Source organism: Spiroplasma floricola 23-6 (assembly GCF_002813555.1).
GTDB lineage: Bacteria > Bacillota_I > Bacilli_A > Mycoplasmatales > Mycoplasmataceae > Spiroplasma_A > Spiroplasma_A floricola.
In genome coordinates, this window is record NZ_CP025057.1 from 461,371 (window position 1) to 519,041 (window position 57,671).

Genomic DNA, 57,671 nt, shown 5'->3' on the forward strand with positions numbered 1-57,671 from the left:
AAGATATGGTAAAAAACCAATCAGTGATTTTGATTTTGCACAAATAAAAGATGAAATATTTATAATGTTTGGTAAGGAATCAACAGGAATTCCAAAAAGTATATTAAAAAATAATATAGAGAAATGTTTTAGAATACCAATGGTTGAAAGTGGAAGAAGCTTAAATATTGCAAATTCAATGGGAATTGCAAGTTATGAAGTTTTAAGACAATGAGATTATTTGAACTTATCAAAAGTTGAAGTTGAAAAGGGAGAAGACTATCTAGAAAGAGATTAATAAGTTATAATAAAACTTATATGTAAAGAGGAGGCGTACAATGAAATTTTCAGATTTTGGATTTAAAAAATTTATAAATGATGCATTAGAAGAAATAAGTTTTATTTATCCTACAAAGATTCAAGAAAAAGTTATTCCTCTTATAAAAAAACATAAGTCAGTAATAGCACAATCACATACAGGAACTGGAAAAACTCATTCTTTTTTATTGCCTATATTAAACAATATTAATTATGATGAAAACAATAAAATACAATGTCTAATTATTACTCCAACAAGAGAATTGGCTAGACAAATTTATGAAAATACTAAAGAACTTTTAAAATTCAATAATAAAGGAAATGTTGCTTTGTTTGTTGGTGGAGATGATATTGAAAAATCAATTCAAAATGTTAAAACAAAACAACCAACAATTGTTATAGGAACTCCCACAAGATTAAAAAAAATGTATGAAGAGGGTAATTTATTTATAACAACTGCAAAATATGTTGTTATTGATGAATGTGATATGATTTTTGATCTTGGTTTTATTGAAGAAGTAGATTTAATACTTTCAAAAATGAGCAAAGATGTTAATATATCTTTATTTTCTGCAACCATTAATAATGGTTTAAAACCTTTTTTGAAAAAGTATCTTTCAAACTCTATTTTTATTGAAAATATTGATTCTAATCCGACAAATAAAAATATAGAACATATTCTTATTTGAACAAAAAATAAAGAAAATAAAGATGTATTGAAAATAATAACAAATTCAATAAATCCCTATGTTTGTATGGTTTTCTTAAATAAGAAAGATCAAATAAAAGAAATAATAAGTTGATTAAATGAATTTGGAATTAAAAATGTAGGAGAAATACATGGTGATTTAGATTCAAGACAAAGAACAAATATGCAAAAAAGAATTCAAAGCGGAGAATTTAAATGGATTGTAGCTTCAGATGTTGCAGCTAGAGGTATTGATATTGATGGTGTAAGTCATATTATTTCAATTGATCTGCCAAAAGATCTTGATTACTATATTCATAGAAGTGGTAGAACAGGAAGAAACCAATATTCTGGTCAAAGTTATGTTTTATTTAACTCAACAAACCAACATCAAATTGATGAGTTAAAATCAAAGGGAATCTTATTTACAAACTTTAAACTTGTAAATAATCAATTACAAGAAGTAAATACAGTTAAAAAGAAAAAAGAATTTAATGCTGATTTACCAGTTAATATTGAAACTAAAAAAATTATTGATAAATATAAAGGTAAAAAAGTTAAACCAGGATATAAAAAACGAAGAAAAGCAGAGATTGATCAGATTAAAAAAGAAATTAGAAGAAAACATATTAAAGAATCAATTGCAAAAATAAAAAAGGATAAATATAAAAAACGTAGAGAAGAGCTATTTGAAAGTTAAAAAATAAAATATATTTTTAATTACATTAACTATATTGTTTTTTTGAAGAATTTTAACTATTATATAATTGTATTAAAACAAAAAAGGGGAAAAGTAAGTGAAAAAATTATTAAATTTATTAGGTGCTTTTGGACTTGTTGTTTCAACATCAACAGCAGTGATTGCATGTGGTACAAAACCAACAGAACCTGGAACTGGTTCAGATTCAGATTACTTAAAGTTAATTGAAGAATTCAAAAATGATTTGCAATTATTAACAGATAACTATTGAAAAGAAATTAATAGTAATTTTTTTGATATTACTAATAATAATGAAAGTTTATATACTTTTATAAATCAAAAAAATATTACTAATTTAGTAAAAGAAAATGGTGGTACATTAAAAGGTGATGTTTTAAGTGATGATAATAAAAAATATTTAATTTCTGATATTAATAAGATTTTAAATACTAAACAAATGGAAGATTACTATAATAACAATGTCAATAAAGAAAAATATGCTTTATTAATTGAAGATATAAATTTTTACACAGGTTTTGAACCAGATTGAAGTTCTTTAGAAATTAATTATACAGATGATGGATTAACTAATTTAAGAGAAAATAATTCAAGTTTTATGTCTTATATAAATTTAAATCTTAATTTAAAGTTTGTTTATAAGGATTCAAATAAGCAAGAAACTGAATATATTTTACCAAAAAGATTTATTTTCACATTAACATCAAATCAATTGTTAATAGATTCAATTAAAAACTTGGAAAAAAATATAGCTAATGATTATTATTTAAGTGGAGGCAAATATAGTTGAATTGATAAAGAAAAATATAATTTTTCTAATAAAGAAGATTTATCAAAAATTTTTAGTCCATCAAATGAAGATTTAAGAAGCATATATGAAAATGATGACAAAGGTTTTCAAATTGATATAATTAATTTTATGAAAGAGAATTATTTCAGAGATATAAATGGTGTTCCTTTAGAATTTCAAGGAAATATTATTTTTGATAAATTTTTAAGTCAAGACTCTGTTAAATCAAATTCAAGAAAAGATATGAGTTTAGCAAAGGCAGATGATTTAAAAACTTATAATACTATTTTTAGTAAAATGGAGAAAAATCAAAAAGCATTTTTATTTAATCAAGAAACAGATATAAATCAGGAAATGTATTCTTATTTAAAAGATGAATATTTAAAATTTTATGACTCATATAGTTCAAGAAATAAAAATAGTCTAGCTACTATAGAAAATAACTCAAATAAAAAATTATCTAGTGATAAGCAACAAGCTTTTGAAAACTCTATAGAAACTGGACAAGTTAAATTAAAAGGATTATCATTAAATGTCAGTTCAACATATGTTCATCCAATAAATGATTTATCAATATTTGTTTCATTTGCTGTTTCAAATAGTGAAACAAAAGAAAGCAGAAATGATTATAGAAAATCTGAATTATTTGGTGCTATGTATCATAATCTTCAATTAGGTATTAAAACATTTCAAGAAGTATTTGATATACAAGCTAGAAATGGAAACGATTCTAATTTACCAATAGCAAGATTTAGTGGTCGTGGAATATCTTCAAGTGGAGCATTAGATAATATATGAAATGGCATTAGAGTTAGTGGAAATCAATATTATACTAATCTTAATGAGAGTTTAAATTTAAGAAGCAGTTCTTTAGATAAACACAGAGATGTTTTATTAGAAACAGGTCATCAAAGTTTATATAATTGAACTATTAATGGATCTATTCCAGTAGGTAGCTCTGAAATAAAAAAAACAACTTGAACATATATGCAAGTAAATAATAGTGGAGTAATAATAAAGGGTTATTATTATGGTGGAGATGAAAGCATATTTTGAAATTTCCAACAAAATTTTATTAATATAAATTTTAAAATAGATGGTATTTGAAAACAAAGAAACTCTGTGATAATTGAAAAAACAAATAAAACTACACGTTCAAATGGAAATTAAGAATGATTTTATATAAATCAATTCCATTTAGGATATTATTATTATTTAATATTAAAAATATATTTAGCGAATTAGTATTTTTGATATTAAATTTTATTTTATTACTTGCTTCTAGTGCATTTGGTTTTATTTCAAGTTTTTATAATGATGGTTCTTCATTAGTTAAAGGTTTTAACTTCTATGTTTTATTTTATTTATCTTGTTTACTATTTATTTTAATTTTAAGAATGGTTCAATTTTTTTATCATAATAAAATTGAAGATAAAACTATATATATAACATTATCAAATCAAGTATCAAGAACAAAGTTATTTTTAACTCAATGATTTTTAATGTTATTAATTTGTTGAATTAATATGGCTATTGCTTTTATTTTAATTAATTTATTAAATTTCTCATTAAATGGATTCACACTTGATTATCTTTTGCTAAGAATAACAACTACATTTTTAATATATGGAATTTTGATAAGCTTTTTCTTAATTAATTTTATTATTTTTCTAATATTCATTTTTTCCTTACAAACTACAACAATTATATGTACATTAATTTTATCATTTGTTTTTATTTCTAATTTACCAGTGAATTTTCAAAAATCAAATGAAAAAAATATGACTATTAAATTTAGTAACAATCAATTACTAACTATTTCAGATTTGTATGAGGTCTTTGATTTTCAAAAATATGTAAATGATAATCATATTAAATATAATTTTTTATCTAAATATATTAATGATAATTTTTTGGAGTACAAATTTGATTTTAATAGTTTCAATTCTAGTGAACAAAATATTAACAATAGAATCAATGATATATGAAGTTCATTAGGAATAGTAAATAAAGATTCAATTGAAATTGAACAATCTGATTTAACAATACGATCTTTACCTAAAAATGATTCTAATATTCCTGATACTTGAAAAGCAGGAAATAGTGCTTCAATTAATTTAACTTTGAAAAATACTTTTATAACTTTTGATGAGTTAAAAAACCTAATTGAAACAGAACAAGATACTACTAAAAAACAAATTTTGCAAGATTTGTATAATTTTTCATTATATATAGAAGATCAATATTCAAATATGCAAGTTGAAAAAGCAAATTTATTTAATGAATTTATCTTTATTGATGATGAAAAAAGTATAATAAAAAATACAACTACTAATTCAGAAATAAAACTTGATAAAAAATATTTAATATCTCTCTATAACTACGAATTAAATGGTACTTATAAAGAGGATTTCACTTTAGGCAATAATTCTAATACATATGAACTTGTTAGAAATAAACTAAATTTTCCTCTAATGACATCTGTAAGAATTTTAGAGCAGTATTTTATTAAATATACTAGTAGATATATATTGGCAACAGAGAAATCAGTAATTCTTAATGAAGGTGATTGAGGAAAATATGAAAAATCAAGAAATAATCTTCAAATTTACTTATATTTAAACTTTTTTAATGGTATGTGAACAAATTATACTTATAATGCTGGTTTTTCATATAATGATTTTTGATTCTATTCCTACTCAGAATCAAAAATAGTATTTGAAGAACAAAAAAATTTATTTCTGGGTTATACGGAATATAAATTAAATTTAAATGAAAAAAATCAAATTTATGCAGACACATATAAAAAAAATGTTAAACCTTATTTATATGTAGTTATTTTATTTGCTTTCTCTATGTTCAATTTAATTTTTACAATTTTTAAATTTAAAAGAAAAGATTTGAGTTAAAAAGGAAGAAAAACATGATAAAAAATATAGAAGTAATAAATTACATCAAAAAGTTTAAAAAAAATAAAGTAGGAAAATTCTCGTTTCAAGTTACAGAAGGAAAAATTACTGCTTTACTTGGATCTAGTGGTAGTGGTAAAACAGTTCTTATTAATTCAATAATAGGATGTTATAAAAAATATAGTGGAAATATTTTAATTAACAATAAATCAATTAAAAAAGCAAATGGCTTTAAAGAAAATCAAAATATTGGTTTTTATACTCAAATTGATTTCTCATTACAAAATTTTACACTGAAAAAGTATTTAACCAATATGTCATTAATTATGGGAATTAAAAGAAAATATGTTAAGGAAAAAATTAATTATTGAATAGACTTTTTTGATTTAACAGATTCAAAAGATAAAAAAGTTAAAAATTTTTCATGAGGAATGAAAAATCGTGTAAATCTTATTTTATGTTTATTAAAAGAACCTAATATTTTAATTTTAGATGAACCTGGAGCTAACTTAGATTCATATTGAACAAATAAAATTAAAAACTTGTTAATTAAATATAAAAAAGAGGGTAAAACAATAATAATTACTGCCCACAATATTGATGAAATTGCTGAAATAATAGATAATTATTTAATTATAGATAATGGTGAATTAATTTTCCAAGGTTCTAAAGAAGAACTTAATGTTTTTTCTAAGTATAAAGTATTTTTAAAAAGTAACTTTGATGTTGTAAAATTTAGAGAATTTTTATTAACAAGAGAAATACAATCTTTCAGATATGATGAAGAAGAAAATTCATTAGTTATAGCTGTAAAAAATTATAAACAACTTAATTATTTATTTTTATATTTAATAAAAAATAATTTACTATTAAAAAACCTAATAAAATTGCCTATTAATATGGAATCAATTCATAAAGCTTTAGAATCTAAAAAGTTAGAAAATGAAGTTTAAGAAACTACTAATTTCTGAGATAGAATTTATAGATCTTATTTTGAAAAAAGATATTAGAATTGTAAAAATAAAAATTCTAGACTTTTAAACAAGAGTTTAGGTTTTTTTTTTTTTTTTTGAAAAAACTAAACAATAATAGTTATTAATATTTCTAAAAAACATTAATAAAATGTTAGATATAATCTATTTTAATATAATTACAGCAAAAATATATTATTTTTATTTAAAATAAAAAAAGAAATTTAAATAAAAATTACTGAAATAATAGATAATTATTTAATTATAGAGAAAAGAACTATCTGGAAAACATAATAAAATATGTTACTTTAATATGTTATCAACTATTAAAACTTTAAAAGAGTGATAAAAAATAAATAAAATAAATGAAAAATTTCAAGGAGTAGAATACTTAATTCTTTAGATAATAAAGTAATAAAATATTTTTTTTATTTTTATTTAAGCAATACTTAGTTATTGTTTTATAATTATAAGTAAATGAGGTACATTATGGACATTACACAAAGAATTAAAAAATTAATTTCAGCAATTTCATATCAAGTTTATGAAAAAGAAACAATATTTAGACTTGCTATGCTAGCTTTACTTGGAGAAGAGTCAATATTCTTATTAGGTAAACCAGGGATTGCTAAATCATTGATTTCACGTAGATTAAAATTTGCAATTAAAGGTGGATCAAATTTTGAGTATTTAATGAGTAAATTTTCAACACCAGAAGAAATATATGGACCAATTGATTTAAGATTACTTAAAGAAGGTAAATATGTTAGAGTTGTTGATGGATATTTGCCATCAGCAAATGTTGGTTTTTTAGATGAAATTTGAAAAGCTGGTCCAAGTATTCAAAATACATTACTTACAATTATTAATGAAAAAATCTTTAGAAATGGTGGAACAGATATAAAAGTTCCATTAAAACTTTTAATTTCAGCTTCAAATGAATTACCTACAGAAGGTGAAGGACTAGAAGCTTTATTTGACCGTTTTATTATTAGATATATTGCTGAAGGATTAAAAAATGAGGAAAACTTTGAACAATTACTTGATGGAGAATCATCTCTTGATGTTGTTGTTGATCCTCAACTGCAAATTTCACTTGAAGAATTAGAAATTTGAAAAAAACAATCTAAGCAAGTTAAAATTAGTAGAAAATCATTAGATTTTATTCATTATTTTAGAAAAAAAATAGTTAAAGATACTAACGGACAAGCATATATTTCAGATAGACGTTGAAAAAAAATTTCTGGTTTAATGAAAACTAGTGCATTTTATAATGGGCGAGCAGAAACAGATATAGCTGATTTATTTGTTATTCCTTATTGTATTTGAGATAATGAAGAACAAGAAAAGCAATATTTTAAAATTTTTTTCCAAGCATTTTTAGAACAATTTGGATTAGAATGAAGAAATGAAAAGAAAAATTTAATGAATCAAATTGATTCTATTAATTCTCAAATTGGACAAATTGAAGCACAATATCTAAGACTTACACCATATACAGATCCTTTTAGAGGAGCTTTAAGTGGTACTTACTACTTCATTAATTTTACTGATGGGGGAGACACTTACAAATATTGTTTTATTTCAGCAGGTGATTGAAATAAAATTAGAAATTTACCAAATGAAGAGTTTGAAATTGATTTACATTTTGGACCAAATTTAAATAAATATGCAGGAAGTCAAAAAACTCTTGTAAAAGCTTATAAATCAGATCAAATTTTATTTGTGAGAGAAAATAAAAAATATTTATTACAAAATGACAATCCTACGGAATTTAATGATAGAATGTCTAGCTTAGCAGATAAAATTATTGATTTAGAAAAAGAATATAAAGAAATTTCGGCAAAAATGTTTAAAGAATATAAAAAATATATGAACATGAATTGTATCTTTTTCGAAGAAATTTATAATGAAAAAATAGCTGAAGCTTTAGATACAAAAACTAAAAAGCAATTAGAAAAAGAAAAAGAAGTAGAAAATGTTGATGAATTAATTAGCGATATTGATAATTTAGAATTTAATATGGAACTGTAATTAATTAAAAGAAGGTGACTATTATGCAGTTTGATCTAGATAAACCAATAAGTGAAATCAAGCAAGAAATTGAGAAACTTAGAAGAAAAGATCTTCATAATAGTGAATTTCTTGCTTTTAAAAAACAACATGAATATGCAGCAGAACAATTGGATGACAAAATCAATAATTTTTATTCTGCTTCTAATTTATCAGTAATTAAACAAATTAAATTACCTGAACCCATAAGAAAAGAAGTTATTTATTATAATTATATTTCTGAAAAATTTGATGAAGTTAGTTTTGCACAAAATTTAAACTTAATTCAAAATAAACTTGATGAATTTGATTCGCCATTTGCAACTTACATCGATACAATGCGATGAAAAATTGAAAATGGCTATTTAGAGTTAAAAGATAGAGATTGATTAACAGAATTTTTTAAAACTTGAACTTTTATGTTAACTAAGAGGATTGTGGACTATAGAATGAAAGCAGTTGAAGATTTAAGATACAACTATTTAGTTGAAATTTATTCAATTGTTAAAAATTATGGTAAATATGCAAAAATTTATAATACTATGTATGATGTTTTTGGAAAGTTTGCAAATATTGAAGATGAACTTAGAAATCAAAACATTGAATCAATAGCTAGATTTGCAGAATTTTTATATAAAGATCCCTCTATATTGATGATTGCAGAAATGTTAGGTAGATTAAATGGTGAAGATGATTTAATGGAAATTAACATTACTGAACAAGTTGTTACTTATCCTACACAAACTAAATTGCCTTACAATCCAGAAGAAATTGTTGGTCTAACTGTTTCAAAAGATTTAGAGCGATTATTGCCAATGGAATTTGCAAATCTTTTTGATGAGGAATTAGAGATTATTTTTTATAAAAAATTTGTTGAAAGTCAATTGCAAACATTTTTATTTGAATCTAATGAAAATGTTATTGAACACGAAATTGAAGAAGTTGAATATGAAGCACCAATTCCATTAGAACAAGGTAAATTTATTATTTGTATAGACACATCAAGTTCTATGGAAGGTGCTGGAGAATATATTGCAAAAGCACTTTCAATTGCTGTTGCAAAAGTGGCTTTAAAAGAATATAGAGATTTAATCTTTGTTAATTTTGCAAACCAACATGTTGAAGAATTTACAATACAAGGAAGAAATGTAAATATTCAAAAAATGTTAGAGTTTTTATCTAAATCATTTTATGGTAAAACAAATGCTAAACCAGCATTTGAAAAAGTTATTGAAAAAATGCATTCAGAAGATTTTAAAAGAGCTGATTTATTATTTATATCAGATTTTATGATGAATTCACTTCCAAATTCAACTAGAGTTAAAATTGCAAATTTAAAAGATAATTACAATAGATTTCATTCACTTGTAGTTGGAACAATGCCAAATGTTGAAACTCAAGATGTATTTGATAATGTAATGTATTATGATCCAAATGATCCATTCGCAACAAATCAAATTGTTAAATCACTAAATGAAACTTTAAGAGATTTAAGAGAACTTAAAGAAGAAGAGGTTGCTTATCGTGATGAACAAATTAATAAATTAAATTCAATCAGAGATAAAAAACGTTTTAGAGAAATACACTTAGATAGTCCAAAATCAAAAAAATTAGAAAAACAAAAACAAAAATTAAAAGAACTTGAACAACAAAAAAAACAACAAGCATAGGTATAGGAGAAAAAAATGATAGTAAGAGAAAAATCTAATTTACTTGTAGTTTATCTAGAACAAGGTGAAGAACTAGAAGCACAAATTCAAAACATAATAAGAGAGTATAAACTAATTGATGCAAAAATATCTGGATATGGTTATTTAGGCAGAATGGAGTATGGAGTTCTTTCACAATCGGATCCATTCTTTTTAGCAAAAATCTTAAAAGAAGGTTTGTTAACTGTGACAGATATAAATGGAATGATTGATAATCGTGAACCTTCTATAATGATAAGTTCAGTTGATGATAAATTTGAACGTCATCAAGGAAGATTAATTAGTGGAAATGTTGTAAACTCTTTTAATATAATTTTAGAAATTTACAAAACTGAATAAAAGATTTTTCTTTTTTTTTAAAAATAGCAAAATAAAAAAAAGTATAGTAAAATTATTTGTAATTTAAAGGGGTAAATAAATGAAAAAAATTAAAAATAAAAGTCAAAAGTTGATTATCATTTTAATATTAACTTTTACGGGATTTTTCTTTTTTTATCAACATTAATGATAGTTCCAGGTATGGGAATAGAGTCGCTTACTTTTATTAATAGTGTTGAAAAACAAATCAAAAGAATTATGCCTAAAGGCAAATATGTATTTGATCCAAGTCATCCATTATATGAAGAGATGATGAATAATGTCATTAAAAATTCATTTAAAGCTGATGCAATTTCAACGATAAATTTTTATAATTCAAAAGATTATAAAGATCATTATGATGAATATATTAAATTTTCTGATGATTGATATCAGCAACATTGAGCCGAAAAAGTAGCAAATAAAGAAGAGATAGATCTTTATCATGTAGGTTTAAATTTTATAGAATTTGATAAAGCAATAGCAACAAAATATCATTCATTTGGATTTGTAAATACAGGAATACAGTGAATGTTTAAATCTAAAGGCCTTAAAGATATTTTTTCAAAAGATATTTATGAACTTTCACTTGAACAGCAAACTATTTGAAATCAAGAAGTTTATGATAAAGAAATGACTTATAAAGGTCCAGGATTAAATGGTGTTAAAGTTGATTGATCAATTGGAACAAACATTGTAAATAATAAAGTTTGATTTCTAAATACTCAAATTGATTCAATAAAGTTTGCATTACAATTAACTAATCCATTTATGGATCAAAATTTAGATAAAAATGAAGAAATAAAGTATGTAACAGTAGATTCATTAAAAGCACCTAACTTTACAGCAACTCTAATATTTTTAAGATTTGCAATAGTTTTATGGTTTTTTAATATAATTATTATTCCATTAGGAATAACTGCATTCTTCATCTTAAAGAAAAGATGAACAAATAAAGATTAATAAGAAAAGAGCTAAAAAAAATGAAAAGATTATTGTCTATATTGGCAACAAGTGTTTTTTCTGTTGCAACTGTTAGTTCAACAGTATCATGTATGCCTCAAAAACCAATAGAAGATAAAAAGAGTCCATTAAATATTGGACTTGATATTGATAAAACAAAAGCAATAGATACAAGTGTTGATCCTTTAACACATAAAGGATTTACTAACTTTTTTATAATTGGAGATTCTTTAAGCGATGTTGATGGTTTAACATCATATGTAAAAGATAAATTTATAGTTAAAACAGGTTTAGAAAAATATGTTAATTTCAATCTTTCAATAGAGGGAAGTTATGGTTATGTTGATGATCAAAATGTTCATCATAATGCCTTTTCAAATGGTCCCACAACTGCATATAATATTGCAAATAATTTTGGTTTTAAAGATTTAAAACCAAGTAATAAATACTCAGTGTTGAAAGATGAAAAACAAGGTTATGGAAAAAATTATTCAATTGGAGGAGCAACAGCTGCAAAAATAGCTCCTCAAGCTGGAGGAATTATTTTAAATGATGTTAGTATTGAAGAACAAGCAAGAACTTTAGTTACTCAACAAAAAATTTCTTCAAATGATTTTGTACTTTTTGAAATTGGGGGAAATGATTTATTTTCAATGATTAGCAGTCAAAAAGCAGGTGATAACAAAAAAGTTATTGATTATATGAATGAATCAATAACAAGACTTAGAAATGCACTGTTTACATTATTGAATAATGGAATAAAAAATCTGTTTTTCTTAGGACCTCCAATTATGGACAATATTCCAAGTTATGCAAATAAAACTGACGAAGAAAAAAAAGAAATTATTGATTTAGGAAAAGAATATGAACTTAAAATGCAACAAGTAGTTAAGGAAGTTAATTCATATTATTCATCTAATTTTAAATTTTCTTCATTGTATGAAGGTGAAAACTCACTTACAGTTCTACAAAAAGGATATGGTGAACATATTTTAAGTAATGGGTTAATTCAAAATATAGATGAATATAAAAATAATCAGTCATTTACAAAGAATTTAAAAATTAAACTGAATGATAAAGAAATTAATACAAGTCAGGTTAAGAATTTAAAATTTGATGAAAATATTTATAAAAAATTAACTATGAAAAGTGATAAAGTTGAAGCAAATGTTGTTGTTGAATTAATTGGAAAAGAATCTTATTCAAATCTTAAAGAAAGAGATCAATTAATGTCAAAATATTTCTTTACAGATATAGTACATCCAACTAAAGTTGTTCATGAATATGTAGCTGAAATTTTACAAGAAAAGATTTTAAAGGAGTTTGGCTAGTATGAAAAAAATATTAAGCTTACTTGGAGCAAGTTTATTAACAATATCTCCAACAGTTTTATTGGTTTCATGTTCAACAAATAAAGTTAATTTTAATGAAAATTCAGTTCAAACAATTGTAGAACAAATTGGAAAATCTATATATTTAAGTGATACAAAAAACTATGATATTAATTATCAAATGGATGAAGTAATTAAAACAAATAGAATTAAAAATCTTTCAAGATCATTTACAGATGATGAAAATATAACTCAATATTCAAGATTTGCAGAACTTTATAATCAATACTTTGATGAAAATATGTTTTCAAGTGATTTACAAGTACAAGAAAATATTAATGTGCTTGGAAATATTCAACCAAAATCTTTGGGATTTGCAGAAACATTACTTGTCACAATACCTAATCTATTAGGAACTTTATCTGATGGAAAAATAATTAAATTTATTTTTAATTCGGTTTTAACTTTACCTCAAATTACAAATGTTTTAAAAAATAATTATTTAGTAGGTTATTTAGATAAGATTCTTTCACAAGAAAATACAAAGTTACTATCAAGTGCATTTTCTAGTGATATTTATGTTGGGTTTACAAATCAAGAAGTTATGAATTCAGCAATTATGGGATTTGCAAATTCAATTAATTATATGTTAAGAGAAACTAAAGTTATTGAAATTCCAACTAAAGATAATTTAACAGAGGAGAAATTTTTAGAAAGTATTGTTACTTTAACAAAAAATTTAACTTCAATTAGAAAAAAAGAAAAATCAATTAAATTAGATTTAATAAGAGATCTTCCTGCAATAGCAGAACTAATTAGATTTATAAGAACTTTAATTATCTACACTGAAAATGGAGTCAAAGCTTTATCCAATTCTAAAAATGAAAACTATTTTGATGATATTTCAAAATATAGAAAAGCAGAATTTAATTCTGTTGATAATAAATTTGATATTTTAACTACTGTTAATATGCTTATTAATACATACAATGATGGATCAGGAATAAGAAAAATTCTATCAGTTTTATTTCAAAGTTATAAAAATCCAAAAATAAAAGTATTTATAACTCCAAGATTTGGAGCTATTGCAAGTGAAGAAATTTACTCTGAGGGTATAACTTCATTGTTACAAGTGACATTAAATAGCATTTTCCCAACTATAGTTTTAAATAACAAACTTATTGATAATTCAATGAGAGCTTTAATAGAAATTCCAGATAAAGTTGTTATTTCAAGTATTATTTGTGAATTTATTAATATAATTATTTCAAATAACTCTCTTAATGATTTTTTAAGTGCAATTACTTATCCAGGATTATCTCTAATAATAGGAAATGATATAAGTGATATAATGAAAAATTTATCTCAAAATGAAAAAATAAAAAAGGGTAAAATTTGAGATGGTATTTATTCAGGTGACTATATTAATGAATTTATTAAAACATTTGCAAATAAAGAACTTTCAAAAACTATAAATATTAAAAACTTTTTAGAATCTAAAAAAATTGACATCTTAGGAACTAAACTTACAATCTTTGAAATATTTCAAAAAATAAATGAAACTCAAGTTAAAGGAAAAATAGAAGTAAATTTCGATAGGCTATCTTCTTTAATATTAGATCTTAGAATTATATTAGATTTAAATAATTCTATAAAAAATGAAGAGTTTGAATATAAGAATTTTACAAATAATATTGCTTCATTAGTGGAAGATCTATCAGGAGTAAAAAAATTGACATTATGATTAAGTCAATCATCTGATAATGACTTGTCGATAATAGAAAATTATAAGCACCAACAAGCAAATCTTAAAAAAGAAATTAATGACAATATTCTTAACCTAGAAGTTACAAATATGAAAATGATTGGTAAATATTCATATGAAATTAATTTTGAAAATAAAAAATATGAAATTAATTTAAAAGTAATTGATAAAAAGAAACTACAAGTAAAATCCATACTTTAATTTATATAAAAAATGAAATTTAATTAAAATTTCATTTTTTATATAAAAGGGTAGTGTTTTTCCTAAGTTTTTAGTATAATTAATTTAATCTTTATCTTTGCATCACATTGTAGAGGATAGAGGTAATAGAGAAAAAAATAAGAGGTGACTAAGAAATGATAGGTATTATTTCAACAGCATACTTTACAGTTAAAGATCGTCCAGGAATCAAAACTGTAAAAAAATATTGATGAAGAAATATGGTTATTCAACACGTTAAATATAGAGGAAAATCTTTCATAATTGCTACAATCGGTTATGGAAAAGCAAATGCCGCTATGGCAATTACTTATTTAATGGAAGAATACTCAGGTTTAGAAACAGTAATAAACGTTGACTTAGCTTTATCAACAAATGATAAGTTTGATACAACAGATACTGTTATGTCTACAAAATTCATCTATAGAGATGCAGATTTAACAGTATTTAAAGATATTAAATATGGACAAATAGTTCATGAACCAGAAGCTTATGCTTTTAATACTGAATTTGCAAGTCAAGTTAAAAACTTTAAATTAGGTGTATCAGATGGTATCGTAGGTACTGCTGATATGTTAGTTTATAACTCAAAACAGTTCAAAGAAATGGTTGACAAATACGGTCAAACAATTGACGTAATTGATACAGAAGCAGGAGCGTTAGCTCAGATTGCTAAAAAATCAAGTCTAAATTTCATTACAATGAAAATTATGTATAACAATGCATTATCACCATGAGATAATGATCCATTACATAAATTTAAAATTTATGAAACAACTAATACTTTAAAATATTTATTAGCAAGAATGTTTAACTTATTATCATCAAAATATGTAATTGATTTCACAAAATCAACAAATGATGAATTAGAAGTTATTCACGAATTATTTGAAATGGAACACGATGCATGAGTATCACGTTTCAAAACAAATACAGCATCACTAATTTCAGGTTTAGGACCATCATTAATGTTAGTTGACAAAAAAGGAATTACTCCAGAAGCAATTGATATTGTTGAAGTTATGAAATCTAAAATTGAAGATGAAGGACCAAGTAAAGTAATTTTAGGAGAAGATGAATGAAAAAATGCTCCTAAAAAATGATTACGTAAAATGATGTTCTTAACAAACATTAGTGTAAATGATGATGAATTATTATGAAATAAATCAGCTAAATATGATCTTAAAGCAGCAAAAATTCATTCAATTGAAGATGTATGTAAAGCAGTTTCAAAAGTTATTGCTGATCGTTCACAAGACAAATCATCATATACTTATGATGGAGCAACAGTACTTAAAAAACACTTGTTAGTTACTGTAGATGCAGCTATTTCATTCTACATTACACATAATCTAACACACGAATTTGTGGAAAGTCCACATCATGGTTCAAAACTAGTTTTAAATGAATTTGTAAAATACTTAAATCAACAGTTGGCAGATGTTGAATCACCTTATGATAAAGTTATTGTTTATTTCAAAATACCAACAGTAAATTCTTCAAAATTACCAATTTTTGTACAAACAAAAACAAAAGCAAATCAACCAATTGTATTTGCAGGTTATTCAGCAAAAGATCAAAAAACTTACACAGTTGTTGATATTACAAGAAATGACTATGACCCATTAAAAGTAGGTTCATTCAAAGTTACAGTTCGTTTAAAAAACTTATAGAAACAATCAAAAATCACTATGCTAGTGATTTTTTTTATTTTTTAGTATATAGTATTCTTATAAAAAGGGGTAACTTTATGGCAAGCAAAAAAGCTAAAAACATATATAAAAATGAAGTAGATGATAATGTTAGTCTTGCTATGGAAGATTTACTTGAATTGGCTATGTTAGAATTTGAAAATAAAGAAACCTCAAAAGATGATAATTTAAAATTAAGAATAGAGTATGAAGATGACAATGAAGAGTTTAATCCAACAGATTTAAACTCAATTATAAAGCATGCTAGAAAAATTGAACAGCAAAATAGTCAATTAAAATGAGTTGATCCAGATCAAAAGATAGAAAATGATATAATTTCTAAAGCAAAAAATGAGGGAAAATCAATTTATGATGCTGAAGTTTTAAGAGAATTAATTTTGCAAAGACAAAAGAAAAAACGAGAAACTGAAGGAATATCAAGTATAATTAGCAAAGTAAAAAAATAAGTTTAATAATTTTCTTCATTAAACTAGTATAATATTAACTGACTTTAAAATAGTAAAGGGACAAAAAAATGGACAAAAATAGGGTAGATATTACTGAATTAAGCAACGAAATATCAGATTCTGTTGATGAAATGTTAAATGATAAAAAAGTAGAATTTCAATCAACAGAAGAAAAAAGAACAATTAATAAATTAGCAAAAGAACTTAATAAAGGTAATGCAATTGATGGTGATGTATTACTTAACTTTGAAAATAAGGTAATGTCTCAAAGAGAGCAACAGCTTTTAGTTAAACAATATTTTAGAACTAAATTTATTAAAGACTTTTTTCAAATTGTTCTTGCTGCATTTCTAATTGCATTAACATTTGACTATTTTATTTCTGTTACTGGTCGAGCAGGACTATTTCCAGCGGGAGTAGGAGCAATTGCTCGTTTTTTTGCTACTTTAACTTTTCCAGGTAAAAACCAAGTTGATATGCAATCATCTTTCTATTTCGTTTACTATTTAATAATAAACATACCTTTATTTATTTTTGGATATATAAAATTAGGTAAAAAATTTACATTTACAACATTTTTATTTGTAATACTACAAATTGGTTTTGACCAAATTTTTCAAGCATTACCATATATCAATCCCAAAGAATTTCATTTAATTGTTAACTTTCAATTAATTTCAGGAACACCAGGAGCATGAAATACTGGTATATGACTATTTATTTTTGGTTCATTAGGGGGTATCTTATTAGGTTTTTCATATTCAATTGTCTATAAAATTGGTTCTTCAACAGGAGGATTAGATTTTTTAACAGTTTATTTATCAAATAAAAGTAATAAACCATTAGGATCACTGAATAGAAAAGTGAATTTAATTATTTTGGCATGTGTTATTGTTTTAAATACAATTATTATTCCTCTAGAATTAATTAATTCAGATATTAAAATCGATGTTTTACAAAATGGTGATTATATTAATAATCAGAAATTAATAGAATCAATGTGAGAATATGCTATGAAAAATGGCGCTATTGTAGGGGATGGAAATAGTTTACAATGAAATCCTGTTTTTGCATCTTGATTCGGTCTTTCTGGTACACCTAGTGAATATTTAAACTCATTGCCCTCAGAGTTTACAAAAGATCAATATAATTATTTAGTTGAATTTGTATGTAAAAATGGATATGGAAATGATTTAACAAATATTGATAAAGGATTAGTTGCAAAAATTAAAATATTATTTGTATTCGGACCATCATTGTTTGCATCATTTACTCTTGTAATGTGTGCTGGAATGTCAACAAATTACTTCTATCCAAAATATACAGTAAGAACTTATATGATTACAACAAATATGCCAAAAGAAATTAATAAGATGCTATTAGAAAATGGTTTTCAAAATGACATTTTAACTTGAGATAGTATAAACAGAATTAATGGAAACTATTTACACAGAAGTGTAATTATGGCTGCTATGTCAGTCATGGATTGAGATAAAATTGAAAGAGAAGTCTTTATGGCAGATCCGCATGCAAAAGTTAATGCAATTAATACCAAATCCATTAAAGGTTTGTTTAACTATGAAATTAAAAAGAATGATGATAGAGATATTATTAGAACAAAGATTGAAACTGATGAGCTTGAAAAAGAAAAAATTAGACAGATAGCTATTGTTAGAGCACATAAAGAAAACGAAAAACTAACTAAGAAAAATCAAAAACGAAAAACTAAAGAAAAAAAACCTGATATAGAAAAAGAAGAATAAAATTTATTTTTTTTAAATAATCTAGTAAATTTAGTTAATTTATTAAAATTTTTGTTTATAATTATGAGAGTAGTGGTGATTTAATGAACGATATTTATTTAAGAAATATTATTTATAAAATGTTAGATTTCAAACTAACTGAAATAAGGAAAGAATATAAGAATATTAGTTTTAATGATTTGTTCTCTTACCTAAGAGAGGTAATATTTAAAAATAATAAAATAGCAGATTTGAATGATTTATCCTTTTTTATTATGAATATTAAAGTTAATAAAATATTTGAGTATTTAAATATTAGTGCAATATTAGATCAAAGTAGTTCAATTGAAATGGATTTAAAAAGTATTTTAGAAAGATAGTGATTAAGTTGAATATCAACGAAAAAAATATAAGGAAAAAACAAAAGAAACCTATTCTTAAAAGTTTTGCTATATTATTGATAGTCTGTTCATTGATTTTAGGGATAGTATTTTCTACTTGAAAATTTTCAGAAAATATTAGATTAGGATCGGATTTCAAAGGTTACTATTCAGCACTTGTTTCAGTGGATAATCTAAATGAAGAAAATAATAATAATGGTCAACCAAATGGAAATTCAACAGAAGGTGCAAAAGCTTTAAATCAACGTTTAAATCCAATGGGAAATAATCAAATAATAATAGAAAAAGCTGGTAATAATTTCTTAAAAGTTTTATCACCAGTTGATGCATATCAAAATGAAACAGTATTTAGAAACCAAATACAAAAAAATGGTGGAATTGTTTTATTAGATGCTAAAAATTATTCTGATTTACAAATAACAACTAATAATAACAAAATTGAAAGAAAAGGTATTAACGAATTCTTTACAGGAGCAAAAGCAACTTCTATTACAGCTTCAAATCAAAAGCATCCAGCAATTTCATATAAATTAAATGGAGATGCTTTTAAAAGTTTATTACCTAGCAGTTCAGCTGAACAGCAAACAACATATGCAGATGATAAAGCATTAAATTTATTTATTCTTTTAGACGCAGATGGTTTTTACAATGATATTAGAAACTATTACAATTTAATTAAAGGAACAGCACAACAAAGAATTGAAGAATTTTTTAGAGTTGTAGTTCAACCTTTAAGAGAAATTTACAATAATAGTAGTACAAGTGCAGAAGTTAAACAAATACTTTTCGATTTATTTTATGGTAATTGAGATGTTAAAACTTCATCAGGAGTTTCATATAAACGTTCTGGATCACTTATAGAAACAAAAGAACCAAGTTTAGCAACAGCAACAGCATTTACTGAAATAGTTGGATCATTTAAATACTTATCTGAAACTTCAAAATATGTATATGATTCAAATGCTGTTACAAAGGATTTTGAAAATGATGGAAGATATTCAAAAAATGTAAGTCTTTGAAGTCAAAGTGGTATATTAACTGACAGTAATATGAAAGTTAATGAAATATTTGCAAAAATAAATCCAACTTTAATTCAATATGTTGGTACAAATGGGCAATCTTTTAATGAAGTATATTGAAATAACTTAAGAACAAATTACTTTTTATTCACTGGTCCAGTAACTGAATCTAAATCAACTACAGCTGGTGGAGGATATATTGAAGGTGATAACTTAATTACAACTGTTGACAGTTATGCAAAATCTGAAATTGGAGCATCATTATTTAACGCAGCTGGTAAGGGATTTGTATTTACAGTTAACTCTATTGCTACATTAGATGGAACAGTTACAACTATAATGCTTTGAGCAGGTTTAACTTTCTTGCTGATAATTGCATTATGCTTAATTATATATATGGGATTTTTCTATAGACTTTTAGGATTATTTGCAATGATAATCACATTAGCAATAATAGGAATGACATTATTATCATTAAGTTGATTTAATTTAACTGTTGGACCTGAAACAATTATATCTGCATTTATTCTTATAGCATTGAATATTGAAATATTCTCTACGTTATTTGAGAACATGAAAGAGAGTTATTATTTAAAGCAAAGAGGTTTAAAAACAAGTTTCAATATTTCTATTAAAGAAAATATAGGTTTAGCAGCTGATTTAGTTATTGCACTGTTAATTCCTTCAATGTGTATGTTCTGAATTACATCAAATGCAATAAGGTCAATGGCTATTATGCTTGCTATGGGTTCTTTCTTCACAGTTTTATTTACTATTTTGATTAGTGTAATTCTATTTAAATTAATTTTAAATTCTCCATGGTTTACTAATAAATCTAATTTATTTGCTTTAAATACAGACTTTGCAAATCAAGGAAAATTTCTTCTAAATTACAAAATTAGAAGAGTTGAAAATAAAATTAAAAAATTAGAATCAAAAGAATCAAAAAATGAAATATTAATTAACTCTTTAAAAGATAAATTAAAACAATTAAATGAAAAATTAACTTTAATTAAAGAAAAAGAAATTTCAAAAACTGATAAGAGACAGTTATTAGCAAAAGAAAAATTAAATAAAAAAGTTGATAAATTAAAATCTAAGATATCAACTTTAGATGAAAATAAAAAAGCTAAAAAAATTCAAAAACTGAATTTTAAAATCAATGAATTAATCTTTATTAGAGATGATAAAACTCAAAGTATAATTGAAGAAGAAGGGCAAATCATAACAAGTACAAATGAAAAACTAAAAATTAAAACTGTTGAAAGAAACATTAAAAATGGAGCAAAAATGATTTCACTATTTGGTGTATTTATATTGGCTCTTTCAATCGGATTTGGTTTCTTATTTGGTTTACGTTTTGATCATACATTTGGAGGAAGAACTGACTATACATTATGAGGAGATAATATTCAAACTGCTTATTATGGAATGGTAGATCAAACTTTTGAAGATCAAGATCCTAAAACAAAGGAACTTGAAGAAAAAAGAAATAAACTTAAAACTGAATATGAAGAATATGAAAAAACTCATAGTTCTAGTGAGCAATTATCAGCAGTTCGTCTTAAACAAGCAGAAGTTGTATCAGAATATTGAAATTTTGTATACTCAAAAACTTACTATGTTAATTATCTTTCAAATAGTTTAAATTCATCTAAACTTTACAAAAACCATAATTATTCAGTTTCTTATGGATCTCAATTTGTATATAATGGATCTTCAACTAATCAAAATTGAATTACTTTAACTGTTTATACACAAAATTTAAAACAATCTGCAATTATTAAGAAATTGTTTAATATTTGAGGTATTGATAAACAACAAAATATAACTGAAACTAATGGATTTATTACAAAAGCAATTAAACCAGCTACAATGTTATGAACATTAAAACAAATTGCCATAACAGTTGCTGTGATAATTCTAGCTTTAATAATTTATATTTTAATTAGATTTAAATGAACATACTATATTGCTATGATAGTAGCAATAATAGTTGCTCCAGTTATATCTGTTTCTCTAATAACTGCTCTACAAATTCCATTAGGAAATGCTTCAATTATTGCAATTGTAAGTAGTTTATTATTTACAATCATATCGCTATTTATGATTTTTGGAAAATCAAGATCGTTAATCTCATCAAAAAATGAAAAATCACTAATTGATTTCTTTAATAAAGAAATAGAAATTGTTTATGATACAAAAACATTTAAAAAACAAATGAATGATGAATTATTCAATCTTAAAAATGAAATGAGATTAAATATAAAAACAAATAGCTTGTCTAAAGAAGAGAAGAAAAAACTAAAATTGGAATTTAAAGAAATAAAACACAATAAAAAAATAGAATTTAAGAAAATTAAAAAAGAAAATAAAATAAAAATAAATAGAGTTGGTAAACAAAACAACTACTTATCTGAAGTATTAGTAAAATCATTTAAATTTGGACTTGTAAGATGTTCATTATTAATTGCTCTTTACTCATTAGTTGGAATTGTAATATTAGCTACTATGCCAACAATATTATCATTTGGTCTAGCAATTATTATTGGAACTGTTGTTACAAGTTTAGTTGTATTATTTATATCACTTCCACTTTGAGTAATCTTTGAACAAATAAGAATTAGAAATAAACTTGCAAGAAAACGTTTTATTAATGGATTATATGTTTCAAATGAAGAACAAATTATAGAAGGAATAAATGATTAATAAGAGGACAAAAAAATATGGACTTAAAAAAATATATTTGAGATGTTGAGGACTTTCCAATTAAAGGAGTTACTTTTAAAGATATAACACCTTTATTAAATGACAAAGATGCTTTTAAATATACAATTGATAAAATGGTTGAATATGTAAAAGAAAAAAAAGCAAATGTTATTGTTGCTCCTGAAGCTAGAGGTTTCTTATTTGCTTCTGCAGTTGCTTACGCAGCAAATTGTAGATTTGTATTAGTAAGAAAACCTGGTAAACTTCCAAGAGAAGTTAAAGACATTGAATATGAATTAGAATATGGAAAAGAACATATTCAAATGCATATTGGAGATTTGAAATCAACTGATAATGTTGTTATTGTTGATGATGTTTTAGCAACAGGGGGAACAATGAAAGCCATTGTTGATCTTATTGAACAAGAAAAAGCAAAAATTAACGGAATTGTTTTTTTAGCAGATTTGTCATTCTTACATGATCCTGAATTGTTTACAAATTTTGATTCAAAAAGTCTAATAACTTATTAATGAAATAATAATAATAATAATTTAGTAAAATTTCCTAAATAAAATTAGGAAATTTTTTATTTTACTAAGTAAATATTTTTAAGAGATTTAAAAACCTGGCTATAAATTAGAAATCTGTAGTTAATTTATATATAATATTAATATTGTTATCAAAGATAAAAGAGGAATACATTATGCATGGACAATCAACATCACAAGAGCAAGAATTTAATTATGTAGAATGTATAGAAGTTGATGTACTTGTTGCAGAAATGAAAAAATATATTAAAAATAATAAATTAATTGAAGAAGTAAAAAAAGCATATTATTATGCAGAAGATAAACACAAAGATCAAAAAAGAAAAAATGGAAATCCCTTTATAATTCACCCACTTTCAACAGCGTATTACTTAGCACAATGAAGAATGGGACCAAAAACAATTATTGCAGGACTTTTGCACGATGTTGTTGAAGACACTCCTGTAACATTTTCAGAAATAGAAGATATTTATGGTGTAGAAGTTGCAGATATAGTTGAAGCTGTAACTAAAGTAAGTTACTTTACAAAAGAAAATCGTGAACAAATGAAAGCTAATTATTTAAGAAAGCTTTTCTTATCAATGATTAGAGATATTAGAGTTATTATTGTTAAAATAGCTGATCGTATGCACAATTTATTAACTTTACAATATATGACTCCTGAAAAGCAAAAAATAATTGCAAAAGAAACTTTAGAAATTTATTCAACAATAGCTCATAGAATTGGTATGAAAACTGCCAAAAATATATTAGAGGATTACTCTTTTGAATACTTAAATCCTAAGGAATATAAAAGAATTAAAAATCTTTTAGAAGAAGATAAAAATTCTAGAAAAGAGTTAATACAAGAAATAATAGTGGAAATTAATAAAAAGCTTAAGTCAGAGGGAATCAAAAATGCTCAAGTTTTTGGTAGATCAAAGACAATTTATTCAATTTATAGAAAATTGACTCATTTTGGTAAATCATTTAGTGATATAAACGATATTTTAGCTATAAGAATCATAACTGAAAAGCAAGATGATTGTTATAGAATTTTAGGGTGATTACATCAATTATTTACACCTTTATCTGGAAGATTTAAAGATTATATTGCAACTCCAAAAAATAATTTATATCAATCATTGCACTCAACATTGTCAAGTAAAGATGGTGTTATTTTTGAATGTCAAATTAGAACCAGAGAAATGGATGATGTAGCAGAAAATGGAGCTGCTGCTCATTGAAAATATAAAGAGGGAGAAAAAACAATTGATATTGCAGAAAAGCAAAAAGAAATTGATCAAAAAGTTGATATGTTTACAAGATTAATGAATCTTGAAAAACTTGCAAGTGAAAATTTGGAAATAAATTATAATGAAGAGTCACAAAAAATTGATTTAAGTGGAGAAGTTATAGAAGAAACATTTAAATCTGACTATTTAGCTCCTATGATTTATATTTTGACTCCAGATGGAAGTGTTATTAACTTACCATTTGGCTCAACAGTTTTAGACTTTGCCTATAAAATTCATACAGAAGTTGGTAATAAAACTGTAGGTGCTAAAATTAATGGGGTATTTTCTCCTTATAACACAACACTAAACTCTGGTGAAATGGTTGAGATTCAAACCTCAAAAGATACGTATCCTCATGAAAAATGATTGCGTTTTGTTCGTACTTCAACAGCTCGAAGAGCAATTGAAGATTTCTTAAATGAACAAAAAGAAAAAGAAGCTGAAAAAGAAAAAATAACAAATCAAAAAATAATTAGAAATACTAAAAGAGAAATTGACAGATATATTATTGCAAACAATTTAAAATGAAATGTTAATTCTATTGAAGAAATTCAAAAAAAACTTAGTGTTCTTGATTATAAAAATATTGATGAGTTTTTATTATCTGTAGGTAATGGAGATTTTTCAATTCCTGAAGCAGTTGAAATAGTTTATGTATCAAAACAAGATTTAAAAGACATTAAACTAATTAATGATATGAAAACTAGAAAATATAAATCTACAAGAGGAAGAGATGATTTAAGAATAAATGGAATCGAAAAAGTTAGTTGTTCTCTTGCTCAGTGCTGTTATCCAATTCCAGTTGAACCAGTTACTAGTTTTATGTCAAAAACAAAAGGTATTCAAGTACACAGAAGCGAATGTTTAAATATAACAAATATTAAGAAAATTAAGAATTTACTTAAAACTGAATGAATTCAAAGTAAAACTGAAAATAAACAATATAGTGCAAAAATTAGAATGACTGCATATGATAGGCCTGGAATTCTACTTGATATAGTCTCTGTTTTTGCAGCTCAAAGAGCTAACTTAACAGAAATAAAAATTATATCTCAAGAAGATGATTACACTGGTAAAGGAAGTATGATTATAACTATCAGTGATTTAGATCAATTAAATATCATTTTAAAAACTCTTTCAGAAGTTCCTGGAATGATTGGAGTCACAAGAGCAACATCTTCTGAAAATCCTATATCTTAAAAAGTGTTTTAATGCACTTTTTTAATTATAGTTTTAGTATTTTCAAATATTGCTCTTAAAGATAAATTATGTTATACTATAATTAATATTTATTCTTTAATGCGAGGTGTACTAATGAAAAAAGAAATGATTAATTTATCAATTACAGAATTTGTTCAAGCTAACTTAGATTTTAGTATTGCTTCAAACAGAAAAGAATCTGAGTTCGATTTTAATTACACTAGATGAAAAACAATGATATTTTCAAGTCAAAAATTAAAATTTATTTTGAAATATACTCAATCTGTTTTACAATGAATTAGTAAAGTTGTTGATGTACAAAACTTTACTGTTTCAATTGATACAACAACAGTTGATAGATTTAATTTCTCTATTTATGAATTTGACAATCATATATTTAATTGTTCAATGTTTACAAATTTTTACTTGATTCCAGAAGGTGATTGATCAAGTAAAGTATTTGAAATGCACTTTTCAAAGTTTGACTTAAAAAATGGGGAATTACAGCATGAAGAGGAAACTAACTTTTGAAAAGGCGAAGATGGTTTTGAAAAATTTGTAAATATGCTTTATGCAATTATTAAAGAACCTTATAAATTTGAGAAAGTATCTCCAATTCAATGACAAATTGACTTTAAAGATAAAAAAATATCAAGTTCTCAAATAAGAATGCAACTTGATTCTTTAGTTAATAAGGGTGTAAGACCTGAAGATCCATATTTGACAATAGAACAAGCTATGAAAATTGAAAATGGGGCAAACCCAGATATTGTTGCAAGAGAAGCTAAAAAAGAAAGTGAATCTAAAAAAGTTATTAATCCTATTTGAGAAGAAGGAATTCAACAAGAATTAAAGTATAAAGATTTAAATTATGCAATGGCTAAATCAAGAGGAATTAGTATTGATAAAAAGAAAAGAAAATAATAAGTAAAGGAAAGTTTTTAGGAACTTTTTTTATTTTATTTTTAAATTTTTGGTTGTTTTTGGTTGTTTTTTATCATTTTTGGAATATTATATTAAAGAGGTGAAAGAGTGATTAGAGAAGAAAGAATGCAACTAATTTTAGATTATGTAAATAAGCAAGATTATTGTACTAATGAACAAATATCAAAGCATTTAAACATTCCATTCACCACTCTAAGAAGAGATCTCACTGATCTGCACAATGAATCTAAGTTAAAAAGAGTTCATGGAGGAGCAAAGACTATTAGAGAAAAGTCAATATTAGAAGCTGTTTTGGATGAAAAATTGCTAGCTAATGTTGAAGCCAAAAAAATTATAGCGAAAAAAGCATTAGCTTGTATCAAACCATTTGAAACTATATTTTTAGATGCGGGTTCAACAACATTTTTCTTAGCAGAGATAATTAAACCAGAATTTAATAATAAAATTTATACAAATTCAATTATCAATGCTCAAATTTTAGCAAAAAATGGTGTTAAAGATATAAACCTATTGCCAGGAAAATTAAAAATATCTACTGTAGCAATTTGTGGAGTTGAAACAATTTCAGCTTTATCAAAATATAATTTTGATTTAGCATTTTTGGGAATAAATGCAGTGGATAAGGAATTTAATTTTTTCACAACAGATGAAGATGAAGCACAAGTTAAGAGAATAGCCATTAAAAATTCTCAATTTGCATTTGGTTTAGCAGACAAGTCAAAAAACAACTCTAAATCACTTGTTAAATTTAGTGATAAATCACAAATAGCACTTATCAATGAAGAGGTATAAAAAATTATGATATATACATTGACATTAAACCCAGCAATAGATCATATTGTATTGGCCAATAAAAAAATAGAACTTGGTGTAACAAATTACTATAATGATGAATATAAAGTTGTTGGTGGTAAAGGCATTAATGCAGGAATTATTTTAAAAAATTTAACTGCAGATGTTCAAGCAATTGGTATTATGGGTGAAGAAAATAAGGAAATATTTTTAAATAAATTTAAAGAAATTAATTTAAATAACAATTTTTTTCTAAATTCAGGTTCAACAAGAGTAAATTATAAAATTAAACATTTAGAATCAAAACAAGAAACTGAATTAAATGGAATGGGGTTTAATACTAAAAAAGAAGTATTAAATCAATTAATCCAATATTTAGAAAATAGTTTAAAAGAAAACGATATTGTAATGTTAACTGGAAGTGTTGCTATGAGCATTGAAAAAGATATCTATGAGCAAATTGGAAAACTTGTAAATAAAAAGAAAGCTATATTGATTTGTGATGCAGCAAATGAATTACTAAAAAATGTCTTAAAAGAAAAACCATTTTTAATAAAACCAAATTTAGAAGAAATTTGCTCGACATTAGGTTTAAAATTTGATGAAAATATAAGTTTTGAAGAAACAAAAGAGTTAATTAAAAAATTAAAAAATTTAGGAGCACAAAATGTTTTATTAAGTATGGGATCAAAAGGAAGTTTATATTTTGATTCAAACAATGACATTTATAAAGTTGGAATTGCAAAAGGAAAACTTGTTAATTCAGTTGGAGCAGGAGATAGTATGTTAGCTGGATTTGTATATGGTAAATATAAAAATTTAACTATAGAAAATACACTTCAATATGCTGCAGCAAGTGGAGCTGCTACAGCTTTTAATGAATGACTTGCTTCAAAACAAGAAATTGAAAATTTAGTATCACAAATTAAAGTAGAAAAATTATAATAGGAGGTCACATGGAATTAAAAGATTTATTTAGTAAACAAATAAGCTTTTTTGATGTAGAATTAAATTCAAAAGATGAAGTAATTGAATTTTTATCTAATAAACTTCAAGAAGAAAAATATATAAAATCTGTTGAAGACTTTAAAAAAGCTGTTTACAAAAGAGAATCTGAAGGATCAACAGGTGTGGGAGATGGAATTGCTATTCCTCACGTTTTAAATCCTACAGTTCAAAAGTCAGCAATTGCATTTGCTAAATTAAAAAATAAAGTTGATTGACAATCATTAGATGATCAACCAGCTGATTTAGTGTTTATGATTATGACAAATGGAAAAGATGGAAATGAACATTTAACAGCTCTTGCTGATTTATCTGGTTTCTTAATGAAAGCAGATATTCAAGCAAAATTAAGAAATGCAAAATCTATTAAAGATGTACAAAGTGCATTAACAAAAGAAGATAAAAAAGTTGAAAAAGTTGAAAAGCCAGGAAGTTATGATGTAATAGGAATTACTGCTTGTCCAACAGGGATAGCTCATACTTATATGGCTCAAGAAAAACTTGAAGAATATGCAAAAGCAAAAGGTTTAACAGTTAAAATAGAAACTCAAGGACGTAGAGGAATTGAAAATAAATTAACTCAAGAAGATATTGCTAATGCAAAAGTTATAATTTTGGCTCATGATAAAGCTCTTGAAGGACTTTCAAGATTGAATGGGAAAAAAGTAATTGACACAAATACAAAAGAAGCAATTTTTAAAGGTGATCAATTAATTGAAAAATATCAAAAAAATGAAGGACTAACTGAAGTAAAAGCTGCATCTGATTCATCAGAGTTTAGCGAATTTACAATGAGAAAATTCTTAGATGTAAAAGGTAATTTACTTGGAGGAATTTCAAGAATGCTACCATTCGTTGTTGCAGGGGGGATTATTTTAGGAATAGCTTTCTTAATTGAATTTGCAGCTGGTAATGGTGATGCTGGTGGGAATTTTGGAACTGTAAATCCAGCAGCAGGATGATTTGCAGCTATTGGTAAAACATCAATGGCTATGATGGTTCCAATATTAGGTGCATTTATTGCATTTTCAATAGTAGGGTCACAAGGATTAATGCCAGGAATGGTAGCAGGATTATTCTCATCAAATATAATGGGCTTTGCATATTCAGGCAATGAGTCTGGATGAGATGGTCTATGAGGAAGACTTCTTCCTTCTAGTTTAAAAGGAACAGAATCTGGATTTATTGGAGCTATTGTTGGAGGTTATTTAGCAGCATTATTAGTTGTAGGATGATCAAAAGCAATGACTAAATTCCCTAAAGGATTACAAGGAGCAAGAGACATTGTCTTTATTCCTGTATTGTCATTATTGTCAATTTCATTAACAATGTTTGTTATTAATATTCCATTAGGATATGTAATGGGGGGAATTAGTTTAGGAATTCAAAAACTAGCTGAACTAAACTTATTATGATTAGTATCAATTTTAATTGGATTTATGATGTGTGTTGATATGGGTGGACCAATCAATAAAATTGCTTATTCATTAGGAAACTTAGCAGTTGGAGGAAAATTAGTTAGTGATGCTTCTTCACAAGGATATACTGATCAAACAATTATTATGGCATCAGCTATGTTAGCAGGTATGTTACCTCCAATTATGATAGCAATGTCAACAGTTATTTTCCCAAAAGCTTGAACAGCAAAAGATAGAGATGCTGCAAAAGCTAACTGATTAATGGGAGCATGTTTCGTATCAGAAGGTGCTATTCCATTTATGGTTAAAGATCCAAAAAGAGTTGCAGTAAGTGCAATGATTGGAGGAGCTTTAATTGGAGGATTAGTTGGGGCAGTAAAAATTAAATTACTTGCATCACATGGAGGAATATTTGTATTCCCACTACTAAGTTCAAGTTATTTAGAAAATAGTGCAACAATGACTGGTGGTTCAATTGCTCTAGGAGCTGGAGGAGCACTTGTAATATTGTTGGGAGCAAGCTTCTTATCAGCTATGATTTTAGGAATTTGAAGAACAGCAGATATTAAAACTGGTAAATTAACTCTTGACTCAACAAATGGAGTTAAAGAAGCAATTTTAGCAAAAATTGAATCTGTAAAAGCTAATGAAAAAATTCAAAATAAAGATGTAAAATTAAATTTATTAAATACTAAATTAAATAAATACAGTGATTTTGAAACTGAATTAGCTACAAAACAAAAAGCTTATCAAGCACTTGTTGAAGAAAAACAAAAACAAAAAGAAGCTAGAAAAGCTAGTAAATAATTTCTAAAAAACATCAAATTTTGATGTTTTTTTTTTTTTTTTCTTAAAAAAGAAATTTTAATTAGACAAAATAAAATATAAAAATTGAGCAGAATGTAAAGAAAAGACGGATAGAAAAAATTTATAACAAGAGTATTATTATTAGTATTTAAAATCTAATATTTCATGTTAAGTTACAAATTTAAAAATAAGTGCTAATATCATAGCTAAAACAAAGGAAGAAATTTGAAAAAGAGAAACATTAATGAATTGTTGAAAAAAATATTATAGTAGATTTATAAAAAAGCTATATTCAATTTTATTTAGAAAATAGTGAAAAATTATATTTTATATTACAATTCTCTTAGATCAAAATGATTCAAGAGATCTTAATTTTACATAGTTTCAATTGTTAAGGAGTTATTAGATTGAATATTAAATGAAAGCAAGATAATTTTTACAATATTGACTTTTTCAATTTCTAAAGAAGCAAATGAAGATAATAATATGAAAGTCACAAATGAGTAGAAAAAAATTAGATATTAATATAATCATGTCATATAAACAAAACTGAGTTATTTGTTTCAATTTAATATATGAAGATACTTAATAGGAGGAAAAACAAGAGTTTGTTTACAGTTTTTATTTATTAAGGAATTAATGTATTTTTCTATTTATTAAATGGCTATAATATTGTTTATTTTTTTATATTACTTTTTTAAAATAAAGATTAAATACAATATATTTTAAAAATTAAATCTTTATAGAAAAGTATATAACTAAATAAAGGAATATATAAAAAATGTCAATACCTACTTAAACAATAAAAAAACAAGATTTTTACTATTTAAGTAAATTTAATAAAAAATTAAGATGTTTTCAGAATGGAAATACATTATTTTTATTTATGAAAGATTTAATTTTATTTATTAAGTCTCTCAATTTTTAAAAGTCTTTACTTAATTTATATATTTTGGACTAACTTATTTATAAAAAAATTAAAAATTTATTAGAAAACACTTATTTGTTTGATAAAATAATTTTTGATAGGAAAAGAAAGTAAAGAAAGAAGGAGAAAATTTCAAGAAGTTATAAAAAAACAGTTAAAATATATCAAAAAAAGAAATAAAAGTTTTTTAAAATGCTTAAAATAATATTTATTTTTATATATATTTACTAATTTTGGAAATGAGTTTATTAATATTTAATAAATATAATTTGAGATAGCAGGTGAAAAAGTGCAAATTAGTTTAGATTTTTTAAAAGATAATGTTAAAAATTTAAAATCTTGAATATTAATTTTGATATTAACATTGATTTATTTTTTAATATTTAATATAGCTTTTTTTACATATAAGGCAAATTTATCTTTTAATTTTAATAAGACAGAAGATAGTAGTAAACTGATTTTTCTTAATGTTCTGTTTAATTATGTTGATTGATTTCTATATTTTTGTATAATTCCTTTTTTATCTTTTTGATTAGTTAATTATTTAAAAAAAATAAAAATAATTAATTATTTCTTTGAAAGAGATGCCTATAGGAATTTATATATTATGAAATATATTATTTTGTGATTTTTGAGTTCTGTTATTATTTTATTAATAATTACAACCTCTATGCAACTATTATTTGCTCTTTTTCACTTTTGAGTAATCGGTTTAAAAAATAGTGGTTTTATATTTAAAATATTTATTATAAAAGAATTAATATTAATTTTATATATACCAATTTGTTTTTTATTGATTTCGTCTATAAGTATAATATTTAATAAAATTATTATTATGTTTAGCAATCTAATTTTTTTTATTTTTGTCTTTAATGAGCATTCTTATTCACCAATATTTGATGATTGAATGTATGGCTCTACATTAGATAATAAAGAAACTAAATATCAGTATTCATTTCATGAAAGTCAATTGTTTTTTCAAAGTCAAATATTAAAACCAATAGAAAATAAAAATAAAAATTTAACTTTAAATATTGGAAATGTTGAGTTTACAACAACCTTTAATAATTGAAAAAATAATTTCTATTTCTTAGAAAATGATAAAAATAATAATGAAATAAAAATTCAAAAAATGTATTATGTTGATAATAATAAAAATAAAGATATTACTCAATATTCAGATCAATTAAAAGAAAATATGGCTTCAAATCCTAATGCAGCAAAAGAAATAATGTTTCAAAACTCTTTACAAATTTTAAGAAAAGGTTATGAAGTTTATGATATAAATGGAAAACTGTTTTTTTCAAGAAAAAATGAAAATGAAGTTATTACTGAATTAAAAAAACAAATAGAATTAAGTTATAAATATATTCATAAAAATGAATCTATTAATTTAAAAGACCAAGAAAAACCTTGAGAAAATCTAATTAGTGATGGAAGATATACTGTATTTAATTTAAATTAAATACAGGTAAATGAGTATATTATAAAGATTATCAAAGTGCTTTAGAAATTTATAAAAATCAATCATCTTTAATAAATTCAATTTCTGAAGAGTTTATTATTTATAAAATATATTCAACAACTATAAATAATAAATTAGTTAATTATGAGTGAAATTCTAAAACAAATACTAGAATTTTGGCAGAAAAAATCTATAATGATATTATAGTAGGGAGATAATAAATATGAAAAAATTATTAACAGTGCTTGGATCTTTAAGTTTGGTAGGTTCAACTTCAGTTACAGTCGTATCTTGTAAAGATCCAGTTACTCCACCAAAGGAAAATAAAACAAAATGATCTGATGAAGATATTCTTCAAAGACTAGGAAATTTGGAATTTGAAGAAATGAATAACGGAGATATAAAAATGATTTCAAAAGATAATCATTTTGAAATATGATCTGGTAGTGAAAATGGAAATAAATATGAAAGAGTTATTACAAAAGATAATGTAGAAAATAGTAAAATAAATTATTTTTATAATAGTTTATTGCCAACCGATGTAAGTTATGAAAAACCATTTGGAATTGAATTAATGTCTTCATTTTACATTGGAAAAAATCAAGAAGAAGTAAAAAAAGCTCGTTCTAAAGATATAGATAATTTTGTTTCTGTTTATGGTTCAGAAATAGCAAATGATATGCAATGAAAATTAAGAGGAAAAAATGCTTTTTCAATATATTTTGGAGATACAGCATTAGAAAATATATTTAAGTGTACAAATTTTTGATTAAACGATGTAGTTAAAATTAAAACAAATAATGGAAATGAATTTTATATAGGTTTATCTTCATTTTATGTAGACTTTTTTATTGGATATATAACAAGTAATTTATCAAGTTGAGTTAAAGAGTTTTTTGAGGAATATAAAGACCAATTAAAATCTCCAGATTTAAAAATAGAAGAAATTATTAATGAAAAAGAATCTGTTATTAAAGATAGTAGTAAACAGCATTTAAAGTTAAAAGTTGCTAATTCAACATTTAAATTTTTAGATAAAATTATATATGAAAATGTCAATAATTGAAGTATTTCTGGTTCACTAGATACTTTTTTAGAATCAAAAGTTAACAAGCATATTTCTAAATATAGAGAAAAAGGAGAATTAATTTATAGTTCATATATTTTTTCTCCTACCTCAGATCCTGAAGATCCAAGTAATAATAATTATGAAACTCATTATAATAGTGGTTTTCAAATAAAAAAATCAACTAATAATACGTTAGAATATAATAATAAAATTTATATAAAAATAGATCTTGTTTAATAAACTTAATAGCTAAAAAAGTTAACAAAATATGTTAACTTTTTTGTAAAAAGAAAAAAATGAAAGGAGATAATAAATATGAAAAAATTATTAACAGTACTTGGATCTTTAAGTTTGGTAGGTTCAACTTCAGTTACAGTCGTATCTTGTAAAGATCCAGTTACTCCACCAAAGGAAAATAAAACAAAATGATCTGATGAAGATATTCTTCAAAGACTAGGAAATTTGAAATTTGAAGAAATGAATAACGGAGATATAAAAATGATTTCAAAAGATAATCATTTTGAAATATGATCTGGTAGTGAAAATGGAAATAAATATGAAAGAGTTATTACAAAAGATAATGTAGAAAATAGTAAAATAAATTACTTTTATAATAGTTTATTGCCAACTGATGTAAGTTATGAAAAACCATTTGGTATTGAATTAATGTCTTCATTTTACATTGGAAAAAATCAAGAAGAAGTAAAAAAAGCTCGTTCTAACGATATAGATAATTTACTTTCTGTTTATGGTTCAGAAATGACAAATGATATGCAATGAAAATTAAGAGGGAAAAATGCTTTTTCAATATATTTTGGACTTTTATTTCTAGTAGAAAAACAAGTATTTAAGTGTTCAAATTTTTGATCAAGTGATGTAATTAAAGTTAAAACAAATAAAGGAAAAGAAATATATTTAGGCTTATCTTCATTTTATGTTGATTATTTTATTGGATATGTAACAACTAATTTAAGTAAGTGAATAAAAGAATTCTTTGAAGAAAATAAGGAATTATTAAAATCTCCAGATTTAAAAGTGGAAGAAATTATTAATGAAAAAAGCTCTATTGTTAGTCAAAAAGATAATCAACATTTAAATTTAAGAATTTTAAATGCAAATTTTAAATTTACTGATATTATTCAAAATGTAAATGGTGAAAAAAGATGAATTAGGGGAATAATGGAATCGTTTTTTGATAAAAAAGTAACAGAACAAAACTTTAAATATAAAAAAATTGATAACTCTTCTTTTAAAGATTATGTATTCAATTCTACATGAGATGATAATGATATAAATAAGGATAAGGAAAAACATTATAATGGTGGGTATGAAATAATGGGTCCAAATAATGAAAAATGAGAATACAATAGCAAAATTTATATAAAAATAGATCTTATTTAATAAACTTAATAGCTAAAAAAGTTAACAAAATATGTTAACTTTTTTGTAAAAAGAAAAAAATGAAAGGAGATAATAAATATGAAAAAATTATTAACAGTGCTTGGATCTTTAAGTTTGGTAGGTTCAACTTCAGTTACAGTTGTATCTTGTAAAGATCCAGTTACTCCACCAAAGTAAAATAAAACAAAATGATCTGATGAAGATATTCTTCAAAGACTAGGAAATTTAGAATTTGAAGAAATGGATAATGGAGATATAAAAATGATTTCAAAAGATAATCATTTTGAAATATGATTTGGTAGTGAAAATGGAAATAAATATGAAAGAGTTATTACAAAAGATAATGTAGAAAATAGTAAAATAAATTATTTTTATAATAGTTTATTGCCAACTGATGTAAGTTATGAAAAGCCATTTGGAATTGAATTAATGTCTGCATTTTACATTGGAAAAAGTCAAGAAGAAGTAGAAGAAACTCTTTCTAAAGATATGGATAACTTAGTTTCTGTTTATGGTTCAGAAATGACAAATGATGTGCAATCAAAATTAAGAGGAAAAAATGCTTTTTCAATATATTTTGGACTTTCATCACCAACAGCAGAGCAAGTATTCAAATGTTCAAAATTTTGATCAAGTGATGTAGTTCAAGTTAAAACAAATAGTGGAAAAGAAATGTATTTAGGTTTATCTTCATTTTATGTTGACTATTTTGTTGGATATGTAACAACTAATTTAAGTAAATGAATAAAAGAATTTTTTGAAGAAAATAAAGAACAATTTAAATCTCCAGATTTAAAAGTAGAAGAAATTATTAATGAAAAAAACTCTATTGTTAGTCAAAAAGATAATCAACATTTAAATTTAAGAATTCAAAATGCTAAATTTGAGTTTACAGATCTTATTGAAAAGGATAATGGTGAAAAGTATCAAATTGAAACAGCAATGAGTTCATTTTATAATAAGAAAGTTAGAAACCATTATTTAAAATATAAGGAAATTGAAAACTCTGCTTTTAAAAATTATAAAATTATTTCTGATTGAGATGATAATGATAAAACTACGGAAAAACATTATAATGGTGGTTACAGAATAATTGGTTCAAATAATGAAAAGTGAGAGCGTAATGATAAAATTTATATAAAAATAGATTTTGTTTAAAATATTTTATTGGATAAAAGGTTGAAACTATTTTAAGTTAGTTTTAACCTTTTTTATTAGTCTATTTATTAAAAAAGTAATCTTGGGCTTTTATTTATTCCAATTAAAAAAAAGTGTAAAATATTATGGTTAGAGGTGAAAAAAATGATACAAAAACCAAGAGGAACAGAGGATTTAGTTGATTTAAAAGTAAGAGAATACTTTGCTTTAGAAGTAATTATTAGACAAATAGTTGATTCATTTAACTATAATGAAATTAAAACTCCAATTTTTGAAAGTTTAGAACTTTTTAAAAGAGGTGTGGGACAAGAAACAGATATTGTTTCTAAAGAGATGTATACTTTTAAAGATAGAAAAGATAGAGAATTAACTTTAAGACCTGAAGGAACTGCTCCAACAGTTAGAGCAATTTTAGAAAATAAAATGTATATTAATGAAAACTTACCTTTAAAATTATTTTATTTTGGTTCAATGTTCAGATATGAAAGACCTCAAGCAGGAAGAAATAGACAATTTAATCAATTTGGAGTTGAAGTTTTTGGACCAAAAACAGCTGAAATTGACAGTGAAATTATTTGTCTATCTTCTACTATTTTAAATACAATAGGATTAGACAATCACACAATACACTTAAATTATTTAGTTAATGGTGAACAAAGAAAAAAATATATTGAAGATTTAAAAAAATATTTAAAACCAAAAAAACTTTGTGATGATTGCAAAAAAAGAATGGAAGTAAATCCTTTAAGAGTGTTAGATTGTAAAATTGATTCAAAACAATTTAATGATGTTATTGATATGAAAGATTATTTATCAGATCAAGATAAAAAATACTTTGAAAATTTAATATTAAATTTAAAAAATATTGGTATCAAACCAATTATAGATAAATTACTTGTTAGAGGATTAGATTATTATACTGGTTTTGTTTATGAAGTAAAAGATAAAAATGGATCAACATTACTTGGTGGGGGAAGATATGATGAGCTTGTAAATCAACTTGGAAATGTTGATTTATCTGCAGCTGGTTTTGGACTTGGAATGGAGCGAATTTTAATAGCACTTCAAGAAGAAGAAATTTATATTTCTCAACCAGTTAGTTTAGATGCATATATTATAGGATTGAGTGAAAAAGCAAAGCAGTTTTCAAATATCTTACTTTTAGCGCTAAGAAAGTCAGGATTAAAAGCTGATTTTGATTTTATGAGCAGAAGTATGAAATCTGCTTTTAAACAATCTGAAAAACTAAATGCAAAAAATATCATTATTATTGGAGACAATGAATTAAAAGAAAATGTTGTTATTATAAAAAATCAAATAACAAAAGAAGAGAAAAAAGTAACTTTTGATAAAATCGTAGATACAATAATGGGAGAATAGAAAATGAAACGTACACATACATGTGGTGAACTTAGTTTAAAAAATGTCAATCAAAATGTAATTTTACAAGGTTGAGTTACAAAAGTTAGAAAAATGGGAGCAATGAATTTCATTGATTTAAGAGACAGATATGGAATAACTCAATTAGTAATTGATGAATCAATTAGTTTAGAAAATGTTAAATCAGAATATGTTTTAGAAGTTGAAGGAAAAGTTATTGAAAGAAAATCTAAAAACTTAGAACTTAAAACTGGAGAAATTGAAATTAAAGTAAGTAAAATAATTTTAATTAATAAATCTGAATTGACTCCTTTTGAAATAAAAGATGGAATTAAGTCTCAAGAAGATACAAGATTGACTTATAGATATTTAGACTTAAGAAGAGCTGAAATGCAAAATAATTTACTTGTAAGAAGTAAAATGAATCATACAATAAGAAACTTTTTTATTGAAAAAGACTTTATTGAAATAGAAACTCCAATTTTTGGTAAATCAACACCAGAAGGGGCAAGAGACTTTTTAGTTCCTTCAAGATTAAATCAAGGAAAATTTTATGCTTTACCTCAATCACCTCAATTATATAAGCAATTATTTATGATAGCTGGTTTAGATAGATATTTCCAAATTGTTAAATGTTTTAGAGATGAAGATTTAAGAATTGATAGACAACCAGAATTTACGCAATTAGATATGGAAATGTCATTTGCAGATGCAAATGATGTTATGCAAACAATTGAAGCTTTAGTTAAAAAAGTAATTTTAGAAATTAAAGGAATTGATATTAAAGAACCAATTCAAAAAATTACTTGACATGAGTCAATGGACAAATATGGAAATGATAAACCAGATTTAAGATTTGGTTTTGAAATTCATACATTAAATGATATTTTTAAATCTACTCAAATACCTTTGTTTTCTAATCTAGAAAATAAATCAATTAGAGCAATTTGTGTTGATTCTTTATTGAATAAAAAACAGTTAGAGGACTTGAGTGAAGTTGCAAAACAAAATAGTGTCAATATTTTAGCATTTGCAAAATATGATTCTAATGAATGAACAGGATCAATTGGTTCAAAACTATCTGATGAAGAAAAAGTAAAACTAATTAAGGAATTTAATATTAAAACTTCTTCAACAATTCTATTTGTAGTTGAAGAATATTATAAAGCAAGTCAAGCTATGGGATCAATTAGAAATAGAATTGCAAAGATTTTAAACTTATTGAATTGCGAAGAAATGAAATTAGTTTGAATAGTTGATTTTCCTTTATTTGAATTTTCAGAAGAAGAAAATAGATATGTTGCAGCCCACCATCCATTTACTATGCCAGCAGATAAATCACTAAATAATTTTGATTCTAATAAACAAGATGCATTGGCAAAAGCATATGATATTGTTTTAAATGGTTTTGAAATTGGTGGAGGAAGTCAAAGAATTACAGACTCTTTATTACAAAAAAGAATGTTTGATGCCGTTGGTTTATCAAAAGAACAAATTGAAACAAATTTTGGATGATTTGTTAATGCTTATAAATACGGTGCTCCATATCATGCAGGTTGTGCTCTTGGTTTAGACAGAATTTGTATGATATTAACTGGCTCAGAAAATATTAGAGAAGTTATTGCATTTCCAAAAAACTCATCAGGAATTGATCCAATGACAAATGCTCCAGATATAGTTGCAAATCAACAATTAGAAGAATTAAATATTAAGTTAAAGTAATTATGAAAGATGTTTTTAAAATATAAAAAAATATTAATTTAAACACTAAAAAATGGAAAAAATCTTTTGCTTTTTCCATTTTTTTCTAAAATATTTGTATAATTTTAGGTATTTTAAAGTTTATAAAAATAAGGGGAGAATAAGAATTAAAAAAATTATTAAGTATTTTTGCTGTAACTAGCTTAGTTGCAACTACATCATCAACAGTTATATCATGTAAAACTAATAAAGGGGATGGAATTAAAAGTTTAACTTTAGCATCTGATAAACAAATAAAATGGTTATAAAAGAACTATTAGAAAATGTTAAAGCTGGAAAGACAGAATTTCCAGTAGAAATAAAAAAACAATCAAAATTAGATGAAATATGTAGTATACTGCAAAATATCTTTGGAATATACTCTTTGTCAATAGTTGAAATTGTTGAAAAAAATGAAGAAATTATTTTAAACAAAACTTTGGAAATATGTAAAAATCATTTAGGCACTTTTAAAGTTGAAGTTGAAAGAAAAGATAAAGGCTTTGCAATAAGTTCTCAGGAGCTAAATAGTGAAAATTTATTTTCTTAATACTGATATTTTAAAAAATATCAGTATTTTTTATTTAATTAAAATTTTTATAACTACCTTTAAAAATCATGAAATAAATACTTTTTGAATTTATTTTGGAATAATGCTCCATATTTAATTATTTTTAAACTAACAGAATTATTTTAGTTAAAATAGTCATATAAGAAGGAGAAGTTTTATGAATGAGATAAGAGTAGGAGTAGATATTGGAGGCACCCATATCAAATATGCATTTATAAAAGAAAATGAAATTATTTATAAAAATAAATTAGATACACCTAAAAAAGATATTATTGAGTTTATCTTTGAGCAAATTAATATTAGTTTAGAAAAAGAAAACATAAATTATGATGATGTTTTATCAATTTCTTTAACCATACCTGGAATAATTTTTAAAACCGGAAATGCAACATCTGTCAATTTAGGATGAGATAATTATCCTGCATTACAAGAAGCTAAAGAAATATTTAAAAATAAAAAAATAGCAATTTTAAATGATGCTAAAGCAGCAGTTTATGGAGAATACGTACATGGTTTAAAAATGAAAAAACCAAATGTTTTAATGTACACAATTGGTACTGGAATTGGTTCAGGAACAATTATAAATAAACAACTATATTTAGGCAATAATACTGGAATGGTTGGGGAAGTTCATGGGGGAAGTTTTCAAAATAAAAAAGATTGTAAATGTGGTCAGGGAGGATGTGTTGAAGCAGTATCTGGAGCTCAAAACATTGAAAGAATTTTAAATGAAAGAAAAAATGAATTAAGATTAAAAGATAGTGAATTGTTAAAAAAAGAAAAAGTCTCAATAAAAGATCTAAAAAATGAAATATTGAGTGACAATCAACAAATTTATGATATTTTTTATGAAAATCTTTTGCCATTGACTGATCATATGGCAACTATGATACATATGTTTGATTTTGATGTAATAGTAATTGGTGGGGGAGTTTCAAAACTGGGAGACTATATTTTAAAAATAATAGAAAAACAAATTAAAAGTAAAATCTTAAAACCTTATTGAGAAGCATTAGATTTAAGACTTGCAAAACTTCAAAATGATGCAGGAATAATTGGTGTAGTTGAATATTTAAAAAATAATTTAGAAGGTTAAAAAGTGAAATAATATATGATTAAATTTGATAAAAATTTTGAGTTTGGAGTTTCTCTTTCAGGTCCTCAAACAGAAGGTAATAAAAATAAAACTCATGAAAATACAATGGATTATTGATTTAAAAGTAGTCCACAAGATTTTTTTAATCAACAAGGACCTGCTTTGACTTGTGAATTTTATGATACTTATAAAGAAAAGTTAAAATGATTAGATCAAATAGGTTTAGAAACTTACAGAACTTCTATTCAATGATCAAGATTGATAGATAACTTTGAACAGTGTACAGTAAATGATGATGCTTATGAGTTTTATTTAAATTATTTTAAAGAAATTAAAAAAAGAAAAATTAAGTTAATTGTAAATCTTCACCATTTTGATATACCTTATGAAATTTTTAAAAAAGGAGGATGAGAAAATAAAAAAACAATTGAACTTTATTTAAATTATGCTAAAAAGTGTTTTGAATTGTTTGGAGAAATTGTTGATGAATGAGCAACATTTAACGAACCTTCTGCAAATGTTGAATGTCAATATTTATATGGATTTCATTTTCCAAAAGTACAAGATTTTAAAAGATCTATTCAAGTTTATTTTAATTTAATAGTTGCTCACTCTAAAGTTGTTAATTACTTTAAAACAATTTATCCAAATAAAAAAATTACAATAATTATAAGTGTCAATCCTGCATATCCAAAATCACAAGATAAAGCAGATTTAAAAGCAGCTGAATTTAGAAATATGATATTTGTTTATGGTCAGTTAAATTTAATTTTAAAAGGTATATGAACTAAAGAATTGCAAGATTTTTTAAAACAATATGATTTAACTCCTCAATATTTCTTAGAAGAATTGGAAGAAATAAAAAAGGCAAAGATTGACTATATTGCTTTGAATTACTATCAACCTTCAAGAGTTAAAACTAAAGAAAGTAAAAATCAAGAAGAAAAAATTATGCCTTGATCATTTTATGATTATTATGAATGACCAGAGAGAAGAATCAATCCATATCGAGGATGAGAAATATATCCTGATGGACTTTATGATTTGGCTATGCTAATTAAAAATGAATATGACAATTTTCCTTGAATGATAAGTGAAAATGGTATGGGTGTAGAAAATGAAGAAAAATTTAAAGTTGATTGAATTATAAATGATAATTATAGAATTGAATTTATTGAAGAACATTTGCAATTTTTAAAAAAAGCAATTGATGAAGGTTCAAATTGCTTTGGCTATTCATTGTGAACTTTTATAGATTGTTGAAGTTGAACAAATGCTTTTAAAAATAGATATGGTATTGTCGAATATAATTTAGAAACAAAAACCACAGCTATTAAAAAATCTGGAATATATCTCTCTGAACTTATTAAACTGAAATTTAAATAATTAAATCTCAGTTTTTTTGTTTAAAAATAATAATAGTATATAATTTCTAGATAAAATATAAAATTATTTTACAATTATAAAAGGATTTTTGTAGATAAAATATTTTTATATCTATATGATAATGAAATAAGGGGGTGAAAAAATGAAATCTTTCAATTTTCAATTGACATATAAGTACTTTTTTGGACTATTATCATTTTTTACTATTTTTTCTTACTATATTTGAAATATAGCAACAGGAAATGAAATTAATAGTACATATAGTGGAAATTATGAAGTATACACAATAGATTATTTTACAACTTTTACTTTATTATCAAATGTTTTTGTTCAAGCTTGATTTTTATATGCAGCAATTAATCACAAAAATGAAGGAAAAACTAAATTATTAAGTTATACAACTGCAAATTCACTTGTAACTATGATTACTATTACTTTGATCGTTTATAATGGTATTTTAATTCCAGTTGATGGTTTTCCAACTCATCCATTTTCAATTTTTGTTACTTTAATTGATCATGCAATAGTTCCAATTGCATTTATTCTTTATGTAAATTTATTTATGAGAAATAAAGAACAAGTTAATTTAAAAGAATTTTTCTTTAAAAAATTCTGAATCCAATTTATGATGGTTTTAACTTATTGCATCTTTGCCATGATTAGAGGAGAGTTAAGATATAACAGTTCTTCTGACTTATATTTTAAAGAGGGTGTAAGAAATCTACTTTATCCTTATTTCTTCTTAGATGTTCATCACGTTGGGCCAGGAGGTATTCCTGGATATGGATGATTCTTTATTGCATTTTTTGCAATAGCAGGATTACTTGTAGCATTTAGTTTTTTATATAACTTCATAAATAATAAAGTTATTACTAAGGATTTTTATCAAAAAATAAATAAATAAGTAATTTTAATTTTAAATATTACTATATAATATAAGAGTGTTAGACACATCTTTTGATAGCGTATAAATTATTGCCTTTAAAAGACTTATATAGAAAGGCAGTAGAAACAATGGGATTCGATAACAATAGAGATAACTTTAGACGTTCAAGAAATGAAAATGGATCAAGAGATAGTGGAAGATCTGGTGGATCTGGTCATGGTGGAGATCGTGGCGGAAGATTTGGTGGCCGTGGTAGAGACAATGGTGGAAGATCTGGTGGACAAGGTGGAAATTCAGGAAGAATTGATAACTTTGAAAAGCCATTATTAGAACTTTTAAAAGAAATTAATGAAAAATTAGATCTTTTAATTAAAAAATAATTAGTATTTAGAACTTTTAAATAATTTTATTTAAAAGTTTTTTTTATTTTTAAATCTCAAATAATTTAATTTGCAAAGAAAAATTGAATTTATTATTATTTTTGTTATTATACAAAATATAACTTGAATATCTAAAGTTCTAACAAAGCTAATATTATGATGTTTTTTAAATAAATAAAATATGAAAGAAGTTAAATTATATGAGAATAATACCTTATGAACTTTATGAATATGCACCAGATTTATCTTTAACTGCTTTAAGAAAAGAGTTTGGAATGCATGATTATTGTTTAAATTTAAATTTGAAAAATAAAGCAATGCAACCATTTTTGGATATGGGAAGAAATTATTTTAATTTACTAGTATTTAAATGGAATCAAGAAATGTTAAAAAGAAATCATTATATAAACACATTTCACTCAAATTATGCTTTAAATACTACTTTTACAGAGGAAAAAACTGATTATCTTTTAATTCTTGAATGTATTATTCAATGAGAGTTAAAAGACTTTGAACCTTACAATACAAAGTTAAAATGATTTGATATATCTATACAATATTTTCAAAATAGTAGTTTAAAAAATAAAAAATTTACTTTAACTCAATATAATAGTTTATTAAAATGATACAAAGAAAAATTTATGTGTTTAAATGATTCAAATAAGTTAAAACCTAAAAATTTAGATATTAATTTAGTATTGAATTATTTTAAAGAGTTTTTTAGTACATTATAGTTTAAACACTAAAAATGTTTTCTTTTAATAAAAGAGTTTTTATTTTTTCAAAATATAAAGATTTTTTTTTTTTTTTTTACTAATATAAAGGTGAAATAGAAAATTTTCTATTTCGAAAGAAAGGAATCTTATATATGGAAAAATATAATTTACCAAAAGAAAAAATTGAAGAAAGATATGAACAAATTAAACAACATATAAACATAACCCCTATGATATATGCAAATAAATTAAGTATGATTAGTGGTAATCAAGTATATGTAAAATTAGAGAATTTACAAAAAGCAGGTTCTTTTAAAATAAGAGGAGCCCTATCAAAAATGATGTCAATTAGTAAAGAAGAATTAAAAAAAGGAGTTGTAGCTGCAAGTGCAGGGAATCACTCACAAGGAGTTGCTTATGCATCTAACTTGTTAAATTGTCCAGCAACAATTGTTATGCCTGAAACAGCTCCACTTGCAAAAATCAATGCAACAAAAAATTATGGAGTAGATGTAATATTACATGGTAATTTTTTTGATGACGCTCAAGCAAAAGCATCAGAAATTGTAAAAGAAACCAAAAAAACCTTAGTTCACGCATTTAATGATTTAGATGTTATTATGGGACAAGGAACCTTAGGAATTGAAATTTTAGAGCAAGTAAAAGATGTTGATTATGTTCTAGTTCCAGTTGGAGGAGGAGGAATTCTTTCTGGAATAGCAACATATATCAAACAAGTTAATCCAAATTGTAAATTAATTGGAGTAGAGTCTGAAAATGTACCTTCGTATTTTGAAGCAAGAAAAACAGGAAAACCACATACTGTGGCAAGTAAGTTATCCATTGCAGATGGAATTGCAGTAAAAGAAACTGGGGACATTACTTTTAATCTATTAAATAGATATGTAGATGATGTTGTACTAGTTTCTGAACAAGAAGTTGCAGAAACTATTTTATTTTTATTTGAAAATTGTAAAGTTGTAGCAGAAGGTGCAGGAGCAGTTACATGTGCAGCTGTATTATTTAATAAATTAAACATTACAAATAAAAAAGTTGTTTGTCTTTTAACTGGTGGAAATATTGACGTTACATCATTTATTAACATAGCAAATAGAGCTTTAATTGCTCAACACAGAAGAGTAATTTTAAAAATAAATGCTCCTATTTCAAAAGATCATTTATTAAAAATTACAAATGTATTTGCAAAAAGATTTGTGCAAATACATAGAATAAGTGACTCACAAAATGACAATAAATTAGAAATTAACAGAGAAATTATTAAAGTTGTTTGTGATATTAATACAAAAGAAGAATTAAAACTAATAGTTGAGGATTTAGAAGAAATGGGATATGAAATAATGGACAAAAAATATATTGAGGAGATAATTAAATAAAATGAAATATATAAAAACTGATAAAGCTCCAAAAGCAATTGGTCCTTATTCTCAAGCTGTTCTTCTAGACAATGGAACATTATTTGTTTCAGGACAATTAGGATTAGATCCACAAACTATGGAATTAAAACAAAATATTAATGAACAAACTATACAATCACTTAAAAATATAGAAAATATTTTAAATGAAGCAGGATATAAAAAAAATAATATAGCAAAAGTTACTATTTTATTAAAAGATATTAATGATTTTAATACTGTTAATGAAATTTATAATTCATTTTTTGAGCAGCATAAACCAGCAAGAAGTACTTTTGCGGTTAAAGAACTACCAAAAAATGGTTTAGTTGAAATAGAAGCAATAGCTTTTAAATAATCAATTGAGACAAGAAGAAGCCTTAGGGTTTGTTCAAGAAAATGAATTATATTTAAATAAGAATACTGATACTTTGTATAAATACAGTGAAATCAAAAACAATATTAATTATTTCTACAAGTGTGAATTAAAATATTTAAGAGAAAGATATATTAAAAAAGTAATTTCAAAAGAAGAGTATCTATCAATTAAAGCCAAATTAAAAGAAGTAGTTAAAAACTACAATGATAAAATTAATATAATTTTAGATTATACTTATTCATTATCTCTTGATGCTTTTAATAAAGGAAATGAGTTAAAAGATAAAATAGATTATGTACAGCTAAAAAAACAATATGAAGATGAAATTGATGAGATTAAAAAAGAAATAATATTGGATTCTGAAAGAAAGCAAAAAATTAAATTAGTTAAAAATAATTATGCTACTTATAAAAAAAATATTTCTTCCAAAGTAATTAAATTAATAGGAATAATTATGGTACCTTTATTTCTTTTATCTGCTTTATTGTTAAATTATTTATATTATTTTGAAAAAGCAAATAATGGTAAAGAGTTTGACTTTAAAGATTCAAATCATTTAGTGGCTTTTATAACAGTAATAATAGGTTGTCTTTTAATATTAGGTTTTCTTGCATTTATGTCGATATTTACGATCAAAAGATTATTTTTAGATAAACAAGAAAATTTATTTGTAGTTTCAACAATTGGAGGTGTTGGAAGTTTTACAGATACTATTGGTGTTGGAAGTTTTGCAGTAACAGTTGCTCTTTTAAATGCAACTGATTCTGTAAAAGATATTAAAAAACTTCCAGGTACTTTAAATATGGGTCTTGCAATTCCAAATCTATTTGCAGGAACTTTATTTGTAAGTGCAATTGAAGTTGAACTAGCAACTTTAATATCTTTAATAATTGCTGCAATGTTTGGAGCATTTGTAGGAGCAAAACTTGTTAATAAAGTTAATAAAGCTTTTGTTGCAATTTTCGTGTCAATATGTCTTGCCATTGCAGGATTATTGATGATGTTAGCTCAACTTAAAGTTATTGGAAATGTTGAAGGTTCAAAAGATTTACCAAATGGGTTGGAAGGTTGAAAAATTTATGTAGGAGCTATTAGTTTCTTTGTAATTGGGGGACTTCAAAGTTTTGGTGTAGGTCTTTATGCTCCAGCTTTAGCAATAATTTCTTTATTAGGAATGAATATTGCAGCTGCTTTTCCAATTATGACTTGTGCTGCTGGTTTTTCAATTCCAACAACTGCATGAACTTTCCACAAAAATAATGATTATTGTCCAAAAGTAAGTTATGGATTAATGTTAGGGGGAGTTATTGGTACAATTGTAGCATTTTGTACAGTATTTGTAGGTATTCAGGGAGGTGCTGGTCTTGAAATGTCAACATTTACTTGATACTTAAAATGATTTGCAATAGCTGTTATGTATTATGCTTCAACAATGTTAATGCTAAAATTCATTAAATTAATTAAGGAAAAAGATAAAGAAAAAGTAGTTGAAAAAACATATGAAAATTTCTTTGAACAACAAGACTCCATGAAAAAAATTGAATATGAATTAAAAGAAATTTCTATGATTAAAGATATTAACTTAGATAATCTGAAAAAAACTTTAGAATCTAAAAAAATAAAACTTCATAAATGAAATTAAATTTTGTAAAAAACTCTACTTTAAAAAGTAGAGTTTTTTGTTTATTATCCATTGTATTAACTACAAAAAAATGTTATTCAAATTAAAAGTAAAATATACAAAGTATTGTATGTTTTCAACTCTAAATTGTTACATATAACAAAATTTACTATAAATAAAAGTCCAATAATTTATTATTAAAAATTAGCTTAGAAGGTTAAATAAAAAAACAAAATAGAAAATAATATTATTTATTTTAAGCTCAATAACTATGTATATATTTTTAAAATTTTAAGAATTTAGATATATTTTATTTTTAAAAAATATGTTATTTTATTAAAAGAGGAAAATCAAATGAAAAAATTATTAAGTTTTATATCTACAGTATCACTAATAGTTTCAACTTCAAATAGTGTTATTTCTTGTGGTGTTTTGGATGGTAATAACAATAAAAAAATAAGTTTATCATCTGTTATTTTAAACTCAAATTTAGATAAAATTGCAAATAATTCTGCAAGTACAATTTTAGCTACAGTTAAATTAAAAAACTCTCAATTTGAAACAGAACATGTTCAATTAACTAATATAACAAAAACAACTGCAACTATTGTAAGCAAAAATGATGGTTATTATATTGGAAATGTCACTGTTACTTTTACTATTAAAGAAGAAAATATAGAGCAAATAGATAAAGTATTAGTTGGTTACTATTATGATTGAGGAGGAACTGGCCAAGTAAAACCAAGTTTTCAAGAACTTGCAAATACAAGATATAACGTAATTGATGTTTCTTTCTTATATTCAAGTTCAGCATATCAAATGCCTATTTATCAACCCATAAATGCATATGAAGTAAAAGAGGGAATCAAATTATTACACTCAAAAGGCAAAAAAGTTCTTATTTCAATGGGTGGAGCTACAGGAAGCGAAATGAGATTTAGAACTGATCAAAAAGATCAATTAAAAAATACTATTCTTTCAGTTGTAAATGATTATGGATTTGATGGACTGGATATTGACTGAGAAGGTGGATGTTTATCTGATAGAATAAGTCAAAAAGTAACAATTGATGCACTAAAGGAAATTAAAGATGCTAATTTTGACTTTATTATAACTATGGCTCCAGAAATGCCATATTTAAAAAATAATACAGAAGATGGTTCAAAAGGAAGTTATATTCCATTTTTAAAAGGATTAGATAAATATTATAATTGAATTAATCCTCAATTTTATAATGGCTGAGCTTTTGGGACTTATGTTGAACAAGAAGAAGCTAAAAAATTTAATTTACCTTATTTAAGCAATATTTCAAATGATGATTTAGAACATAGAGCAGAATTTTACTATATGATGACAAAGTATATGACAACAACTTATAGTTCAAATAATGATTTTTATCTAATAAATCCTGAAAGATTTGTTTTAGGAGCTTCTACAAATGAATTGGCTGGTAGAGGCGCTGCAACTGAAGAAGCTATTAAAAAATCATATCAATGATTGAGTGAAGATGGAATATATACAAAAGGTCTTATGACCTGAGCTGTAAATTATGATGTTTATGAAGGTACTTTAATAATAAATGGCCAAGTAGTTAATTGAAAAAAATGAAGTTATGAATCATGATTTAATGAAACTCATGGAAAAGAAAATAAAAGTAAATAATCAATATTTTTAGTGTATAAATTATTTTAGGTGATAAAAATGAAAAGAAAAGAAGCTGAAAGTAAATACAAGTGAAATCTAATTGATCTTTATAAAACAGATGAAGAATTTTTTAAAGACCTTGACTTATACATTAAAAAAAATAAAGAATTGTTAAAATATAAAACCAGTTTGAATACAAAAACTGGTTTTCTTGGTTTATTAAGAGATTCAATAGTAATTGAAAGTTATATTTCAAAGATAAATCATTTTTTAAAACTTTTATATGTGGAGCAAAAAAATGAAAGATTAATTAATCTTGAATCAATTTATAGTAAAAAAATGCAACAATTTGATGGTAAATTTTCATGAATAAATGAGGAAATTAAAAATGTTGGAGAAAAACAAATATTGGAATGATTGCAAACTGATGAAAAGTTAAAATATTATTCAAAAAGTTATAAAGATTTTTTTAAACATATAAAGTATTTGCTTCCTCAAAGAGAAAGAGAATTAATTTCAAAAGTATCTAATTCAAGTTCTATAATTTATGAAATGTATGAAATAATGAAATTTAAAGATAATGAAGAAAAAGTATTAGACTACAAAGATAAAAAATATATTGTGAATCAAAAACTGCTTTCAGATTTATTTTCTCACTCAGATCCAATAAAAGATCAAGAACTTAGAGCTTTATGTAGTTTAAAATATAATGAAAATAATAATATTAAAAAACATAGTTTTGCAAAAGTTTTTGAATCTATTATAAAAGAAGAGATTGAATCTGCTCAAATTATTGGCATGAAAAGCTTTAAAGAGAATTTTTTTGATGATGATGATTTCTCTTTTCAAGATTTTCTAAATTTATTAAGTTTTACTTCTAAAAACTCTAAGGTTTTTTATAGTTATTATCAAATTATAAAAGACTATTTAAAATTAGAAAAATTTTATGGTACTGATTCTAATTTAGAACTTGTTAAAGTTGAAAAAAGAAGTTATTCAGTAGAAGATGCAAAAAATATAATTAGAAATTCACTGAAAGTTTTAGGAGAAGAATATATCTCTAATTTGGAATATTGTTGATCAGATAATAAAATTGATTATTTTGAAGATAAAAATAAATCAACTGGAGCTTTTACTGTAAATAGTTATACTTATGATTCACTTATTGCAATGAATTTTACAAATGATATAGATTCTATTTCAACTCTTGCTCACGAAATTGGTCATGCAGTTCATAATTTATTTGCTAAACAAAATCAACCAAGACCTTTAAATGGTTTTTCAAATATGATTGCAGAAGTGGCATCAACATTTAATGAGCATTTATTATTTGATTATTTATTGAAAAATGAAAAAAATGAAAATAAAAAATTAAAGTTAATTCAGAATAGAATAGAATTTATTTTTAATAATTTTTTTTCAGCTATTGCTGATGCAGAATTTGAATTTCAATGTTATCAAGAAAGTGAAAAGGGTACAGTATTAACACTTGATAAAATATCTGAAATTGTAAAGGAATCAAATAGAAAAATTTTGGGCAAATCAATTTTTGATAAATTCAATCCTGAAAGTTATAAATTTAGTTGAATATCTATTTCTCATTTATTTGAACAGCCATTTTATATCTATAAATATGCTGTTTCTATTGCAGTTTCATTTAAATTATATTCAGAATTTAAAAAGACAAATAATTCAGAACAAATAATAAACTTTTTAAAAGAAGGGGGAAATTTAGAAATAACTAAATTGTTTCTAAAGTATGGTTTTGATTGTAAAGATGAAAATTCTTATAAAGATATAATTAATGAAGCTAATAGTTTAGTTAAAGACTTTGAAAAATTATTATTAAAAAAACAACTTAATTAAAAGTTGTTTTTTTAATATACATTTGATAAAAATCTTGAGTAATATCTAGTAATTGAATTTGAAAATACTATTATTTCAATTGATAAAATATTGATATCTATTAAATTTTGTTCAGCTATCTTATTTTTTTTCTTTAACATTCTACAATATTTCATAATTTCTCTAACAACAAAATCTATATTTGTAATTACTTCTTTACTTGAGAAAACTTTTTCTGATAGCAAATCAATATATTCATCTTTTTTTATAATTTTAGAAACTTCTTTTCTAAATAATTCAAAGTATTTCATAATGCAATCATTGACTAGTTCCAAAGCATATTCTTGTTTTTTGCCAATATTTTTATTTTCAATATCGTTAAAATAAACACATAATAACTCTATTGATTTTGCTCATCCAAGAAGTGAAACATAATCAACAATTAATTTATGAAATTTTGATAATAATCTCAAATTTGAGTTTATTAATTTAAACTTTTGATTATAAAAGTTTGAATAGTTATCTATTTGCTGAAAAAATTCGATATATTTGTTATAGTCAGTTGTATATTCAAGTTTAAAATTATCGAGATTTTTATTAAATTTAATCAACCAAATTTTAAGTCTTTTAACATTTTTTTTAATATCCTTTTCTCAATAGGGACTAACATTTTTTAAATTATTAATATCTTTTTCACTTATTTTAAAGGGTTTAAAATTATTAATCATTTTATCAAACTTTCTATAAATTGATATTTTTATTATATATTAATAATATACAAAGAAAAGGAATACTTTTATGCTTGGCAAATATGAGTTTAAAAAAGAAGAAATTGAAGAAGTATTTATTTTTTTTGAACCTGCTGTTCATACAATTCGTGTTTTATTAGATGAACAATGAAAGCTGATGAATCATTATAATTTATTAGATAAGGATTTTTTAAAAATATTTAATTTCTTTAATAACATGCAATATTTAGATCAATTCAACGAAGGAAAAGATTTAATTGCTTTTTATTATAATGATTTTTGAAATATATTAATAAATCTTAATAAAAGTCAAATAGTGGATAGACATAGATTTTGACCTAATATAATTTCAATTTTTCAGATGTCAAAATTATTAGATAGATGAATTAAGATTAGTTATGATAATTTAAAAAAAGGGAAAAAAATATTGAATATTAAAGATTGTTTAAACGACACTAAAAATATTATTACAAATTATTATAAACACTTAAAAGAAGCTGAAAAAGACTTATTTTTTAATAAAAAAATAAACTCAGTTTTGTATTTATTTGAAAATTCAAATAATTTTGAGAATATGGAAAAATGTGCAGAGCTAATTTTAGAAACTATAGAAGAAAAACAAATAAATAATAATAAAATTCACAATATTTTTGAACCCGATTCACAAGATTATTGAAATACATTTAATATTCTTACAAGAATATCTATTTTATCTAGTTTCGCAATTTTATTAAAAAATTAAATAATTTTAAATTAATTTAAAAATCTCTATTTAAGCTTATTAACAAATAAACAATTAAATGCTTTTACATAGCCTAATATAATGTGATGCTTTATATTTACCCCTAATTTTGTTATAATAATTAATATTGAATCTTAAGGGAGATAAAAATATGCAAGTAAAAAAAATTATAGCTAAAAATTTCTTAAATCCAGGAGAGCAAACTTTTATTTTTAATGATGAACAAATTTTAACCCATGGTGTATATAATGATGCAAATGAAGTTTTAATAATAAATGATTTAATAAACGGTTCTTGATTTAATTCAACTATGAGTTTTGAAAAATATTATCCAAAATTTGCAAAAAAATTAAAAGGAAACGAGATGGATTTCCAAATTGATGCTTTATTTGTATTAACTGATGAAGAATTAGAGCAATTTAACAAAATTCTTAAAGGTCTTGGAGTTGCAAGACCACACAAATCAAAATTATATTATTATTCAATTAAATGTATATTTCCATTTATTTTCCCAATAGTTACTGTAGTTCCTGCAGAATTTGAAGATGAAAAAATAATAGGAATTGGAAATCATTATGAAAAATTCTTTAGAGCAAATTTAACTAAAAGAGATATTTTAAGTACAATGGGTATTTTTGCTGTAGGAAAAATTAGAGAAAAATATTTTGAATTTAAAGATATTGAAGTAAGTGAAGAGGACAAATTAACTTATAGAAACTTTTTAGATGTAATTAAAGCAGTATATCAATATGATGAAGAATTTATTAGAAAATTTGGTCAAGCAATTTACAGTATTGATGATGGAGATATTATCAATTATGCTGATGAATATGAGTTCTTTTTGAAAAATAAATATTTTAATGATTTTTTAGATACAATTCCTTTATTTAGAGAAGAACCGATATTTAGAGATTATTTTTCAAAACTTTTATATGATATTTATTTGATAGATATTAAATGAATCTATTCAGTTAGAACTTTAAATAATATTGTTGAACTTAGACAAAATGTATTTGATAATTATTGTGAAAGAGCATATTACTCAGAAGAATTAATAAACTTTTTTAATGTTAAATTTAAGCTAAATAAAAAGTTATTTAACTATATTGCTCCAACAAATCAATTTAGAAGAAATATAAACATGGACAAAACACTTATTTATAAGGATGAACCAAAAATAACATCAATCTTTGAAAAGGGCGCAGTTGATCCAAAAATTATTAGACCAAAAGAAGTAAAAACATTTAAAAAAAGAAGAAGATAAATTATAGATAAATAATTAGGAACTATTGTTCATAGTTTATCTATTTTTTTTATGGGGAATTATTATGGCAGAAATTAAAGAAACTGAATTATTATCTAATCTTGTTGATATACAACAATTATATAAAAATGCAAGAAACACAAAAATTTCAAATGAAGATACACAAAAGTTTATTGACTCAATTTTTGGTAATTATTTTTTAGATAATGACAATATAAACTTTTTACTTAAAAATGGTTACAATTTTTTCTCATTTGATGATGAAGAATTATGTTTTTGTTTAAGTGGTTTTCAATTTAAAAATTGCTGTAAATTAGAATTAAAGAATGAAAAAAATAAAAATTATATTCCGTTCATTAAAGCAATTATTAAATTTGAAAAATATAAAGATTACTTAGAATTTTCTTCAAAATTATTTGAAAAAGTATATTTAAAATTAGCAAAAAATGAAAAATGTAACTTACCATATTGTCAAAGTAGTGCAGTTGAAAATTCACTATATAATATAAATTTTGATGAAAATGATTATGTTTCATCAAATAAAAGAAATATATTTGATAATTATTATCAAATGGGTTTATCATTTTTTAATAGAGTAGAAAATAATCAATTTAAATTCTTTGGCTTTTGTAAGGAACACGATAATCAAATTAAAAGTATTAAAATAACAAAAGATAGTGTGGATCAAGATATTCTGCTTTTAAATTTTGTAACTATTGTTTATAAATTATTTATTGCAAGAGTTCAATTACAAGTTTTAAAAGAAGAATTTAGAAGTTATTTTAACTCTATAGATGAAGAAAATATTAAAACTTTATTTATATATAATTTAAAAAAAATATCTAATCATGTAAGTTCCTTATTAGAATTTTATAGTTTTTTTATTGAATCATTAAAAGGGGAATCAATGAAATATGAAATTATTAAATTTACTTTAGCTAAAACAAATAATTTTAAAATCTTTGATGTTATCCAACCTCAAATTACACCAGAAAATTTTAATGTTATTAATTCAATTAATAATATTTTTCTTACAGAAAAATTTGCAACTATAGTTATGCAAGAAGATAAAAAAAACTCATTTGTAACAATGGTTTTTGATAAAACAAATAAAAGTGTTAAAGATTTCTTTGATCAATATTTAAAAATTATTAAAAGAAATAGTAAAAGTGAAGAGGCATTTATTTCAAATTGTGCTTTAATTTTAGCTGACAATATTATCTATAATGAAAAATGATTTAACAAGTTAGAAGAGCAAGAAAAATACTTATACTCTGCTTTAAATAAATTTAGATTTGAACATCCAAATATGGGACAAGAATATTTAAAAATGAAATTTTTTGCAGGTTTTAATAAAGGAAATAATTTCTTTTAATATAGTATTTTTATATCCTATTGTTTTATTGAAATAAAAAATGCTGCTTTATTTAGCAGCATTTTAAATATTATAAAGAATGTTCTCAGTCTATATTATTTTCTTCATCTTTATTTTTTTTATAACAACTATCGCATACAAAAATAGCTACTTCATCGTTAATATTTTCATCATAAACATAGATTCTTTTTTTATCCATAAAATTTAAATCATTGTTACAATCAGTATTTTGACATTGCTCTTTCATATTTTTCACTCCCTAGTATTATTTTACTTAATATTGCTAAAAAAGATAGTTAGATATATTAAAAAAGAAGATTTTTATATAAAAAAAAAAAAAAAAACGATAATATATCATTTTTTAGAAATTACTTGTTTTTAATATAACATAATCTACTTTTTTAATATCTTTTAATGTTCTTCCTCCAGAATATGAAATAGATGATTGTAAATCTTCTTGCATTTCTTTGTAGGTTTCCATTAATTTACCTCTAACTTTAATTAATTCTTTTTTTCCTTCAACATATCTTTTTTCACCTTTATTATATTCACTTGCGCTTCCATAATATTCTTTAAATAATTCTCCATCAATTGTAACATTATTTCCTGGTGATTCTTCATGAGCTGCAAATAAACTACCAATCATGCACATAGTTGCTCCAAATCTTATTGATTTTGCAATGTCACCGTTAACTCTTAAACCTCCATCAGCAATAATTGGTTTATGAGCTGCTTTGCTACATCATTTAATAGCACCCAATTGTCATCCACCAGTTCCAAAACCAGTTTTTAATTTAGTAATACATACTCTTCCAGGTCCAACTCCAACTTTAGTTGCATCAGCACCTCAGAATTCTAAATCTCTTACTGCATGGGGTGTTCCAACATTTCCTGCTATTATAAATGTTTTATTTTCTAAGTGTTTTCTAATATGTTCAATCATATTTCTAACGCTTAGTGAATGTCCGTGAGCTATATCAATTGTTATATAGTCAGGAATTACATTTTCTTTTGCAAGTTTTTCAATAAGTTTATAGTCTTCTTTTTTAACTCCTACACTAATTGATGAAATCAATTTTTTTTCTTTCATTTTTTTTGTAAATAAAAATGAATCAACATTAAATCTATGCATTACATAAAAATGTCCTTCTTTTGCAAGCATTTCACATATTTCTTCATTAATAACTGAAGCCATGTTTGCTGGCATAACTGGCATTTTAAATGTATATTTTCCAAGTTTTGTTTCTGTGTTACATTCACTTCTTGAATTTACTACACACATACTTGGTATAAGTTGTATATCTTCATAGTCAAAAGCGTACATTTGTATTTCTCCTTATGTCCTAACAAATTATAGCAATAAAATATAAATAAATAAGGTTTTTTAAGTTATTTATTTAAAAATTTTTAGCTGCTTTAATTATTTGATCTGCTATTGTATCTATTGCTTCATCTGGATTTGTTGTTGAAACTGGAGCAATTTTTGTTCCTGCAAATAGAATAGGTTCATTTACTTTTGCACCTACAAAGTTTCATGTTCCTTTTAGAAACTCTGTATGATTTCCTCATGGATATCATCCAAAAGGAGCTCCTTGTGTAGTTAGGATTTGAACAGTTAAATGTTCTAATAATCCTTTTGCATCTCCTTTTTTAACATATTTATATGAAAAAGTT

Annotated in this window: 48 protein-coding genes (2 of these 48 only partly in view); 44 read left to right on the top strand and 4 right to left on the bottom strand. The window is 23.9% G+C overall.

Annotated features, from left to right (window positions below):
* From SFLOR_RS02180 to SFLOR_RS02370, 41 genes are all read left to right on the top strand, one after another.
* A protein-coding gene (locus tag SFLOR_RS02180; protein WP_169919217.1) for a TrmH family RNA methyltransferase crosses the window boundary here: on the top strand, positions 1-277 show its 3' portion. 248 nt of this gene lie to the left of the window's left edge; the window shows 277 of its 525 coding nt (coding positions 249-525); its start codon lies beyond the left edge, outside the window; its stop codon occupies positions 275-277.
* 40 nt (positions 278-317) lie between these two features.
* Positions 318-1,685, top strand: a complete 1,368-nt coding sequence (locus SFLOR_RS02185) for a DEAD/DEAH box helicase (RefSeq protein ID WP_100916461.1) — start codon at positions 318-320, stop codon at positions 1,683-1,685.
* A 97-nt stretch (positions 1,686-1,782) separates the two neighbouring features.
* Positions 1,783-3,663: a lipoprotein gene (locus SFLOR_RS02190; RefSeq protein ID WP_100916462.1), complete on the top strand. Its 1,881-nt coding sequence runs from the start codon at positions 1,783-1,785 to the stop codon at positions 3,661-3,663.
* 2 nt (positions 3,664-3,665) lie between these two features.
* On the top strand, positions 3,666-5,402 hold the full coding sequence (locus tag SFLOR_RS02195; RefSeq protein ID WP_100916463.1) for an ABC transporter permease: 1,737 nt from the start codon (positions 3,666-3,668) through the stop codon (positions 5,400-5,402).
* A 14-nt stretch (positions 5,403-5,416) separates the two neighbouring features.
* The gene (locus tag SFLOR_RS02200; protein WP_100916464.1) at positions 5,417-6,355 is read left to right on the top strand and encodes an ABC transporter ATP-binding protein; all 939 of its coding nucleotides are present in this window, start codon (positions 5,417-5,419) and stop codon (positions 6,353-6,355) included.
* A gap of 507 nt (positions 6,356-6,862) precedes the next feature.
* Positions 6,863-8,407, top strand: a complete 1,545-nt coding sequence (locus SFLOR_RS02205; protein WP_100916465.1) for an AAA family ATPase — start codon at positions 6,863-6,865, stop codon at positions 8,405-8,407.
* Positions 8,408-8,430: 23 nt separating this feature from the next.
* Complete coding sequence (locus SFLOR_RS02210; protein WP_100916466.1) at positions 8,431-10,095, top strand: vWA domain-containing protein; 1,665 nt, start codon at positions 8,431-8,433, stop codon at positions 10,093-10,095.
* 15 nt (positions 10,096-10,110) lie between these two features.
* Entirely contained in the window at positions 10,111-10,473 is a 363-nt protein-coding gene (locus SFLOR_RS02215; protein WP_100916467.1) for a hypothetical protein, read from the top strand.
* A 180-nt stretch (positions 10,474-10,653) separates the two neighbouring features.
* Entirely contained in the window at positions 10,654-11,454 is an 801-nt protein-coding gene (locus SFLOR_RS02220; RefSeq protein WP_157806927.1) for a hypothetical protein, read from the top strand.
* A gap of 20 nt (positions 11,455-11,474) precedes the next feature.
* Entirely contained in the window at positions 11,475-12,785 is a 1,311-nt protein-coding gene (locus tag SFLOR_RS02225) for an SGNH/GDSL hydrolase family protein (RefSeq protein ID WP_100916469.1), read from the top strand.
* Between the two features lies 1 nt (position 12,786).
* The gene (locus SFLOR_RS02230) at positions 12,787-14,751 is read left to right on the top strand and encodes a hypothetical protein (protein ID WP_100916470.1); all 1,965 of its coding nucleotides are present in this window, start codon (positions 12,787-12,789) and stop codon (positions 14,749-14,751) included.
* A gap of 155 nt (positions 14,752-14,906) precedes the next feature.
* Positions 14,907-16,442 carry a cytoskeletal motor fibril protein Fib gene (gene fib, locus SFLOR_RS02235; protein ID WP_100916471.1) on the top strand — a complete coding sequence of 512 codons (1,536 nt, stop codon included), beginning with the start codon at positions 14,907-14,909 and terminating at the stop codon, positions 16,440-16,442.
* Between the two features lie 77 nt (positions 16,443-16,519).
* Complete coding sequence (locus tag SFLOR_RS02240; protein ID WP_100916472.1) at positions 16,520-16,927, top strand: hypothetical protein; 408 nt, start codon at positions 16,520-16,522, stop codon at positions 16,925-16,927.
* 68 nt (positions 16,928-16,995) lie between these two features.
* Positions 16,996-18,690 (top strand): YitT family ABC transporter, encoded by a 1,695-nt coding sequence (locus SFLOR_RS02245; protein ID WP_100916473.1) that lies wholly within the window; start codon positions 16,996-16,998, stop codon positions 18,688-18,690.
* An 83-nt stretch (positions 18,691-18,773) separates the two neighbouring features.
* Entirely contained in the window at positions 18,774-19,049 is a 276-nt protein-coding gene (locus tag SFLOR_RS02250; RefSeq protein ID WP_100916474.1) for a post-transcriptional regulator, read from the top strand.
* Positions 19,049-22,798, top strand: coding sequence for a protein translocase SecDF, variant type (locus tag SFLOR_RS02255; protein ID WP_211282858.1), 3,750 nt, complete (start codon positions 19,049-19,051; stop codon positions 22,796-22,798). Before SFLOR_RS02250 ends, SFLOR_RS02255 begins: the two co-directional genes overlap by 1 nt.
* Positions 22,799-22,815: 17 nt before the next feature.
* Complete coding sequence (locus SFLOR_RS02260; RefSeq protein ID WP_100916476.1) at positions 22,816-23,328, top strand: adenine phosphoribosyltransferase; 513 nt, start codon at positions 22,816-22,818, stop codon at positions 23,326-23,328.
* A 173-nt stretch (positions 23,329-23,501) separates the two neighbouring features.
* Positions 23,502-25,823: a RelA/SpoT family protein gene (locus SFLOR_RS02265; protein WP_100916477.1), complete on the top strand. Its 2,322-nt coding sequence runs from the start codon at positions 23,502-23,504 to the stop codon at positions 25,821-25,823.
* 114 nt (positions 25,824-25,937) lie between these two features.
* A complete protein-coding gene (locus tag SFLOR_RS02270) occupies positions 25,938-26,747 on the top strand; it encodes a hypothetical protein (protein WP_100916478.1) in 810 nt (269 codons plus the stop codon).
* A 108-nt stretch (positions 26,748-26,855) separates the two neighbouring features.
* A complete protein-coding gene (locus tag SFLOR_RS02275; RefSeq protein ID WP_100916479.1) occupies positions 26,856-27,560 on the top strand; it encodes a DeoR/GlpR family DNA-binding transcription regulator in 705 nt (234 codons plus the stop codon).
* 6 nt (positions 27,561-27,566) lie between these two features.
* A complete protein-coding gene (locus SFLOR_RS02280) occupies positions 27,567-28,505 on the top strand; it encodes a 1-phosphofructokinase (protein WP_100916480.1) in 939 nt (312 codons plus the stop codon).
* Positions 28,506-28,516: 11 nt separating this feature from the next.
* On the top strand, positions 28,517-30,790 hold the full coding sequence (locus tag SFLOR_RS02285; RefSeq protein ID WP_100916481.1) for a PTS fructose transporter subunit IIABC: 2,274 nt from the start codon (positions 28,517-28,519) through the stop codon (positions 30,788-30,790).
* A 1,763-nt stretch (positions 30,791-32,553) separates the two neighbouring features.
* The gene (locus SFLOR_RS05850) at positions 32,554-33,183 is read left to right on the top strand and encodes a hypothetical protein (protein ID WP_157806929.1); all 630 of its coding nucleotides are present in this window, start codon (positions 32,554-32,556) and stop codon (positions 33,181-33,183) included.
* Between the two features lie 223 nt (positions 33,184-33,406).
* A complete protein-coding gene (locus SFLOR_RS02295; protein WP_100916483.1) occupies positions 33,407-34,489 on the top strand; it encodes a lipoprotein in 1,083 nt (360 codons plus the stop codon).
* 78 nt (positions 34,490-34,567) lie between these two features.
* On the top strand, positions 34,568-35,653 hold the full coding sequence (locus SFLOR_RS02300; RefSeq protein WP_100916484.1) for a lipoprotein: 1,086 nt from the start codon (positions 34,568-34,570) through the stop codon (positions 35,651-35,653).
* A 78-nt stretch (positions 35,654-35,731) separates the two neighbouring features.
* Positions 35,732-35,830: a lipoprotein gene (locus SFLOR_RS05920; protein ID WP_169919183.1), complete on the top strand. Its 99-nt coding sequence runs from the start codon at positions 35,732-35,734 to the stop codon at positions 35,828-35,830.
* A gap of 84 nt (positions 35,831-35,914) precedes the next feature.
* Entirely contained in the window at positions 35,915-36,811 is an 897-nt protein-coding gene (locus SFLOR_RS02305; RefSeq protein WP_100916485.1) for a hypothetical protein, read from the top strand.
* Between the two features lie 144 nt (positions 36,812-36,955).
* Positions 36,956-38,191: a histidine--tRNA ligase gene (gene hisS, locus SFLOR_RS02310; RefSeq protein WP_100916486.1), complete on the top strand. Its 1,236-nt coding sequence runs from the start codon at positions 36,956-36,958 to the stop codon at positions 38,189-38,191.
* A 3-nt stretch (positions 38,192-38,194) separates the two neighbouring features.
* A complete protein-coding gene (gene aspS / locus SFLOR_RS02315; RefSeq protein ID WP_100916487.1) occupies positions 38,195-39,913 on the top strand; it encodes an aspartate--tRNA ligase in 1,719 nt (572 codons plus the stop codon).
* A gap of 155 nt (positions 39,914-40,068) precedes the next feature.
* Positions 40,069-40,200, top strand: a complete 132-nt coding sequence (locus tag SFLOR_RS06160; RefSeq protein WP_425443403.1) for a hypothetical protein — start codon at positions 40,069-40,071, stop codon at positions 40,198-40,200.
* The gene (locus SFLOR_RS02320) at positions 40,191-40,481 is read left to right on the top strand and encodes a THUMP domain-containing protein (protein ID WP_100916488.1); all 291 of its coding nucleotides are present in this window, start codon (positions 40,191-40,193) and stop codon (positions 40,479-40,481) included. Before SFLOR_RS06160 ends, SFLOR_RS02320 begins: the two co-directional genes overlap by 10 nt.
* Positions 40,482-40,659: 178 nt before the next feature.
* Complete coding sequence (locus SFLOR_RS02325) at positions 40,660-41,598, top strand: ROK family protein (protein ID WP_100916489.1); 939 nt, start codon at positions 40,660-40,662, stop codon at positions 41,596-41,598.
* A 15-nt stretch (positions 41,599-41,613) separates the two neighbouring features.
* The gene (locus SFLOR_RS02330; RefSeq protein WP_100916490.1) at positions 41,614-42,984 is read left to right on the top strand and encodes a glycoside hydrolase family 1 protein; all 1,371 of its coding nucleotides are present in this window, start codon (positions 41,614-41,616) and stop codon (positions 42,982-42,984) included.
* A gap of 142 nt (positions 42,985-43,126) precedes the next feature.
* Positions 43,127-43,888 carry a Pr6Pr family membrane protein gene (locus tag SFLOR_RS02335; protein ID WP_100916491.1) on the top strand — a complete coding sequence of 254 codons (762 nt, stop codon included), beginning with the start codon at positions 43,127-43,129 and terminating at the stop codon, positions 43,886-43,888.
* A 53-nt stretch (positions 43,889-43,941) separates the two neighbouring features.
* Entirely contained in the window at positions 43,942-44,250 is a 309-nt protein-coding gene (locus tag SFLOR_RS05985; RefSeq protein WP_157806930.1) for a hypothetical protein, read from the top strand.
* Between the two features lie 200 nt (positions 44,251-44,450).
* Positions 44,451-44,984, top strand: coding sequence for a hypothetical protein (locus SFLOR_RS02345; RefSeq protein WP_100916493.1), 534 nt, complete (start codon positions 44,451-44,453; stop codon positions 44,982-44,984).
* Positions 44,985-45,118: 134 nt separating this feature from the next.
* The gene (gene ilvA, locus SFLOR_RS02350; protein WP_100916494.1) at positions 45,119-46,360 is read left to right on the top strand and encodes a threonine ammonia-lyase; all 1,242 of its coding nucleotides are present in this window, start codon (positions 45,119-45,121) and stop codon (positions 46,358-46,360) included.
* Between the two features lies 1 nt (position 46,361).
* Positions 46,362-46,736: a RidA family protein gene (locus SFLOR_RS02355; protein WP_100916495.1), complete on the top strand. Its 375-nt coding sequence runs from the start codon at positions 46,362-46,364 to the stop codon at positions 46,734-46,736.
* Positions 46,737-46,740: 4 nt separating this feature from the next.
* Positions 46,741-48,399: a sulfite exporter TauE/SafE family protein gene (locus tag SFLOR_RS02360; protein WP_157806931.1), complete on the top strand. Its 1,659-nt coding sequence runs from the start codon at positions 46,741-46,743 to the stop codon at positions 48,397-48,399.
* 333 nt (positions 48,400-48,732) lie between these two features.
* Entirely contained in the window at positions 48,733-50,040 is a 1,308-nt protein-coding gene (locus SFLOR_RS02365; protein WP_100916497.1) for a glycosyl hydrolase family 18 protein, read from the top strand.
* A gap of 39 nt (positions 50,041-50,079) precedes the next feature.
* Complete coding sequence (locus SFLOR_RS02370) at positions 50,080-51,888, top strand: M3 family metallopeptidase (RefSeq protein ID WP_100916498.1); 1,809 nt, start codon at positions 50,080-50,082, stop codon at positions 51,886-51,888.
* A gap of 11 nt (positions 51,889-51,899) precedes the next feature.
* Here SFLOR_RS02370 and SFLOR_RS02375 read toward each other — a convergent pair whose 3' ends face one another.
* The gene (locus tag SFLOR_RS02375; RefSeq protein WP_100916499.1) at positions 51,900-52,595 is read right to left on the bottom strand and encodes a hypothetical protein; all 696 of its coding nucleotides are present in this window, start codon (positions 52,593-52,595) and stop codon (positions 51,900-51,902) included.
* A 70-nt stretch (positions 52,596-52,665) separates the two neighbouring features.
* Between SFLOR_RS02375 and SFLOR_RS02380 the strand changes: the two genes are divergently transcribed.
* From SFLOR_RS02380 to SFLOR_RS02390, 3 genes are all read left to right on the top strand, one after another.
* The gene (locus tag SFLOR_RS02380) at positions 52,666-53,358 is read left to right on the top strand and encodes a hypothetical protein (RefSeq protein WP_100916500.1); all 693 of its coding nucleotides are present in this window, start codon (positions 52,666-52,668) and stop codon (positions 53,356-53,358) included.
* A 151-nt stretch (positions 53,359-53,509) separates the two neighbouring features.
* Positions 53,510-54,622: a hypothetical protein gene (locus SFLOR_RS02385; RefSeq protein WP_100916501.1), complete on the top strand. Its 1,113-nt coding sequence runs from the start codon at positions 53,510-53,512 to the stop codon at positions 54,620-54,622.
* Positions 54,623-54,686: 64 nt separating this feature from the next.
* On the top strand, positions 54,687-55,997 hold the full coding sequence (locus tag SFLOR_RS02390; protein WP_100916502.1) for a hypothetical protein: 1,311 nt from the start codon (positions 54,687-54,689) through the stop codon (positions 55,995-55,997).
* A gap of 70 nt (positions 55,998-56,067) precedes the next feature.
* Here SFLOR_RS02390 and SFLOR_RS05855 read toward each other — a convergent pair whose 3' ends face one another.
* The 3 genes from SFLOR_RS05855 to SFLOR_RS02400 all read right to left on the bottom strand — a co-directional run.
* Positions 56,068-56,244 carry a hypothetical protein gene (locus SFLOR_RS05855; RefSeq protein ID WP_157806932.1) on the bottom strand — a complete coding sequence of 59 codons (177 nt, stop codon included), beginning with the start codon at positions 56,242-56,244 and terminating at the stop codon, positions 56,068-56,070.
* Positions 56,245-56,358: 114 nt separating this feature from the next.
* Positions 56,359-57,321, bottom strand: coding sequence for a GMP reductase (locus SFLOR_RS02395; RefSeq protein WP_100916503.1), 963 nt, complete (start codon positions 57,319-57,321; stop codon positions 56,359-56,361).
* 73 nt (positions 57,322-57,394) lie between these two features.
* A protein-coding gene (locus SFLOR_RS02400) for an FMN-dependent NADH-azoreductase (protein ID WP_100916504.1) crosses the window boundary here: on the bottom strand, positions 57,395-57,671 show its 3' portion. The gene runs 326 nt beyond the window's last position; only the last 277 of its 603 coding nucleotides appear in the window; the start codon falls outside the window, past its right edge; the stop codon is at positions 57,395-57,397.